Source organism: Streptomyces sp. CG4, assembly GCF_041080655.1.
Classification (GTDB): Bacteria; Actinomycetota; Actinomycetes; order Streptomycetales; family Streptomycetaceae; genus Streptomyces.
This window is the reverse complement of sequence record NZ_CP163525.1, coordinates 4,335,392-4,392,016: the sequence shown is the minus strand read 5'-3', so window position 1 is coordinate 4,392,016 and position 56,625 is coordinate 4,335,392. Positions and strand designations below refer to the sequence as shown.

51 protein-coding genes, 1 tRNA gene and 1 pseudogene (2 of these 53 only partly in view) are annotated in these 56,625 nt (G+C 71.8%); 39 read left to right on the top strand and 14 right to left on the bottom strand.

Annotated features, from left to right (window positions below; genetic code table 11):
• Positions 1–528: the 3' end of a hypothetical protein gene (locus tag AB5L52_RS19990; RefSeq protein ID WP_369365362.1), read on the top strand. It extends 738 nt beyond the left edge of the window; the window shows 528 of its 1,266 coding nt (coding positions 739–1,266); its start codon lies off the left edge, out of view; it ends in the stop codon at positions 526–528.
• A gap of 3 nt (positions 529–531) precedes the next feature.
• Here AB5L52_RS19990 and AB5L52_RS19985 read toward each other — a convergent pair whose 3' ends face one another.
• Positions 532–1,524 (bottom strand): ATP-binding protein, encoded by a 993-nt coding sequence (locus AB5L52_RS19985; protein ID WP_351026106.1) that lies wholly within the window; start codon positions 1,522–1,524, stop codon positions 532–534.
• Positions 1,525–1,625: 101 nt separating this feature from the next.
• Here AB5L52_RS19985 and AB5L52_RS19980 point away from each other — a divergent pair, with 101 nt between their 5' ends.
• Complete coding sequence (locus AB5L52_RS19980; protein WP_369365360.1) at positions 1,626–2,450, top strand: oxidoreductase; 825 nt, start codon at positions 1,626–1,628, stop codon at positions 2,448–2,450.
• Between the two features lie 365 nt (positions 2,451–2,815).
• Here the strand turns inward: AB5L52_RS19980 and AB5L52_RS19975 are convergent, their stop codons facing one another.
• Positions 2,816–3,646 carry an HAD-IB family hydrolase gene (locus AB5L52_RS19975; RefSeq protein WP_351026110.1) on the bottom strand — a complete coding sequence of 277 codons (831 nt, stop codon included), beginning with the start codon at positions 3,644–3,646 and terminating at the stop codon, positions 2,816–2,818.
• A 594-nt stretch (positions 3,647–4,240) separates the two neighbouring features.
• Between AB5L52_RS19975 and ssd the strand changes: the two genes are divergently transcribed.
• From ssd to AB5L52_RS19940, 7 genes and pseudogenes are all read left to right on the top strand, one after another.
• A complete protein-coding gene (gene ssd / locus AB5L52_RS19970; protein WP_351026112.1) occupies positions 4,241–5,347 on the top strand; it encodes a septum site-determining protein Ssd in 1,107 nt (368 codons plus the stop codon).
• On the top strand, positions 5,344–6,576 hold the full coding sequence (locus AB5L52_RS19965) for a TadA family conjugal transfer-associated ATPase (RefSeq protein ID WP_351572503.1): 1,233 nt from the start codon (positions 5,344–5,346) through the stop codon (positions 6,574–6,576). Before ssd ends, AB5L52_RS19965 begins: the two co-directional genes overlap by 4 nt.
• Before the next feature lie 7 nt (positions 6,577–6,583).
• Positions 6,584–7,429, top strand: coding sequence for a type II secretion system F family protein (locus tag AB5L52_RS19960; RefSeq protein WP_351026220.1), 846 nt, complete (start codon positions 6,584–6,586; stop codon positions 7,427–7,429).
• A 162-nt stretch (positions 7,430–7,591) separates the two neighbouring features.
• On the top strand, positions 7,592–8,371 hold the full coding sequence (locus AB5L52_RS19955) for a type II secretion system F family protein (protein ID WP_351026116.1): 780 nt from the start codon (positions 7,592–7,594) through the stop codon (positions 8,369–8,371).
• A 76-nt stretch (positions 8,372–8,447) separates the two neighbouring features.
• Complete coding sequence (locus AB5L52_RS19950) at positions 8,448–8,648, top strand: DUF4244 domain-containing protein (protein WP_351026118.1); 201 nt, start codon at positions 8,448–8,450, stop codon at positions 8,646–8,648.
• Between the two features lie 22 nt (positions 8,649–8,670).
• Positions 8,671–9,027, top strand: a complete 357-nt coding sequence (locus AB5L52_RS19945) for a TadE family type IV pilus minor pilin (RefSeq protein ID WP_351026119.1) — start codon at positions 8,671–8,673, stop codon at positions 9,025–9,027.
• Between the two features lie 68 nt (positions 9,028–9,095).
• Positions 9,096–9,377: pseudogene (locus AB5L52_RS19940) on the top strand (Rv3654c family TadE-like protein); the annotation flags it as partial.
• 109 nt (positions 9,378–9,486) lie between these two features.
• On the opposite strand, the gene AB5L52_RS19935 reads toward AB5L52_RS19940, so the two are convergent.
• On the bottom strand, positions 9,487–12,228 hold the full coding sequence (locus tag AB5L52_RS19935) for a DEAD/DEAH box helicase (protein ID WP_369365356.1): 2,742 nt from the start codon (positions 12,226–12,228) through the stop codon (positions 9,487–9,489).
• An 81-nt stretch (positions 12,229–12,309) separates the two neighbouring features.
• On the opposite strand from AB5L52_RS19935, the gene bldG reads away from it, so the two are divergent.
• The 13 genes from bldG (at position 12,310) to AB5L52_RS19870 (ending at position 34,267) form a co-directional block, all read left to right on the top strand.
• Positions 12,310–12,651 carry an anti-sigma factor antagonist BldG gene (bldG, locus tag AB5L52_RS19930; protein ID WP_023547751.1) on the top strand — a complete coding sequence of 114 codons (342 nt, stop codon included), beginning with the start codon at positions 12,310–12,312 and terminating at the stop codon, positions 12,649–12,651.
• 156 nt (positions 12,652–12,807) lie between these two features.
• Positions 12,808–13,236: an ATP-binding protein gene (locus AB5L52_RS19925; protein ID WP_351026124.1), complete on the top strand. Its 429-nt coding sequence runs from the start codon at positions 12,808–12,810 to the stop codon at positions 13,234–13,236.
• A gap of 307 nt (positions 13,237–13,543) precedes the next feature.
• Complete coding sequence (locus AB5L52_RS19920) at positions 13,544–15,946, top strand: sodium-translocating pyrophosphatase (RefSeq protein ID WP_369365353.1); 2,403 nt, start codon at positions 13,544–13,546, stop codon at positions 15,944–15,946.
• Positions 15,947–16,194: 248 nt separating this feature from the next.
• Complete coding sequence (locus AB5L52_RS19915) at positions 16,195–16,812, top strand: small secreted protein (RefSeq protein ID WP_351026128.1); 618 nt, start codon at positions 16,195–16,197, stop codon at positions 16,810–16,812.
• 266 nt (positions 16,813–17,078) lie between these two features.
• Positions 17,079–18,599 carry a class I SAM-dependent methyltransferase gene (locus AB5L52_RS19910; RefSeq protein ID WP_351026130.1) on the top strand — a complete coding sequence of 507 codons (1,521 nt, stop codon included), beginning with the start codon at positions 17,079–17,081 and terminating at the stop codon, positions 18,597–18,599.
• A 500-nt stretch (positions 18,600–19,099) separates the two neighbouring features.
• The gene (locus AB5L52_RS19905) at positions 19,100–19,297 is read left to right on the top strand and encodes a hypothetical protein (RefSeq protein WP_369365350.1); all 198 of its coding nucleotides are present in this window, start codon (positions 19,100–19,102) and stop codon (positions 19,295–19,297) included.
• A 268-nt stretch (positions 19,298–19,565) separates the two neighbouring features.
• Positions 19,566–22,400, top strand: coding sequence for a type I DNA topoisomerase (gene topA / locus AB5L52_RS19900; protein ID WP_369365348.1), 2,835 nt, complete (start codon positions 19,566–19,568; stop codon positions 22,398–22,400).
• Positions 22,401–22,582: 182 nt separating this feature from the next.
• Positions 22,583–25,933, top strand: a complete 3,351-nt coding sequence (gene tmk, locus AB5L52_RS19895; RefSeq protein WP_369365346.1) for a dTMP kinase — start codon at positions 22,583–22,585, stop codon at positions 25,931–25,933.
• A gap of 171 nt (positions 25,934–26,104) precedes the next feature.
• A complete protein-coding gene (locus AB5L52_RS19890) occupies positions 26,105–27,310 on the top strand; it encodes a DNA polymerase III subunit delta' (protein WP_369365343.1) in 1,206 nt (401 codons plus the stop codon).
• A 199-nt stretch (positions 27,311–27,509) separates the two neighbouring features.
• Complete coding sequence (locus AB5L52_RS19885; protein WP_369365341.1) at positions 27,510–29,114, top strand: alpha/beta hydrolase; 1,605 nt, start codon at positions 27,510–27,512, stop codon at positions 29,112–29,114.
• A gap of 107 nt (positions 29,115–29,221) precedes the next feature.
• Positions 29,222–29,298: transfer RNA gene (locus AB5L52_RS19880), tRNA-Thr, on the top strand.
• A gap of 272 nt (positions 29,299–29,570) precedes the next feature.
• Positions 29,571–30,464, top strand: a complete 894-nt coding sequence (locus AB5L52_RS19875; protein ID WP_369365339.1) for a glycosyltransferase family 2 protein — start codon at positions 29,571–29,573, stop codon at positions 30,462–30,464.
• 485 nt (positions 30,465–30,949) lie between these two features.
• A complete protein-coding gene (locus tag AB5L52_RS19870) occupies positions 30,950–34,267 on the top strand; it encodes a BTAD domain-containing putative transcriptional regulator (protein WP_369365337.1) in 3,318 nt (1,105 codons plus the stop codon).
• A gap of 121 nt (positions 34,268–34,388) precedes the next feature.
• On the opposite strand, the gene AB5L52_RS19865 is transcribed toward AB5L52_RS19870, so the two are convergent.
• Positions 34,389–36,089, bottom strand: coding sequence for a bifunctional 3'-5' exonuclease/DNA polymerase (locus AB5L52_RS19865; RefSeq protein ID WP_369365335.1), 1,701 nt, complete (start codon positions 36,087–36,089; stop codon positions 34,389–34,391).
• Between the two features lie 48 nt (positions 36,090–36,137).
• The gene (locus AB5L52_RS19860; RefSeq protein WP_351026146.1) at positions 36,138–36,908 is read right to left on the bottom strand and encodes a Clp protease N-terminal domain-containing protein; all 771 of its coding nucleotides are present in this window, start codon (positions 36,906–36,908) and stop codon (positions 36,138–36,140) included.
• 258 nt (positions 36,909–37,166) lie between these two features.
• Between AB5L52_RS19860 and AB5L52_RS19855 the strand changes: the two genes are divergently transcribed.
• A complete protein-coding gene (locus AB5L52_RS19855; protein WP_369365332.1) occupies positions 37,167–38,285 on the top strand; it encodes a DUF2786 domain-containing protein in 1,119 nt (372 codons plus the stop codon).
• 769 nt (positions 38,286–39,054) lie between these two features.
• On the opposite strand, the gene AB5L52_RS19850 is transcribed toward AB5L52_RS19855, so the two are convergent.
• From AB5L52_RS19850 to rpmB, 4 genes are all read right to left on the bottom strand, one after another.
• Complete coding sequence (locus tag AB5L52_RS19850; RefSeq protein WP_351026150.1) at positions 39,055–39,570, bottom strand: DUF4232 domain-containing protein; 516 nt, start codon at positions 39,568–39,570, stop codon at positions 39,055–39,057.
• Positions 39,571–39,690: 120 nt separating this feature from the next.
• Entirely contained in the window at positions 39,691–40,188 is a 498-nt protein-coding gene (locus AB5L52_RS19845; protein WP_351572541.1) for a hypothetical protein, read from the bottom strand.
• A 69-nt stretch (positions 40,189–40,257) separates the two neighbouring features.
• Positions 40,258–40,563: a 30S ribosomal protein S14 gene (rpsN, locus tag AB5L52_RS19840; protein ID WP_351572544.1), complete on the bottom strand. Its 306-nt coding sequence runs from the start codon at positions 40,561–40,563 to the stop codon at positions 40,258–40,260.
• Positions 40,563–40,799 carry a 50S ribosomal protein L28 gene (gene rpmB, locus AB5L52_RS19835; protein WP_351572547.1) on the bottom strand — a complete coding sequence of 79 codons (237 nt, stop codon included), beginning with the start codon at positions 40,797–40,799 and terminating at the stop codon, positions 40,563–40,565. The genes rpsN and rpmB overlap by 1 nt, the downstream gene beginning before the upstream one ends.
• Before the next feature lie 61 nt (positions 40,800–40,860).
• Between rpmB and rpmG the strand changes: the two genes are divergently transcribed.
• The 8 genes from rpmG (at position 40,861) to AB5L52_RS19795 (ending at position 44,683) form a co-directional block, all read left to right on the top strand.
• Positions 40,861–41,025: a 50S ribosomal protein L33 gene (rpmG, locus tag AB5L52_RS19830; protein WP_003999141.1), complete on the top strand. Its 165-nt coding sequence runs from the start codon at positions 40,861–40,863 to the stop codon at positions 41,023–41,025.
• Positions 41,026–41,034: 9 nt separating this feature from the next.
• Positions 41,035–41,298: a type B 50S ribosomal protein L31 gene (locus AB5L52_RS19825; RefSeq protein WP_351026157.1), complete on the top strand. Its 264-nt coding sequence runs from the start codon at positions 41,035–41,037 to the stop codon at positions 41,296–41,298.
• On the top strand, positions 41,295–42,695 hold the full coding sequence (locus AB5L52_RS19820; protein ID WP_369365327.1) for a GTP-binding protein: 1,401 nt from the start codon (positions 41,295–41,297) through the stop codon (positions 42,693–42,695). Before AB5L52_RS19825 ends, AB5L52_RS19820 begins: the two co-directional genes overlap by 4 nt.
• Positions 42,695–42,928, top strand: a complete 234-nt coding sequence (gene rpsR / locus AB5L52_RS19815; protein WP_369365325.1) for a 30S ribosomal protein S18 — start codon at positions 42,695–42,697, stop codon at positions 42,926–42,928. Before AB5L52_RS19820 ends, rpsR begins: the two co-directional genes overlap by 1 nt.
• A 68-nt stretch (positions 42,929–42,996) precedes the next feature.
• Positions 42,997–43,395 carry a VOC family protein gene (locus AB5L52_RS19810; protein WP_369365323.1) on the top strand — a complete coding sequence of 133 codons (399 nt, stop codon included), beginning with the start codon at positions 42,997–42,999 and terminating at the stop codon, positions 43,393–43,395.
• Positions 43,392–43,748: a metalloregulator ArsR/SmtB family transcription factor gene (locus AB5L52_RS19805; protein WP_351026164.1), complete on the top strand. Its 357-nt coding sequence runs from the start codon at positions 43,392–43,394 to the stop codon at positions 43,746–43,748. Before AB5L52_RS19810 ends, AB5L52_RS19805 begins: the two co-directional genes overlap by 4 nt.
• Entirely contained in the window at positions 43,745–44,209 is a 465-nt protein-coding gene (locus tag AB5L52_RS19800; protein WP_369365321.1) for an SRPBCC domain-containing protein, read from the top strand. The genes AB5L52_RS19805 and AB5L52_RS19800 overlap by 4 nt, the downstream gene beginning before the upstream one ends.
• Positions 44,210–44,413: 204 nt before the next feature.
• Positions 44,414–44,683, top strand: coding sequence for a DUF397 domain-containing protein (locus AB5L52_RS19795; protein WP_351026168.1), 270 nt, complete (start codon positions 44,414–44,416; stop codon positions 44,681–44,683).
• Positions 44,684–44,795: 112 nt separating this feature from the next.
• On the opposite strand, the gene AB5L52_RS19790 is transcribed toward AB5L52_RS19795, so the two are convergent.
• On the bottom strand, positions 44,796–45,293 hold the full coding sequence (locus tag AB5L52_RS19790) for an ATP-binding protein (protein ID WP_369365319.1): 498 nt from the start codon (positions 45,291–45,293) through the stop codon (positions 44,796–44,798).
• Positions 45,294–45,637: 344 nt separating this feature from the next.
• On the opposite strand from AB5L52_RS19790, the gene AB5L52_RS19785 reads away from it, so the two are divergent.
• The 6 genes from AB5L52_RS19785 to AB5L52_RS19760 all read left to right on the top strand — a co-directional run bounded on the left by AB5L52_RS19785 (position 45,638) and on the right by AB5L52_RS19760 (position 51,273).
• Complete coding sequence (locus tag AB5L52_RS19785; protein ID WP_351026222.1) at positions 45,638–46,462, top strand: helix-turn-helix transcriptional regulator; 825 nt, start codon at positions 45,638–45,640, stop codon at positions 46,460–46,462.
• Between the two features lie 153 nt (positions 46,463–46,615).
• Positions 46,616–48,076: an aldehyde dehydrogenase family protein gene (locus AB5L52_RS19780; protein WP_369365318.1), complete on the top strand. Its 1,461-nt coding sequence runs from the start codon at positions 46,616–46,618 to the stop codon at positions 48,074–48,076.
• A 129-nt stretch (positions 48,077–48,205) separates the two neighbouring features.
• Positions 48,206–48,754 (top strand): DinB family protein, encoded by a 549-nt coding sequence (locus AB5L52_RS19775; RefSeq protein WP_369365316.1) that lies wholly within the window; start codon positions 48,206–48,208, stop codon positions 48,752–48,754.
• Between the two features lie 39 nt (positions 48,755–48,793).
• Positions 48,794–49,435 (top strand): PadR family transcriptional regulator, encoded by a 642-nt coding sequence (locus AB5L52_RS19770; RefSeq protein ID WP_351572573.1) that lies wholly within the window; start codon positions 48,794–48,796, stop codon positions 49,433–49,435.
• 105 nt (positions 49,436–49,540) lie between these two features.
• Positions 49,541–50,512: an ATP-binding cassette domain-containing protein gene (locus AB5L52_RS19765; RefSeq protein WP_369368937.1), complete on the top strand. Its 972-nt coding sequence runs from the start codon at positions 49,541–49,543 to the stop codon at positions 50,510–50,512.
• Positions 50,509–51,273, top strand: a complete 765-nt coding sequence (locus tag AB5L52_RS19760) for an ABC transporter permease (RefSeq protein WP_369365313.1) — start codon at positions 50,509–50,511, stop codon at positions 51,271–51,273. Before AB5L52_RS19765 ends, AB5L52_RS19760 begins: the two co-directional genes overlap by 4 nt.
• 31 nt (positions 51,274–51,304) lie before the next feature.
• On the opposite strand, the gene AB5L52_RS19755 is transcribed toward AB5L52_RS19760, so the two are convergent.
• Together AB5L52_RS19755 and AB5L52_RS19750 are read right to left on the bottom strand one after the other, a co-directional pair.
• Entirely contained in the window at positions 51,305–52,711 is a 1,407-nt protein-coding gene (locus AB5L52_RS19755; RefSeq protein WP_351572579.1) for a glutamate decarboxylase, read from the bottom strand.
• Between the two features lie 24 nt (positions 52,712–52,735).
• Positions 52,736–53,653 (bottom strand): chloride channel protein, encoded by a 918-nt coding sequence (locus AB5L52_RS19750; RefSeq protein ID WP_369365311.1) that lies wholly within the window; start codon positions 53,651–53,653, stop codon positions 52,736–52,738.
• 151 nt (positions 53,654–53,804) lie between these two features.
• On the opposite strand from AB5L52_RS19750, the gene AB5L52_RS19745 reads away from it, so the two are divergent.
• The gene (locus tag AB5L52_RS19745) at positions 53,805–54,569 is read left to right on the top strand and encodes a MerR family transcriptional regulator (RefSeq protein ID WP_351026181.1); all 765 of its coding nucleotides are present in this window, start codon (positions 53,805–53,807) and stop codon (positions 54,567–54,569) included.
• A gap of 16 nt (positions 54,570–54,585) precedes the next feature.
• Here AB5L52_RS19745 and AB5L52_RS19740 read toward each other — a convergent pair whose 3' ends face one another.
• Positions 54,586–54,951: a YbjQ family protein gene (locus tag AB5L52_RS19740; RefSeq protein WP_369365309.1), complete on the bottom strand. Its 366-nt coding sequence runs from the start codon at positions 54,949–54,951 to the stop codon at positions 54,586–54,588.
• A 142-nt stretch (positions 54,952–55,093) separates the two neighbouring features.
• Here AB5L52_RS19740 and AB5L52_RS19735 point away from each other — a divergent pair, with 142 nt between their 5' ends.
• Entirely contained in the window at positions 55,094–56,017 is a 924-nt protein-coding gene (locus AB5L52_RS19735; protein WP_369365308.1) for a DedA family protein, read from the top strand.
• A gap of 30 nt (positions 56,018–56,047) precedes the next feature.
• On the opposite strand, the gene AB5L52_RS19730 is transcribed toward AB5L52_RS19735, so the two are convergent.
• A protein-coding gene (locus AB5L52_RS19730; protein ID WP_351572591.1) for a threonine/serine exporter family protein crosses the window boundary here: on the bottom strand, positions 56,048–56,625 show its final stretch. It continues 1,078 nt past the right edge of the window; 578 of the gene's 1,656 nt are visible here — the last part of the coding sequence; its start codon lies off the right edge, out of view; it ends in the stop codon at positions 56,048–56,050.

Genomic DNA, 56,625 nt, shown 5'->3' with positions numbered 1-56,625 from the left:
CGCTACGACTCCAGCGGCGTCAACGAGCAGGTCTGGCCCAAGAAGAAGGAGGGCCTGTGGGACCTGTCGATGCAGCTGGTGCCCTTCCCCGGACACACCTTTGAGCAGCTGACCATGGACTACAACTTCATGGTCAACCAGTCCGGCACCAAGACCCAGGGCGACCCGGACAAGTTCGACTACTGGGGCGACCAGATGCGCGACGGCCTCGTCAAGGGCTTCTACCGGGCCTATGAAGGCAATCGCGCGCCGCTGGTCATCGGCAACCACTTCGAGTCCTGGAACGGCGGCACCTACATGCACGCCGTCGAGGACACGATCAAGGAGGTGTGCAACAAGCCCGACGTACGCTGCGTGTCCTTCCACCAGCTGGCCGACTGGCTGGACGCCCAGGACCCGAAGGTCCTGGAGAAGCTGCGCACCCTGCAGGTGGGCGAGGCTCCCCGACCGGGCTGGGCGTCCTTCCTGTCCGGCCGCCCGGCCCCGGCGCCGAAGGGCGTGCCGGGGGCCCCGGCGGTCAAGCAGTAGGCGTCATACGGGAGTTGTCACACCCGCGCCGATGTCTTCGCTGAGCACGAAGCCGGGATCGACCTGTGCGGCCAGGTCGGCCCCGGTGCGCTCATTGCCCCACGCCTCGGCGTTCTTCAGGTGGAAGTGCACCATCTGGCGGGTGTAGCGCTCCCAGTCCCGCAGCTCGTACGTGGCGTCCGCGGTGGCCCGCAGGGTGTGCAGGGCGCGGGCGTTGGCCTCCTCCAGGAGGTCGAACCGGGGCGGCCGGCCCTTCTCCATGGCGCGCACCCAGTCCGAGCCGGCGAAGGTCACGAGCAGGTCGTCGCCGACCTCCGCGCGCAGGAAGTCGATGTCGTCCTGTTCCTGGATCTTGTTGCCGACGACCTTCAGGGCGACGCCGAAGTCGCGGGCGTACTCCTTGTACTGGCGATAGACGGAGACTCCCTTCCGGGTCGGCTCGGCTACGAGGAACGTCATGTCGAAGCGGGTGAACATGCCGGAGGCGAAGGAGTCCGAACCCGCCGTCATGTCCACCACGACGTACTCGTCGGGGCCGTCGACGAGGTGGTTCAGGAACAGCTCCACCGCTCCCGTCTTGGAGTGGTAGCAGGCGACCCCCAGGTCGGCGTCCGTGAAGGGGCCCGTGACCATCAAACGGACGGCGCCGCCGTCGAGTTCCACCGGCCGTGCGCAGGCGTCGTAGACCGGATTCGGCTCCCGCACCCGGACCAGCCGCGAGCCCTCGCCGGGCGGGGTCGTCTTGATCATCGTGGCGGCGGAGCGGATACGCGGATTGCTGCCGCGCAGATGGTCCTTGATCAGTGCCAGCCGTTCGCCCATGGCGGGCAGTGCGGCCGCCTCCGTCTCATCGAGGCCGAGCGCGGGACCGAGGTGCTGGTTGATGTCCGCGTCGATGGCGACCACCGGGGCGCCGGCGGCGACCAGGTGGCGGATGAAGAGAGAGGAGAGGGTGGTCTTGCCGCTGCCGCCCTTCCCAACGAAAGCAATTTTCATGTTCACCAACAGTAGTCGGGTGATGGCTGTATGTGTCATGGAGAAGTGAAGAAGACCACTCCTTCGAGGGGCGGGCCGCCGCGGTGCGTAGGGTCGTACTCATGAGTACGACAGGCGCGAACGCCGACCCGCTCGCGGCCCTGGGCTCCCTGCCCGGTGTCGCCGACTCCGTGGAGTCCGTGCGCAAGGCCGTGGACCGGGTCTACGGGCACCGGATCATGCGGCGCCGCAGCACCGAGATCACCGCCGAGGCCGCCCTGCGCGGCTCCCGCGGCTCCGCTGCGCTGTCCGGCGCCGACTGGGCCCTGGAGGAGGTGCGGCGGCGCACCGACTTCGGCGTCGACGACGAGGCGCGCGTCATGGGCGCCGCCCTCAGGCTGTCGGCGGAAGCGGGGCAGCTGCTGTCCATCTGGCGGCAGTCACCCCTACGGGTGCTGGCGCGACTGCACCTGGTGGCCGCGGCGGGCAAGGGTGACGAGATCGGCAGGCCGCGCCAGGCCGGTGAGGCGGTGGACGAGCCGCTGATCGAGCTGCCGCTGCCGGACGCCCAGGAGGTCTCCGGCCGGCTGGAGGGGCTCGCGGACCTGATCATCGCCGGGACGTCCGCGCCCGCGCTGGTGACGGCCGCCGTGGTGCACGGCGAGCTGCTCGCACTGCGGCCCTTCGTGTCCCACAACGGCCTGGTCGCACGCACCGCCGAGCGGATCGTGTTGATCGGCAGCGGCCTGGACCCCAAGGCGATCTGCCCGGCCGAGGTCGGCCATGCCGAACTGGGCCGCGCCTCCTACCTGGCGGCGCTGGACGGATATGCCTCCGGCACCCCTGAGGGCATGGCGGCCTGGATCGCCCACTGCGGCAGGGCGATCGAGCTGGGTGCGCGCGAGTCGACGGCCGTGTGCGAGGCACTGCAGCGCGGTGCGGCCTGAGGGAACTCCGGGGAATCCCAGGGGAGTCCCGGAAAATATCCGGACAAGAGTTGCGGCGGTACGAGTCCTCGTACCGCCGCTGGCATGCTCACCGGGTTACCAAGCGTCCTCGATATGTGCCCATCAGGTCGGGGAACTTTGCCCGTCACCTGGTGCTGCTGGCCCGTAATCGACGGGTCGACGTCGCGTGGGTGCCCGATGTTCATGCAGGGTCCGTGTGGCCAAGTGCGTAGTGACAGGTGATCCTCGCGGATGTCCTCTGGTCTCGCGGGCCTATGTTCTTTCTACCGCGAGCCCAGAGGAAGCGGAACCCCTGCCTGCACTTCTTTACTTTCAGGTTCAAACGGGGTTGAAACGGGCGCCAGTCAGGCCGTGGAGCGGCGCCGGTTGGCGTACCAGACGAGACCGGCTGTCGCGGCCGCAGCTCCAACGGCCGCCGCCGCGACGAGCGCCGGCCGGGGCGGCACGGAGAACGTGGGCAGCCGTTTCTTGAGCGGGACCGGCTTGCGGAACTCCAGAATCGGCCAACCGTGCGCGACCGCCTCGCGGCGCAGTGCGCGGTCCGGGTTCACCGCGTGCGGGTGCCCGACCTCCTGGAGCATCGGCAGATCGGTCGCGGAGTCGCTGTAGGCGTAGCAGCGCTCGAGGTCGTAGCCCTCGGACGCGGCGAGTTCCCGGATCGCCTCGGCCTTGGTCGGGCCGTAGGCGTAGTACTCCACCTCCCCGGTGAAGCAGCCGTCCTCGCCGACGACCATGCGCGTGGCCACCACCCGGTCCGCGCCCAGCAGTTCACCGATCGGCTCGACCACCTCGGCGCCCGAGGTGGACACGATCACCACGTCCCGCCCGGCCGTGTGGTGCTCCTCGATGAGGGAGGCCGCCTCGTCGTAGATGATCGGGTCGATCAGGTCGTGCAGGGTCTCGGCGACGATCTCCCGCACCTGCTGCACGTTCCAGCCGCGGCACAGGTCGGACAGATACGCGCGCATGCGCTCCATCTGGTCGTGGTCCAGGCCGCCGGCCAGGAAGACGAACTGGGCATATGCGGTACGCAGCGCGGCCCTGCGGTTGATCAGCCCACCTTGGTAGAAGGACTTGCTGAACGTGAGTGTGCTCGACTTCGCAATGACCGTCTTGTCCAGGTCAAAGAAGGCCGCTGCGCGGGGCAAGGAGTGGTTTTCCACGTCCCCGAGCATAGGCGCCCACCATTCGGCGTAAGGTGGGGCGCGTGGGTTTGCCTGAGAGGGCTCTCGGGTACACCATGGAAGTCACGGATCGTTCGCGACCGTGCTAACCCGGTCCGACTCCTCCCCCCCCGAGTCGGCCGTGGGGACGACCCCCGCTCTCCCCCCCGGCGGGGGTCGTCGCATGTCCGGGCGGGTTTTCTCCCTTCCTCCCTTTCCTTGTGCGGCCGCGGGGCCGACAGCGTGCCGCCGTGGCCGCCGCTTCCGCATGCCCATGATTCGTCACTCGTGGTAATCATCGCGCTGCTCTGTGGAAGTCGCACAGGGATCGGCACAGAGGTCACCGGTATGGGTGATGGCGATATTCACAGCCTCCGAGTCGTCCACAGTTTTCCACCAAGATCCACATGATTTCGCGGATCGCTGCACCGTGATTCCAGCGCGCTCGGGCCGCGGCGAGTTCATGGCCGGTTCCGATTGCCGGAGCGCGTTTGGCCGGTTTCTGTCGGCCGTTCATATGGGGGGCCGCTTGGCGGTTCTTCACACCTTTGGGATTCGCGTGGCCGCAGAGGCTGCGCGGCCCGCGCAGCGAAGGGGGAACCACTCGTGACCGGAACCGTCACTCACGACCCGCCGCCCGGCACCGGAGACAGGCAGGACCGGCCGCTCATCGTCACCGAGGACGCCGAACTCCTGGACGACCTGCTGCGCCTGTGCGCGGCCGCGGGCGCCACACCCGAGGTCCACCACGGCGTGCCCGACAACGGCGATGGCTGGCAGTCGGCCCCGCTGGTGCTGGTCGGCGACGACGCCGCCCGCCGGGTCGGCGCGGCTCCGCGGCGGCGCGGAGTGGTGCTGGTCGGCCGCGACCAGGACGACCCGGGGGTGTGGAAACGCGCCGTGGAGATCGGCGCGGACCATGTCCTGATGCTGCCCGACGGCGAGCAGTGGCTGGTCGACCGGATCGCCGACGTCGCCGAGGGCGTCGGCCGCCCGGCCCTCACCGTCGGGGTGATCGGCGGCCGGGGCGGGGCCGGCGCCTCCACGCTCGCGTGCGCGCTCGCCGTCACCTCCGCGCGCGAGGGACTGCGCACCCTCCTCGTGGACGCCGATCCGCTCGGTGGCGGACTCGATGTACTCCTCGGCGGCGAGAGCGCCGACGGGCTGCGCTGGCCCGCCTTCGCCGCCTCGCGCGGCCGGGTCGGCGGCGGCGCCCTGGAGGAGTCGCTGCCCGAACTGCACTCCCTGCGGGTGCTGAGCTGGGACCGCGGGGACTGCGTCGCCATCCCGGCGCAGGCGGTGCGCGCGGTGCTCGCCGCAGCACGGCGGCGCGGCGGCACGGTCGTGGTCGACCTGCCCCGCCGGCTCGACGACGGGGTCGCCGAAGCCCTCGCCCAGCTCGACCTGGCGCTGCTCGTCGTCCCCGCCGAGCTGCGCGCGGTCGCGGCCGCAGGGCGGGTCGCCTCGGCCGTCGGCATGGTCGTGCGCGACGTGCGCGTGGCGGTGCGCGGGCCGTACGCACCGGGCCTGGACGACCGGGAGGTGGCCCGCCTGCTCGGCCTGCCACTGGCCGGTGAGGTACCGGTCGAACCGCCGCTGCTGCGCCCGCAGGGCGGCGCGAAACCGCCCGCCGCGACCGGCCGCGGCCCGCTCGCCCGCTTCTGCGCGAACTTCTGGGAACGCGCGCTGGTCGAGGCCGGAGGCACCCGATGAGCCTCCCCGGACTCGACCGCGCGGACGGCGCCGCCCTGCTCGACGGCGTCCGGCGCCGGCTGGCCGAGAGCGGCGCCGAACCCACCCCCGCGCGCGTGGCCCAGGCCCTGCGCGAACAGGGCCGGGTGCTCGGCGACGCCGAGGTCCTCGGCGCGGCCCGGCAGCTGAGGTCCGAACTCGTCGGCTCCGGCCCCCTGGAGCCGCTGCTCGCCGACCCGGACGTCACCGACGTCCTGGTGTCCGCCCCGGACCGGGTGTGGGTGGACCGCGGCGGGGGACTGGAGCTGACCCCGGTGACCTTCCCCGACGCGGCGGCCGTGCGACGCCTCGCGCAGCGGCTGGCCACGGTGGCCGGACGCCGGCTGGACGACGCCCGGCCGTGGGCGGACGCCCGGCTGCCCGACGGAACGAGGCTGCACGCGGTGCTGCCCCCGGTCGCCGTCGGCTGTACCTGCCTGGCCCTGCGGGTCGTACGGCCCCGGGCGTTCACGCTGGAGGAACTGGTCGAGGCCGGCACGGTGCCGCCCGGCGGCGACCGGATCCTGCGGGCGCTGCTGGCGGCCCGGCTCTCCTTCCTCGTCAGCGGCGGAACCGGCTGCGGCAAGACGACCCTGCTCAGCGCACTGCTGGGCCTGGTCGGCGCGGGCGAGCGGATCGTGCTCGCCGAGGACTCGGCCGAGCTGCGCCCGGACCACCCGCACGTCGTCCGGCTGGAGACCCGGCCCGCGAACCAGGAGGGTGCCGGACTGGTCACCCTGGAGGACCTCGTCCGGCAGGCGCTGCGGATGCGCCCCGACCGGCTGGTCGTCGGAGAGGTCCGCGGACCCGAGGTCGTGCATCTGCTCGCGGCTCTCAACACGGGCCATGAGGGCGGCTGTTGCACGGTCCACGCCAATGCCGCCGCAGACGTACCGGCCCGCCTGGAAGCGCTGGCCACGGCCGCCGGGCTCGACCGGGCCGCACTGCACAGCCAACTGGCGGCCGCGCTCTCCGTGGTCGTGCATCTCGTACGGGACCGGTCCGGGCGGCGCCGGATCGCCGAGGTGCACGTACTGGAGCGGGACGCCACGGGGCTGGTCCGGACGGTGCCGGCCCTGCGCTGGGGCGAGCGGGCCTTCGTGCGGGAGCGGGGCTGGGAGCGGCTGCGGTGCCTCTTGGGGGCCGCGGGGGAGTTCGGGGAGGACTCGTGTTCGGGGAGGGCTGAGAAAGGTGACGGAAGTGACCGGTGAGACGTCCATGACGGCCGCGCTGCTCTGTCTCGGCGCGCTGGTCTGGCTGCTGGGCGGGCCTCATTACGGGGTGCGGCGGGCGCGGCTGCTGCTCGCGGGCGGCGGAGCGGTGGCGATCGGCCCGCCCTCCTGGGACCAGGCCCGCACGGAACTACGGCGGCTGCGCGGCCGCTTGGGGGCCGAGTGGTGGGCGCTCGTGGCCGGCCTGATGCTCGGGCTGCTGGGGGCCTCGGTGATTCCGGTAGCCGCGGGGGCGGCCGGAGTGCCGGTGTTGCGCCGGGTGCGGCTGGCGCGCCAGGCCCGGCGCGTCCGGGAGCGGCGGGCGGACGCGGTGATCGCCCTGTGCGGGGCGCTCGCCGGGGAGGTGCGCGCCGGACGGCAGCCGGGCGAGGCGCTGCTGCGGGCGGCACAGGACTCCGGCGGGCTGGGCGAGGCGCAGGCGACCGTGGTCGCGGCGGCGCGGTTCGGCGGAGACGTACCCGGCGCGCTCGCCGCGGCGGCCCGGCAACCGGGCGCCGAGGGCCTGCTCGGGCTGGCCGCGTGCTGGCGGGTGGCCGTGGACCAGGGTGCCGGACTCGCGGCCGGCCTGGACCGGCTGGACGCGGCCCTGCGCGCCGAGCGCGACCAACGAGCGGACCTGCGAGCCCAGTTGGCGGGCGCCCGGGCGACCACGGTGCTGCTCGCCGTCCTGCCCGCCCTCGGCCTGCTCCTCGGCTCGGCGATGGGCGCGGCCCCGCTCCACGTACTGCTCCACACCGGCCCCGGTCTCGCCTGCCTGGCAGCCGGGTCGGTGTTCGAGGCGGCCGGGATGTGGTGGGCGGTGCGGATCGTGCGGGCGGCGGGGACGGTGTGAACGGGGGAGGGGTGAGTGAGCCGTGTGGTGGCCGGTGCGGAATGGGTGCCTCGGGCTGGGACCCGTGGGGAGAGCGGACGCAGTGGTGAGCGGTGGAGTGGTGAGCGGGGCCCGGCGTGCGACGGGTGCCTCGGGTCGGGACATGTGGGGAGAGCGGGCGGCATGAGCGGGGACGTTGTCCACAGGTTGGGGATGTTCGGGGGCGTGACGCCGGCCCTCGGCTGGGCGGTTTGGCGGTTGGATCTGGTCCGGCGGCGGCGTCGGGCACGGCGTCGGGTGGCCGAGCTGCTGGGCCGGGAGGTTCCGGCGCCCAGGTCGCGGTTCGCGGCGGCGGACGCTGCGCGGTGGTGGCTGCCGCCGGCCGGGGCGGTGTGCGGCACCTGGGTCCTGGTCGGCGGCGTGACCGGGGCCGTCCTGGGACTGGGGACCGGGGTCGTGCTGTGGCGCTGGCGCAGCCGGCAGGCGGCGGCAGGCCGGGCGGCGCCGGTCGACGAGGCCGCGGCCACCCGCCAACTCCCGCTCGCGGCCGACCTGCTGGCTGCCTGTGTTGCGGCCGGTGCCGGCCCGGTGATCGCCGCCCAGGCGGTGGGGGAGGCGCTCGACGGGCCGGTGGGGCAGGCGTTGGCGCAGGGCGCGGCCGAGGTGCGCCTCGGCGGTGAACCGGCGGCCGCCTGGCGGCGGTTGGCCGAGCTGCCCGGCGCCGGGGCCCTGGCGCGGCTGCTGGAGCGGGCTGACGAGTCCGGGCTCCCGGCGGCCGGTCCGGCCGCCCGTCTCGCCTCGGACGCCCGTGCGCAGTGGGCCCGTACCGCGACGGCCCGGGCCCGGCGCGCGGCCGTACTGATCTCCGCGCCGGTGGGTCTGTGCTTCCTGCCCGCCTTCATCGCGGTCGGTGTGCTGCCCGTCGTGATCGGACTCGCGGGGGGCGTGGTGGGAGGGAGGTGAGGCGGTACGAGGGCGAACGAGACCGGGCAGGAACGGAAGAAAAAGAACAAAAGACCTGAATCTCATGGGGGTTGGAATGCGCAGGAAGATCGAGGCAGCGGCGGTACGGCTGCGGGGGAAGGGGCGCAGGGACGCCGGAATGGTGACGTCCGAGTACGCGATGGGGATCATCGCGGCCGTCGGGTTCGCCTTGCTGCTCTACGAGGTCGTCACCAGCGGCCAGGTCCGGGCGGAGCTGCAGGACATCGTGAAGAAGGCCCTCAGTGCGCGGATGTGAGCGAGGCGCGGACCGGGGGTTCGTGACCGCGGAGGCGGCCGTGGCGCTGTGTGTGCTGGTGGCGTTCACGATGGCGCTGGTCTGGGGGCTGCTCGTGGTGGCCGCGCAGATCCGGTGTGTGGATGCCGCCCGCATCGGCGCCCGGGCCGCTGCCCGTCAGGACACGCCCGACGCGGTGGTGACGGTGACCCGGGAGGCGGCGCCGCGCGGGGCGCGCGTGACCGTCGGGCGCGAGGGCGACCAGGTGCGGGTGACGGTGGTGGCCAGGCCGCCGGTGCTGAGCGGGCTGCCGTTCGAGGTTCGGGAGGAGGCCGTCGCGCCGGCCGAGGAGACGACAGGGGCTGATCGGACGACAGGGGCCGGGGAGGCGGGGTCGTGAGGCGAGAGGGGGTGCGGGACCGGCTGCGGTCCGACCGGGGGTCCGCCACCGTGTGGAGCCTGGGGGCGATGGCCGTGCTCTGTGTGGTGTTCGGCGCGGTGCTCGCACTCGGGCAGGCCGTCGTGGTCCGGCACCGGGCGGCCGGCGCCGCGGACCTGGCGGCGCTCGCTGCGGCGGACCACTGGGCCGAGGGCAGTACGGCGGCCTGCGGGCGGGCCGGGCGGGTGGCGGCGGCGCAGGGCGTACGGCTGGTGCGGTGCGCGATCGTCGGCGAGACCTCGGACGTCACGGCGGCCTCGGGAAAGGGGCCGTTCGCCGCGGGGGCCAGGGCCAGAGCGGGGCCGTCGGGTGCGGTGCCGCAGCGATCCGCGCCGACAGGACCGGCGCCGGCCGGGGCCCTGCCGAGGGGATCGGTGGGGGAGGGGCCGGTGTCGGAGGAGCAGCCGGTGTCGCCCGCGGTCAAGCTCTGGGCACCTGTCCCGGAGCCGGCCCGGCCGAGTTCCCCTCCCGCTCCGAGCTCCCGTCGCTCCCCAGGCTCTCCGGGCCCCTCAAGGCCCCTGAGCCTCCCAGGCTCTCCGGGCCCCTCAAGGCCCCTGAGCCTCCCAGGCTCTCCGGGCCCCTCAAGGCACCTGAGCCTCCCAGGTTCTCCGGGTCCCCCAAGCTCCCAGAGCCCCCCGTGTTCTCCGGGTTCTCCGGATTCCCTGAGCCCTGCAGGCCCGCCAGGCCCGCCGGGCCCGCCTCGGCCTCCGTCTCTCCCGGCGCTCCCCGCAACAGCACCGTGAGGAGCCGTACCGCCCCCCTCTTGTGCAGTGGGTCGTTGCCGTTGCCGCACTTGGGGGACTGGATGCAGGACGGGCAGCCAGCCTCGCACTCGCAGGACGCGATGGCCTCGCGGGTGGCGGTGAGCCAGGCGCGGGCGGTGCGGAAGGCACGCTCGGCGAAGCCCGCGCCGCCGGGGTGGCCGTCGTACACGAAGACCGTCGGCAGCAGGGTGTCGGGGTGCAGCGGGACCGAGACGCCGCCGATGTCCCAGCGGTCGCAGGTCGCGAAGAGGGGGAGCAGGCCGATGGAGGCGTGTTCGGCGGCGTGCAGGGAGCCGCCGAGGATCTCCGGGGTGATCCGGGCCTCGTCCAGCTGGTCGTCGGTGACCGTCCACCACACCGCCCGGGTGCGCAGCGTACGAGGAGGGAGGTCGAGTTTCGTCTCGCCGAGCACTTCGCCGGTGATGAGGCGTCTGCGCAGATAGGAGACCACCTGGTTGGTGACCTCGACCGAGCCGTAGCAGAGGCGTCCGGCGCCCCACGGGATCTCGGTGTCCGTCTCCAGGACCGAGATCGAGGTGGTGTCGCGGGCGACCGTGGAGTACGGCGGGTCGGCCTGCTCGACGAGGGCGACGGAGTCCTCCAGTTCGAGCGAGCGCACCAGGTAGGTGCGACCCTGGTGCAGATGGACCGCGCCCTCGTGGACCGTCGAGTGCGCGGCGCCCGCGTCGACCGTGCCGAGCAGACGGCCCGTGCCGGACTCGACGACCTGCACCGGGCGGCCGCCCGCGCCGCGGATGTCGGTCAGGTCGGCGGCCCGTTCCCGGCGCGTCCAGTGCCAGGCCTTCGTCCGCCGGCGCAGCAGCTTCGCGGCCTCCAGCTGCGGCAGCACATCCGCGCAGGCAGGGCCGAAGAGGTCCAGGTCCGCCTCGGTCAGTGGGAGTTCCGCGGCGGCGGCGCACAGGTGCGGGGCGAGGACGTAGGGGTTGTCGGGGTCGAGGACGGTGGATTCCACCGGTTGGTCGAACAGGGCCTCCGGGTGGTGGACCAGGAACGTGTCCAGTGGGTCGTCGCGGGCGACCAGGACGGCGAGGGCGCCCTGTCCGGAGCGGCCCGCGCGGCCCGCCTGCTGCCACAGGGACGCGCGCGTGCCCGGATAGCCGGCGATGACCACGGCGTCCAGGCCGGAGACGTCCACGCCCAGCTCCAGGGCCGTCGTGGCGGCGAGGCCGAGGAGTTCGCCGGAGTGCAGGGCGCGTTCCAGGGCGCGGCGCTCCTCGGGGAGGTAGCCGCCGCGGTAGGCCGCGACCCGCCGGACCAGGGAGCGGTCGACCTCGGCCAGCTTCTCCTGGGCGATCACCGAGATCAGCTCGGCGCCGCGCCGGGACCGTACGAAGGCGACCGAGCGCACGCCCTGCACGGTCAGGTCGGTGAGCAGGTCGGCGGTCTCGGCGGTGGCGGTACGCCGTACGGGGGCGCCCTTCTCGCCGTGCAGTTCGGTGAGCGGGGGCTCCCAAAGAGCGAAGACGACCTCCCCGCGCGGGGAGGCGTCGTCGGCGACCTCGACCACCGGCAGGCCGGTCAGCCGCCGCGCTGCGACGGCGGGCTCGGCGGCGGTGGCGGAGGCCAGCAGGAAGACGGGCGAGGCGCCGTAGCGGGCGCACAGGCGGCGCAGCCGGCGCAGTACCTGGGCGACGTGCGAGCCGAAGACGCCGCGGTAGGTGTGGCACTCGTCGATGACGATGTACTTGAGCGACTTCAGGAAGGAGGACCAGCGCGGGTGGGAGGGGAGTATCCCGCGGTGCAGCATGTCGGGGTTGGTCAGGACGTAGTTGGCGTACTGGCGGATCCACTCCCGTTCCTCGTACGGGGTGTCGCCGTCGTACACCGCGGGGCGTACGGCATGGCCAAGAGGTTGTGAAAGTTCCTTCACCGACCGGCACTGATCCGCCGCGAGTGCCTTGGTGGGCGCCAGGTACAGGGCGGTGGCGCCACGGCCGTTCGGCGCCTCGGAGCCATCCAGAAGGGTGGACAGGACGGGCACCAGATACGCGAGGGACTTGCCGGAGGCGGTGCCGGTGGCGACGACCACCGAATCGCCGTCCAGGGCGTGCTCGGCGGCCAGCGTCTGGTGCGCCCAGGGGTGTTCGATACCGCACGCCTGAACGGCCGCGATCACCTCGGACCGAATCCGGTGAGGCCAGACGGCATGGCGGCCCGCGCGCGGGGGCAAGTGCTCCGTATGAGTGATGCGCGCAGACCGGCTCGGCCCCGAGGCGAGCCGGTCCAGGACCACGCCCGGAGACGGGCGGGACGCCGGGTTCGCCGGGGATCGATCGGATCGGTGATTCTTGGCCATCGGCACCGAGTGTGTCACTGGCGTGACGGACAATGGAGCCAAGGCGTCGTGCACGCCTGCCGGTAAGTGATTGAATGCCATCGCGGCTGGCGAAGCGTCCCGAGGGCCGCAAGCCGAGGTGCCCGAGGGGCGACCGCTCGATAGCAAGGTGCTGGAGGATCCGTGGACCTGTCCTTGTCGACCGAGACCGTCGGCGATCGTACGGTCGTCCGAGTCGGTGGCGAAATCGACGTGTATACCGCGCCCAAGCTGCGCGAGCAGCTGGTCGAGCTGGTGAACGACGGGAATTTTCACCTCGTCGTCGACATGGAGGGCGTGGACTTCCTCGACTCCACCGGGCTCGGCGTGCTGGTCGGCGGCCTGAAGCGCGTGCGTGCCCACGAGGGCTCGCTGCGCCTGGTCTGCAACCAGGAGCGCATTCTCAAGATCTTCCGTATCACCGGCCTCACCAAGGTGTTCCCGATCCACACCTCGGTCGAGGAAGCGGTGGCGGCCACCGACTGACCTGGACCCGTCACCGGCGTCGGGCTCCCGCCGGAGCTCGTACGCCGGGCGGTCCCGTCCGGGCTGCCGAAGGGGCCTGGGCACAGGAACACAGCAGGGGATGAGGGTTTGGCGGCCCCGCCCCCGACCGCACGCCCGTAGTCGCGAGGGGGATGCATGGCCACCGTCGAACTCCGCTTCAGCGCGCTGCCCGAGCACGTCCGGACCGCCCGGTTGGTGGCGGCCGCGGTGGCACGCAGGGCAGGAGTGGACGAGGCCGTCCTGGACGAGGTCCGGCTCGCCGTGGGCGAGGCCTGCTCCCGCGCCGTCGGACTCCACCAGAACAGCGGCATCAGCGCGCCTGTGAAGGTGGCGCTGATCGAGGAGGAGAAACAGTTCTCCATCGAGGTGGGCGACGAGGCGCCGCATGCCCCGTCCGGCGCGCCCGGCGCCACGCAGGAGGCCGAGGCGGAGATCGAGGAGGACGAGATGGGCCTCGCGGTCATCAGCGGCCTCGTCGACGACGTCGAGGTCACCACCGGACAGGACGGCGGCCGGATCCGCATGACCTGGCCGACCACACCGCCGGCCGCGGCGCTGCTCTGAGCGCTGCCGTTCCACCGTTCGAGGGCCCTGCCGAGCAGGGCCCTTCGCGTTTTTCCGACACGCCCACGAATTAGTGAATGAATTCACGATCAGGGGCCCCGATGAATTGATCAAGCAGCAATGCAGCGGCTCCTGGCGCGTCAATGGTTCGAGGGCATTAGCTCATTCGGGTTCGATGGCCGGATCGCGATCATTTGCTGATGAGCCCGTTGAGGCTAATTCCGTTTACCGCGCACTGTTGAGATCACTCAGAGGTACCTAGAATCCGTCCACATCTTGAGCTCAGCCCAAGCGTCAAGGAGGACGAATGGCGGGGCTTTCCATCCCTCAATCGGATCACCCCACTTCCCTCGCAGCGGCGGTCCTGACCGACGACAACCGGATCATGGTGGCCGTCATCGCGGCAGTCGCCCTGGCCGCACTGGTGGTCGCGGGGATCCTGGTACGCCAGGTACTGGCCGCAGGCGAGGGCACCGACAGCATGAAACGGATCGCCGAGGCGGTCCAGGAAGGTGCGAAGGCGTATCTCGCCCGGCAGTTGCGCACGCTGGGCGCATTCGCCGCCGTCGTCTTCTTCCTGCTCATGCTGCTGCCCGCGGACGACTGGAAACAGCGCGCCGGACGATCAGTGTTCTTCCTGATCGGCGCGGCGTTCTCCGCGGCCACCGGCTATATCGGCATGTGGCTCGCCGTGCGCAGCAATGTGCGGGTCGCCGCGGCGGCCCGGGAGGCCACACCGGCTCCAGGAGAGCCGGAAAAGGATCTCACCACCGTTTCACACACCGCGATGAAGATCGCATTTCGCACGGGCGGCGTCGTCGGCATGTTCACAGTGGGGCTCGGCCTGCTGGGCGCCTCCTGTGTGGTGCTGGTGTACGCGGCCGACGCGCCGAAGGTGCTCGAGGGCTTCGGCCTCGGCGCCGCCCTGATCGCCATGTTCATGCGTGTGGGCGGCGGCATCTTCACCAAGGCCGCCGACGTCGGCGCCGACCTGGTCGGCAAGGTCGAACAGGGCATTCCGGAGGACGATCCGCGCAATGCCGCGACCATCGCCGACAACGTGGGCGACAACGTCGGCGACTGCGCGGGCATGGCGGCCGACCTCTTCGAGTCGTACGCCGTGACCCTGGTGGCCGCCCTGATCCTCGGCAAGGTCGCCTTCGGCGACTCCGGGCTGGCGTTCCCGCTGCTCGTGCCCGCCATCGGCGTCGTCACCGCGATGATCGGCATCTTCGCGGTCGCCCCGCGCCGCGCCGACCGCAGCGGCATGACGGCGATCAACCGCGGCTTCTTCATCTCCGCGGTGATCTCCCTGGTGCTGGTCGCGATCGCCGTCTTCGTCTATCTGCCGTCGAAGTACTCCGACCTCGCCGGGGTGACCGACACGGCGATCAAGGCCAAGAACGGCGACCCGAGAATCCTCGCCCTGGTCGCGGTGGCGATCGGCATCCTGCTCGCCGCCGTCATCCAGCAGCTGACCGGCTACTTCACCGAGACCAACCGCCGCCCGGTGCGGGACATCGGCAAGACCTCCCTCACGGGCCCGGCCACCGTCGTGCTGTCCGGCATCTCGGTGGGCCTGGAGTCGGCCGTCTACACCGCGCTGCTCATCGGCCTCGGCGTGTACGGCGCGTTCCTGCTCGGCGGCACGTCGATCATGCTGGCGTTGTTCGCGGTCGCGCTGGCCGGCACCGGACTGCTCACCACGGTCGGCGTGATCGTCGCCATGGACACCTTCGGACCGGTCTCCGACAACGCGCAGGGCATCGCCGAGATGTCCGGCGACGTCGAGGGCGCGGGCGCCCGCGTGCTCACCAACCTGGACGCGGTCGGCAACACCACCAAGGCCATCACCAAGGGCATCGCCATCGCCACCGCCGTGCTCGCCGCGTCGGCGCTGTTCGGGTCGTACCGCGACGCGATCACCACCAACGTGCAGGACGTCGGGGAGAAACTCACCGGCCCCGGTGCGCCGATGAGTCTGTCCCTGGACATCTCCCAGCCCAACAACCTCGTCGGCCTCATCGCGGGCGCCGCGGTGGTCTTCCTCTTCTCCGGACTGGCCATCAACGCCGTGTCGCGCTCAGCCGGTTCGGTGGTGTTCGAGGTGCGGCGGCAGTTCCGCGAGAAGCCCGGGATCATGGACTTCACGGAGAAGCCCGAGTACGGCAAGGTCGTCGACATCTGCACCAAGGACGCCCTCAGGGAACTGGCCACGCCGGGTCTGCTCGCCGTGATGGCGCCCATCTTCGTCGGCTTCACGCTCGGCGTCGGCTCGCTCGGCTCCTATCTCGCCGGTGCGATCGGCGCGGGCACGCTGATGGCGGTGTTCCTCGCCAACTCCGGTGGCGCCTGGGACAACGCCAAGAAGCTGGTGGAGGACGGCCACCACGGCGGCAAGGGCAGCGAGGCCCATGCGGCCACGGTGATCGGTGACACGGTCGGCGACCCCTTCAAGGACACCGCGGGACCGGCGATCAACCCGCTGCTGAAGGTCATGAACCTGGTCTCGCTGCTCATCGCGCCCGCGGTGATCAAGTTCTCCTACGGCACGGACAAGAACCTGGGCGTACGGATCATGATCTCGCTCCTCGCGCTCGTGGTGATCGTCGTCTCCGTGTACATCTCCAAGCGGCGCGGCATCGCCGTCGGCGACGACGAGAGCACCGAGCGGGTCGCCAACTCACCGAACACGGCGGTGGTTTCGTAGGCGTACTCCTGGGTCTTTGGAGAAGCCCTGGTCAACGGGCGGGCGGGCGGCGCGTGCTGATGCGCCGCCCGCCCGCTTGTGTCTGTGGCGCGTGCGCGGATGCGGCTGTGGGCTCGCCCACGTGGTGAGCCTTCTCTCTCATGGGGTAAAAGCCCATAAAAGATGACTTTGAGTGCGTACGGGGTGGGGAGGGTGTGCGTCCGCCGTGTAGGGTCCGTGGGCCGAGAGCCAGGGAAGGGACCAATCCGGTGAACAAGAAGCTCACGGCCGCACTGTCCGGCGGTGCGGTACTGGTGGTGGCGCTGACGGGATGCACCAGCAGCGGCGGTGACAAGGGGCCCGACCCCAAGCTGGTCGCTTGGGCCAAGTCGGTGTGCGACGCGGTGCCCGCGCAGGACGCGAAGATCAAGTCGGCGAACGCGGCGATCAGCACGACGGCCGCCGACACCGCCAAGCCCGAGACGCTCCAGAAGACGGACTCCCAGGCCTTCCAGGACATGTCCGACGGCTACAAGGCGATCGCCGTCGCCGTGAGCAAGGCGGGAGCACCGCCCGGTGTCGCCGACGGCGACAAGCGGCTGCAGGCCGTCGCGAAGAGCTTCAACGGCCTCTCCGCCTCGTACGCCGGCCTGAAGAAGCAGGTCGACGCGCTGAACACCAAGGACCAGGCGAAGTTCGCCTCCGGGCTGCACGACATCGCCACGAAGATGACGGACCTGGAGACGCAGCACAAGACCGGCACCGACGCGCTGGACAAGCTCCAGCAGGGCGAGGTCAAGAACGCCATCGCCCAGCAGGCCAGCTGCAAGAAGGTGGCGTCGTCGGACGCTTCGTCGACTTCGACGTCCTCGCCGTCGGCGGGCTGACGGGACGCGACGGTCCACGGGCGGGGGCTGACGGCCAGCGGTTCGCGACCGGAGGCCCACGGCCGGCTTCACGGCTGACGGTCCACGGCTGACGGCCCACGGCCGGCAGGCACGTGCCGCGGTCCCGCTCCGGCGGGCCGCAGGCACCGGCAGGCCGGTCGTGGCCGGGGCGTGTCGGTGATGCGTCCGAGGCCGTGGCCGGGGTGCGTCGGTGGGGGGCGTGCTGAGGCCGCGTCCGGCGGGTGCCGCGGGTCACAATGGGGGGCGTGACTGACTCCGGACTCGCCTCTCTGCCCGCTTCCGACCGGACCGACATCGCCGCGCGCCTGCGGAACGCGCTGCTGGCCGCCTCCTTCACCGCCGACGGACTGCTCGACCGGCTCGGCGCCCCCGCGTACGCGGCGCTGGCCCGCAGCGAGACCGTGCCCGCCCTGCGCGCGACCCGCGGCGACACGCCGCTGGAGACGCTCGTACGGCTGTTTCTGCTCCAGCAACCCGTGCCGCACGCGCGCGTGGCGCACGTTCTGCCGGTCGAGGAGGCCCTCGAAGCCAGGTGGCTCAGCCGCGTGGGCGGCGACGAGGTGGCCGCCACCGTGGATGTGCGGCCCTACGGCGGCCCCGGCGGCGAGGACTGGTTCATCGTCTCCGACCTGGGCTGCGCCGTCGGCGGTGCCGGTGGCATCGGGCAGCGCGAGGAGGGCGTCGTCCTGGGCGTCGGCGGCGCCTCCACGACCCTCGCCGGCATCACCGTCCGCACGCCGGTCGCGTCCGCCCTGGACCTCGGCACGGGCTCCGGCATCCAGGCGCTGCACGCCGCCCAGCACGCCACGCGCGTGACAGCGACCGACCTCAACCCGCGCGCCCTGCACATCACCGCGCTCACACTCGCGCTCTCCGGGGCGCCCGCCGCCGACCTGCGCGAGGGTTCGCTCTTCGAACCCGTCCGGGACGACGAGACCTTCGACCTGATCGTGTCCAACCCGCCGTTCGTCATCTCCCCCGGTGCCCGGCTGACATACCGGGACGGCGGCATGGGCGGGGACGATCTGTGCCGCTCGCTCGTTCAGCAGGCGGGGGAACGGCTGAACGAGGGCGGGTTCGCGCAGTTCCTCGCCAACTGGCAGCACGTGGCAGGGGAGGACTGGCAGGACAGACTCAGGTCATGGGTGCCGCGCGGGTGCGATGCCTGGATCGTGCAGCGCGAGGTACAGGACGTCACGCAGTACGCCGAGCTGTGGCTGAGGGACGCCGGTGACCACCGCGGGGATCCGGCGGAGTACCAGGCACGTTACGACGCCTGGCTCGACGAGTTCGAGGCGCGCAAGGTCAAGGCGGTCGGCTTCGGCTGGATCACCCTGCGCAGGACGGGTTCGGCCGATCCCGTCGTCACTGTGGAGGAGTGGCCGCACCCGGTCGAGCAGCCCCTCGGGGACACGATCCGGGCGCACTTCGAGCGGCTCGACTATCTCCGGGAGTACGACGACGCGGCACTGCTCGCAAGCCACTTCAGGCTGGCCGCCGAAGTGGTTCAGGAGCAGGTCGGGCTGCCCGGCGCCGAGGACCCGGAGCATGTGGTGCTGCGCCAGCACCGCGGGATGCGCCGGGCCACGAAGGTGGACACGGTCGGCGCCGGGTTCGCGGGTGTCTGTGACGGCACGCTGAGCGCGGGCCGCATCCTGGACGCCATCGCCCAACTCATGAACGAGGACCCGGTGTTGCTCCGCGATCGGACACCCGCGCAGATCCGCCTGCTGGTGGAGCAGGGCTTCCTCGAGCCGGCGAACTGAGCGAACGCACCGAGTCCGTGCGCTGAGTTCTGAGTCCGCGCCCCGCGTCTGCGCGCCGGGTCCGTGTACCGGACCTGGCCACCCCGGCTGCGCGCGGAGCCCGAGTGCCGCGTCTGTACGCAGGCCCGGCGCGGGGCCCGGCGGCTTCTCCGGCGCACCGCCTCGGCGGGCCGGGGGGCTACGGCGGCTGGTGCGCCTGCGGTACGCCGGGTGCTCGTGCGGTCGTAGCCGTTCCGGGATGCCCGGGTGACCACGCCCGGATCATCGTCGTATGCTCGCGGCACGGGCCGGCCTGGGACGACGGCCGGGGCCGTGACGCGCCGGTGCCGGGAAAACGGCCGGAAAAATACGGACCTCCGTGCCCACGCCGACGCTGTTCGCTCGCGTGTTCGGTATCACGTCGACCCTCCGTTCACCCCGATGTCTCCCGTCCGTCTCCCGGGCGTGCCACTCTCCCGGCGCTGGGCGGAGCCGGACGGCACGGAAGGGGTGGGCGGGCGATGGAGAGCGTGCCGGCGATCTTCGCGGGAACGGTGTTCGTCCTGTTCGGAGGTGCCCTGCTGACCTGGACCGGCACCCGCCTCAAGCGTCGCGAGCCGGTGGCCCAGGGTGTGAACCCGGTCGCATCGGCCGCCCTCGCCGGCGTGGCCGCGACGGTCGCGCTGACCCTCGGTGCGTACTGCCTGACCCGCCTCTGACGTCGGCGGGTGTGCTGCGGCGAGAGCGCCGCGAGAGTAAGGGGAGTATCACGCTCCGGACATGCCTCAGGTGGGTACCCGGGACTCCGGGCGGCAGGAATGGCGGTAGTCGGGTTACCGTTCGAGTGGCCGTTGTGGGCTTTTCCCGTTTGACACGGGGGCGGGATGTACCGTCACACTCCGCAGCGTCACACGTGCCAGCAGTACGCCGCGACCCCGGGAAGAAGCCCTGGGGAGGCCCCAGCGTCGACCGGAGAGAAGAGCGAAGTTGTCCCCGACCAGCGAGACCGCACAGGGCGGCCGCCGACTCGTCATCGTCGAGTCGCCTGCCAAGGCGAAGACGATCAAGGGCTACCTCGGCCCCGGCTACGTCGTCGAAGCGAGCGTCGGGCACATCCGCGACCTCCCCAACGGCGCCGCGGAGGTGCCCGAGAAGTACACCGGCGAGGTGCGCCGCCTCGGTGTGGACGTAGACCATGACTTCCAGCCGATCTATGTGGTCAACGCCGACAAGAGGGCGCAGGTCAAGAAGCTCAAGGACCTGCTGAAGGAGTCCGACGAGCTCTTCCTCGCCACCGATGAGGACCGGGAGGGCGAGGCGATCGCCTGGCACCTCCAGGAGGTCCTCAAGCCGAAGATCCCGGTCAAGCGGATGGTGTTCCACGAGATCACCAAGGAAGCGATCCGCGAGGCCGTCGCCAACCCGCGCCAGCTCAACCAGAAGCTGGTCGACGCCCAGGAGACCCGCCGCATCCTCGACCGCCTTTACGGCTACGAGGTCTCGCCGGTCCTCTGGAAGAAGGTCATGCCCCGGCTGTCCGCCGGCCGCGTGCAGTCCGTCGCCACACGACTCGTGGTGGAGCGGGAACGCGAGCGCATCGCTTTTCGTTCTGCTGAGTACTGGGACCTGACGGGCACCTTCGCGACCGGCCGCGCGGGAGACTCGTCCGACCCGTCGTCGCTTGTCGCCCGCCTGCAGACCGTCGACGGCAGGCGGGTCGCGCAGGGCCGCGACTTCGACTCCCTGGGACAACTCAAGAGCGCGAACATCCTCCACCTCGACGAGGCGACCGCCCGCGCCCTCGCCGCTGCCCTGGAGAACACCCGGTTCTCCGTGCGCTCCGTCGAGTCCAAGCCGTACCGCCGCTCGCCGTACGCCCCGTTCCGTACGACGACGCTGCAGCAGGAGGCCAGCCGCAAGCTCGGCTTCGGCGCGAAGGCGACGATGCAGATCGCCCAGAAGCTGTACGAGAACGGCTACATCACGTACATGCGTACGGACTCCACGACGCTGAGCGACACCGCGATCACGGCCGCCCGCGCCCAGGTCACGCAGCTGTACGGCGCCGACTACCTGCCCCCGCAGCCGCGTACGTACGCCGGCAAGGTCAAGAACGCGCAGGAGGCCCACGAGGCGATCCGCCCCTCGGGTGATCGTTTCCGCACTCCTGCCGAGACCGGCCTGACCGGCGACCAGTTCAAGCTGTACGAGCTGATCTGGAAGCGGACCGTCGCCTCCCAGATGAAGGACGCGACCGGCAACAGCGTGACCGTGAAGATCGGCGGCGCCGCCGCCGACGGCCGGGACGTCGAGTTCAGCGCCTCCGGCAAGACGATCACCTTCCACGGCTTCCTGAAGGCCTACGTGGAGGGTGCCGACGACCCGAACGCCGAGCTGGACGACCGCGAGCGCCGGCTGCCGCAGGTCGCCGAGGGCGACGCGCTGTCCGCCGAGGAGATCACGGCCGACGGCCACGCCACCAAGCCCCCGGCCCGCTACACCGAAGCCTCCCTGGTCAAGGAGCTGGAAGAGCGCGAGATCGGCCGTCCGTCGACGTACGCGTCGATCATCGGCACGATCCTCGACCGCGGCTATGTCTTCAAGAAGGGCACGGCCCTGGTGCCGTCCTTCCTGTCCTTCGCCGTGGTGAACCTCCTGGAGAAGCACTTCGGGCGGCTCGTCGACTACGACTTCACCGCCAAGATGGAGGACGACCTCGACCGCATCGCGGCCGGCGAGGCCAAGGCCGTGCCGTGGCTGAAGCGCTTCTACTTCGGCGAGGGCACGGGTCACGGCGGCGCGGCCGAGGCGGGCAACGGCGACGGGGACCACCTCGGCGGCCTCAAGGAGCTGGTGACCGACCTGGGCGCGATCGACGCGCGGGAGGTGTCGTCGTTCCCGGTGGGCAACGACATCGTGCTCCGCGTCGGCCGCTACGGCCCGTACATCGAGCGCGGCGAGAAGGACACCGAGCAGCACCAGCGCGCCGACATCCCGGACGACCTGGCGCCGGACGAGCTGAGCGTCGAGATGGCCGAGGAGCTGCTGGCCAAGCCGAGCGGCGACTTCGAGCTGGGCACGGACCCGGCCACCGGCCACACGATCGTCGCCAAGGACGGCCGCTACGGCCCGTACGTCACCGAGATCCTCCCCGAGGGCACCCCCAAGACCGGCAAGAACGCGGTCAAGCCGCGCACGGCCTCGCTCTTCAAGTCGATGGCGCTCGACACGGTGACGCTCGACGACGCGCTGAAGCTGATGTCGCTGCCGCGCATCGTCGGCGCCGACGCCGACGGCCAGGAGATCACCGCGCAGAACGGCCGCTACGGCCCGTATCTGAAGAAGGGCACGGACTCGCGCTCGCTGCAGTCCGAGGACCAGCTCTTCACGATCACGCTGGAGGAGGCGCTGGCGATCTACGCCCAGCCCAAGCAGCGTGGCCGGGCCGCCGCCAAGCCGCCGCTGAAGGAGCTGGGCGAGGACCCGGTCTCCGGCAAGCCGGTCGTGGTCAAGGACGGCCGCTTCGGTCCGTACGTCACCGACGGGGAGACCAACGCGACCCTGCGCTCCGGCGACAGCGTCGAGACGATCACCCCGGAGCGCGGCTTCGAGCTGCTCGCCGAGAAGCGCGCGAAGGGCCCGGCCAAGAAGACCGCTGCAAAGAAGGCCACGGCCAAGAAGGCGGCCCCGGCGAAGAAGACCGCCGCCAAGAAGACGGTGGCGAAGAAGACGACCGCGGCCGCGAAGAAGACCACGGCGAAGAAGACGACCGCCAAGAAGGCGACGGCTTCCAAGGCCACGGCTTCCGGCGCGGAGGACTGACCCGCAGGCCCATACGGGGGCTGCCCCGGCAGGCCGTCCTGGGAGACGGCCCCGGGGGAACCGCCCTTCGGCCGCCTCTTCGGCTTCGCTCAGCGAACGTCCCGGCATCACTTTGGTGTCGGGGCGTGCGCATGCCAGGACAGACGACGTGTGCTGTCGGTGGCTGCCGATAGGCTGAACGCATGACGCGAGCCGAGCAGCCAACGGCCCCCAGCACAGCCCCGGACGACGCCCTGGTCGCGGACTCCCGCGAGCGCGCCGTCCGCTCCCTGCTGCGCCGACCGCAGCTGCGGCGCCTGTGGAGCGCACAGCTGGTGAGCGGTGTGGGCGACACCCTGGCACTCCTCGCCCTGGTCGTCCTCGCCCTCCAGGCGGCGATCACCCAGGGCTCCTTCGGGGGTGGGTACGGGGGTGTGGCGTTCGCAGTGGCGACGGTCTTCGCGGCGCGCGTCCTCGCCGCGCTGCTGTTCGGCGCGGTCCTGCTCGGCCCGTTGAACTCGCTCACTGGCCAGGAGGGCCCGCTCGACCGCCGCTGGACCATGGTCGGCGCCGACGGCGTGCGCGCCGCGCTGCTGATCATCGCCCCGCTGTGGATCGACTGGACTCCGGGCAACGCACTGGCCGTCCTGCTGGTCACCGCCTTCGTCACCGGTGTCGCCGAGCGGCTGTGGACCGTGTGCCGGGAGAGCGCGGCCCCGGCCCTGCTGCCGGGTCCGCCCCCGGAGGGCGCCACCGTACGGCCGCTGCCCGACCACATGGACGCCCTGCGCCGCCTCTCGCTGCGGACGAGCTTCCTCGCCGTCCCGCTGGCGGCCGCCACCATGGTCGTCGCCGGCCTGATCAACAACCTGCTGGGCACGGGCGTCGCCTGGTTCGACCAGCACCACGCGGCTCTCGGGTCGTATGTGGCGGCCGGCCTGTTCGCCGCCTCCTTGTCCGTGCTGACCTCCCTGGAGCTGCCCGACACGCGCACCCCCCGCGCGCGGTCCCCGCTGGAGGGCCTGCGCCGCCCGCGCACCGGCACCGGCGTCGACAAGGGCCGTACGGGCGCGATCCCGCTGCTCGTCCCGGCCTGCGCCGCGGTCGCCGGAGCCATCGCCGCAGCCGTGTCGGTGTGCGTGCTGCACGCCACCGACCTGGGCGGCGGCCCGGTCCTGTACGGCCTGCTGGTGCTGGGCCTGACCGGCGGTGTCGCCGTCGGCATCCGTACGGCCCCCGCGCTGCTGCCCTCGCTCTCGCGCCGTCGGCTGCTCGCTCTCGCGATCGCCCTCACAGGCGTCGCCCTGCTGGCCGCCGGGCTGGTCCCGGACGTCACCACGGTCCTGCTCATCGTCACGCTGGCCGGCGGCAGTGCGGGCGTGGCCGCGAACACCGGGCACGCCCTGCTCGACCAGGAGACCGAGGACTACCGCCGGGCGCGCATCACCGAGCATCTGCACGCGGTCGTCCGGGTCTTCATCGCGCTCGGTGCGCTGATCGCCCCCGTGGTCGCCGGCCTCATCGGCCGGCACCGACTGGAGAACGGCAAGTTCGTCTTCGCGCACGGCGGCGCCTCCTTCACGCTGATGCTGGTCGGCGCGCTGCTCCTGCCGGTGGCGGCGCTGGTGCTCGCCAAGGTCGACGACCGCTCCGGCATCCCGCTGCGCCAGGACCTCAAGGACGCGCTGCTCGGCGGCGACGACCCGGTCGAGACACCGGCGACGAGCGGTTTCTTCATCGCCCTGGAAGGCGGCGACGGCGCCGGAAAGTCCACCCAGGCCGAGGCCCTCGCCGAGTGGATCCGCGCCAAGGGCCACGAGGTCGTGCTCACCCGCGAGCCGGGTGCCACCCCGGTCGGCAAGCGGCTGCGCTCGATCCTGCTGGACGTGTCCTCGGCGGGCCTGTCGCACCGCGCGGAGGCGCTGCTGTACGCCGCCGACCGTGCCGAGCACGTCGACACCGTCGTACGGCCCGCCCTGGAGCGCGGCGCGGTGGTGATCAGCGACCGTTACATCGATTCGTCCGTCGCCTACCAGGGCGCCGGCCGCGATCTCTCCCCGACCGAGATCGCCCGCATCAACCGCTGGGCGACCAACGGACTCGTCCCGCACCTGACCGTGCTGCTGGACGTCTCCCCGGAGACCGCCCGCGAGCGGTTCACCGAGGCGCCGGACCGGCTGGAGTCGGAGCCGGCGGAGTTCCACGCGCGCGTGCGGGCCGGTTTCCTCACGCTGGCCGCCTCCGACCCCGGCCGCTATCTGGTCGTGGACGCCGGCCAGGAGCCCGAGGCCGTCACCACGGTGATCCGGCACCGGCTCGACACCGTGCTGCCGCTGTCCGAGGCCGAGATCAAGGCCCAGGAGGAGGCGCGCAAGAAGGCCGAGGAGGAGGCCCGCCGCAAGGCCGAGGAAGAGGCCGCGCGCAAGGCCGAGGAGGAGCGCCTGGAGCGCGAGCGCCAGGAGGAGCTGGCCCGGCTGCGCGCCGAGGAGGAGGAACGCAAGCGCCGCGAGCTGGAGGAGGCGCAGCGCCGCGAGGCCGAACGGCAGGCGGAGGAGGCGCGGCAGCGGGCCGAGGAAGCCGCCCGGCGCGCCGAGGAGGAGCGGCAGCGGCTGCTCGCCGAGGAGAAGGCCCGCGCCGAGGAGGAGGCCCGCCGCAGGGCCGACGAGGAGCGGCGCCGCAAGCAGGCCGAGGAGGAGGCCCGGCTGCGTGCTGAGGAAGAGGCCCGGCAGGCCCGGCTGCGCGCCGAGGAAGAGGCGCGGCGCCTGGAGAAGCAGCGCAAGGCCGAGGACGCGCTGCTGCGTGCCGAGGAGGCGCGTCGGCAGGCGGCCGAGGCAGCGGCGGCGGCCGACACGGCGGCCCGCAGGCCCGGCGCACCCCAGCCGTCCGCACCGGGCGTCGTCCCGGACGCGGCGACGGCCCCCACGCCGGTGGTGTCGCCGGACGCGCGCGGCACCGAGGAGACGGTTCCGACGCCGGCCGTGGCGCCGGGGACCGACGAGACGACGGTGCTGCATCCGGTGCGTGCGGAGCGGGGCGACTCCGCCGAGGACGCGCGGGATGCCCGGGACGCCCGGGGTGCCGAGGACGCCAAGGCCTCCGCCGGTTCCCCCGCGGACTCCGAGACGACCGCCGAGCTGCCGCAGCCACCGGTGGCTTCCGGCCCCGCCGACGAGACGGCGGTCCTTCCGGCTGTGTCCGCGGGCTCCGCCGAGGAGACCGCCGTGCTGCCTCCGGTGGTTCCGGGTGCGGCGGACGAGACGGCCGTACTGCCGCCCGTACGCGGTGACGCCCCGGCGGACCGGATGCCGCCCGGGTTCTTCCGGGACGAGCGGCCCGCCGCGGGCCCCGACGGCTCCGAGGACCGTACCCGCGAGATGCCCCAGGTCGGCCCCGACGGCACGCCCCGCCGGCGGCCGCGTCCCGACTGGGCCGAGGAGACCCCGCTGGACGACCTGCCGTCGCTGGCGGACGAACTGCTGGGCTCGTACGACAAGCGGGACCACGGCGACCAGGACGAGGAGCAGGGCCGCAGGGGCCGTGGCCGACGGGGCTGAGGGCCGGTCTGCCGGACAGGACGGACCGAGGGCGGCGCGGGTCGGAACACCGACCGGCGCCGCCCTCGCCCTTCCGGCCGGCTGTCGACGCGCACGCGGACCGCGTTGTCAGTGCCCACCCGCACAATGGAGGGCAGGAACGCGGAGTGTGACGAAAGGGCGGCGTGACCCATGACCGTATGGGACGACCTCGTCGGGCAGGAGAAGGTGAGGGCGGTGCTCGGCGGCGCCGCGCGGGACGCCGACGCCCTCGTCACGGCCGCCGCGGCCGACGAGCCGCTGCCCGAGGCGTCGAAGATGACGCACGCCTGGCTGTTCACGGGCCCGCCCGGAGCGGGTCGGAACCAGGCGGCCAGAGCCTTCGCCGCGGCCCTGCAGTGCGTGAGCCCCGACCGCGCCCTCGGCGGAGCTCCCGGCTGCGGCTTCTGCGACGGCTGTCACACCGCGCTGCTCGGCACCCACGCGGACGTCACCACAGTGGCCGCCGTGGGCGCCGAGATCCTCGTGAAGGACATGCGGGACACGGTCCGCAAGTCGTTCACCTCCCCGGCGAACGGCCGCTGGCAGATCATCCTGGTCGAGGACGCCGAGCGGCTGAACGAGAAGTCGGCCAACGCCGTCCTCAAGGCGGTCGAGGAGCCCGCCCCGCGCACGGTCTGGCTGCTGTGCGCCCCCTCCATCGAGGACGTTCTGCCGACGATCCGCTCCCGCTGCCGCCACCTCAACCTGAGCACGCCGTCCGTGGCCGCGGTCGCCGACATGCTCGTACGGCGCGACGGCATCGAACCCCAGGTCGCCGAGGCCGCCGCCCGCGCCACCCAGGGGCATGTCGACCGGGCCCGGCGCCTGGCCACCGACCCGGCGGCCCGCGACCGCCGCGCCTCCGTGCTCAAGCTGCCGCTGCGGCTGGACGAGGTCGGTGCCTGTCTGAGGGCCGCCCAGGAACTGGTCGACGCGGCCGCCGAGGACGCCAAGCAGCTCGCGGAGGAGATGGACGGCAAGGAGACCGAGGAGCTGAAGGCGGCGCTGGGCGCGGCCCAGGGCGGCCGGCTGCCGCGCGGCACGGCGGGCGTGATGAAGGACCTCGAGGACATGCAGAAGCGCCGCAGAACCCGCACGCAGCGCGACAGCCTCGACATCGCCCTCGGCGACCTCACCGCCTTCTACCGCGACGTCCTCGCCCTCCAGCTCGGCTCCCGGGTCGCGATCGCCAATGCCGACGCCGAGGACGCCCTGGAGCGGCTGGCGCGTGGCAGCACCCCGGAGTCCACGCTCCGCCGCATCGAGGCGATCGCCGCGTGCCGCGAGGCTCTCGACCGCAATGTGGCCCCGCTGCTGGCCGTGGAGGCGATGACGATGGCACTGCGGGCGGGGTGACGGGCGTGCGGATGGCTTCGGGACCGGCGAGCGGGGCGACTGACGCACGGACGTCGCTCCCGTGGGGTGACCGGTGCCCGGACGTCTCCGGTCTCGGGATGACGACGCCGCAGCCGCACGCGTCCCCGTATGTCCCCCGTACGAGCTCATCCCCCGCACGCATCGCGCCCGAGTCATCGCACAGCGTTACGCTCGCCTGATGTACACCAGGCCATCCCTCCGCCGTACCCGGGGCACCCGCCCCCGTACGACGGCCCGCCTCACCGCCACCCTGTTCACGGCCGCCACCCTGCTCGTGTCCGCCTGCTCCTCCGGGAGCTCGACCACGTCGTCCCGCGGTGCGGCGGACGCGGTGCTGGCCGCGCTGCCGCGTGCGACGCCGTCCGCGCTGTCGTCGTACTACACCCAGCGTCTGAACTGGCACAGCTGCGGTGTCCCCGGTTTCCAGTGCGCGACGATGAAGGCCCCGCTGGACTACGCCAAGCCCGGCTCCGGTGACGTCCGGCTCGCCGTCGCCCGCAAGAAGGCCACCGGCAAGGGCAAGCCGCTCGGTTCACTGCTGGTCAACCCGGGCGGGCCTGGCGGCTCGGCGGTCGGCTACCTGCAGAGCTACGCGGGCGTCGGCTACCCGGCCGACGTCCGTGCCCGCTACGACATGGTCGCGGTGGACCCGCGGGGCGTCGCCCGCAGCGAGCCCGTCGAATGCCTCGACGGCCGCCAGATGGACACGTACACACAGACCGACCTGACACCCGACGACCAGCAGGAACGCAACGCGGTGGTCGCGGCGGACCAGCGCTTCGCGGAGAGCTGCGGGGCACACTCGGCGCGGCTGCTGCGGCACGTCTCCACCGTGGAGGCGGCACAGGACATGGACATCCTGCGGGCGGCGCTGGGTGATCAGAAACTGAACTACGTGGGGGCGTCGTACGGCACGTTCCTGGGGGCGACGTACGCCGGGCTGTTCCCCGACCGGGTCGGCCGGATGGTCCTGGACGGCGCGATGGACCCGACCCTGGGCGCCCGGCAGATGACCCTGGACCAGACGGCCGGCTTCGAGACGGCGTTCCAGGCGTTCGCGAAGGACTGCGTACGGCACTCCGACTGCTCGCTCGGCGACAAGGGCACGACGCCGGCGCAGGTCGGCGACCACCTCAAGGCGTTCTTCCGGAAGCTGGACCAGCACCCCGTCCCGGCGGGCGACGCGGACGGCCGCAAGCTCGGCGAGGCGCTGGCCACGACCGGGGTGATCGCGGCGATGTACGACCAGTCGGAGTGGGAGCAGCTGCGCGAGGCGCTCGCCTCGGCGATGAAGAAGAACGACGGCGCGGGCCTGCTCGCACTCTCCGACAGCTACTACGAACGTGACGCCGACGGTCACTACAGCAATCTGATGATGGCCAACGCCGCCGTGAACTGCCTGGACCTGCCGCCGGCCTTCACCAGCCCCGACCAGGTGGAGAAGGCGCTGCCCACCTTCGAGAAGGCCTCCCCGGTCTTCGGCGAGGGCCTGGCGTGGGCCGCGCTGAACTGCGCGTACTGGCCGGTGAAGGCCACGGGCGAGGCGCATCGCATCGAGGCGAAGGGCGCGGCGCCGATCGTGGTGGTCGGCACCACCCGCGACCCTGCGACCCCCTACCGCTGGGCAGAGTCCCTGGCCGGCCAGCTCTCCTCGGCGCGCCTCCTGACGTACGTCGGCGACGGCCACACCGCCTACGGCCGCGGCAGCACCTGCATCGACTCGACGATCAACACCTACCTGCTCCGCGGCACCCCGCCGAGCGCGAGAAAGAGCTGCTCATAGCCCTGGTACCGGCCCCGGACCCCCCCGCTCCGGGGCCGGTACGAAGCACTCCCGGAAACTGTGTAGACTTACCGACGTTGCCGATCGCACCATGGTGCGGGCAGCTCGCCGCTTTAGCTCAGATGGCCAGAGCAACGCACTCGTAATGCGTAGGTCTCGGGTTCGAATCCCGAAAGCGGCTCCACATGGGACCCCGGGTCGGACACCGTCTGACCCGGGGTTTTGCGTCAGCTAGTGACAGTCGCTCTCGGTGCTCGCTTCCGTGCTTCTTGCGCCCCGGCCCACCACTGCCGCTGTTCGAGCCCACGAAGGAATGTGCGGACAAAAGCGGAGCAAAGGGGCGGCAAAGTGAATCGGCATCGGGTGAACCCACGGACCTGAGGCAACATCTTGGTGAACGGCGGGCACCGCGCGGTCGGGGCGCGGTGCCGCCGTCGGCCGGATGAGGTGAGGGACGTGGTGGAGCCGAGGATCGCCGTCGCCGTGGTGACCATGGGCAACCGGCCCGCCGAGGTCGACGCGCTGCTCGAGTCCGTGGCCAAGCAGGACCTCGCCCCCGCCCGCATCGTGATCGTCGGCAACGGCTGCCGGCTGCCCGAGTTCGCCCACCGGCTCTCCCTGCCCGGTGAGGTCACCACCATCGACGTCGATGACAACCTCGGCTGCCCGGGCGGCCGGAACGTCGCCCTGGCCCGGCTGCGGGAGTTCGACGACGTCGACGTCGTCGTGGAACTGGACGACGACGGGCTGCTCGTGGACGCCGATGTGCTGCGGAACGTACGGGACCTGTACGCCGCCGATCAGCGTCTCGGCATCGTCGGCTTCCGCATCGCCGACGAGTGCGGTGAGACGCAGCAGCGGCATGTGCCCCGGGTGGGCAAGTCGGATCCGATGCGCGCGGGGTACGTCACCGGCTTCCTCGGCGGCGGGCATGCCCTGAGCATGGCGATGCTGGCCGAGACCGGAGACTGGCCCGCCCAGTTCTTCTTCGCGCACGAGGAGACCGACCTCGCCTGGCGCGCCGCCGACGCCGGCTGGAAGATCCTCTACGCCCCCGAGCTGCTCCTCCAGCACCCCAAGACCTCACCGGCCCGGCACGCCATCTACTACCGCGTCAACGCCCGCAACCGCGTCTGGCTCGTCCGGCGCCGGCTGCCGTTGCCGCTGATCCCCGTGCACCTCGGGGTGTGGACGCTGCTCACCCTCGCCCGCACCCGCTCCCTGGCGGGGCTGAAGGCGTGGTTCGGCGGGTTCGTGGAAGGGCTGCGGGAATCAGCGGGGGAGCGCCGGCCCATGCGCTGGCGGACGGTGTGGCGGCTCAGCCGGCTCGGGCGCCCACCGGTGATCTGAGGTGCGCCCGGGCGCGAACGCGGCTCCGTCCGGCGCAAACACGGCGCTGTCCGGCGCGAACGCGCAGTGGCCGTGCGCAACGGGGCGTGGAGCAGGAAAACGGGACGGGGCCCCGGGCGTTCACCTCCGCCGACCGGGGCCCCTTGCGTCCCCGGACCCAGCCTGCGGCGACACTCCCCCGAGTTACGCGACATACGCGCGCACCGTAGGACCAGATCCGATGGAAATGATCACATCAGAATGCGCCAACGGATCGCTAACATGTGGCCAACGGTTCGTCGGCAGGTCGCGGATCCGTTGGCCGGAACTCGCCGACGGTATCCGAAACAGGCCGCCGGACAGGCCGATCCGGGGCCGGGTCGGCTGGCAGAAGGTGGCGGGAATCCGTTGTGGACAGAGTGGATTTGCGCCAGGGAACGGCGGGCGCACGCTCGTCGCGGAGCGCGGTCGGCCCCGATCGTGCGGGAAGGCAGTGGTACGGCGTGATGCGGCGGTGCGAGCTGCGGTTCGGACTGCTGGGGCCGCCCGTCCTGTACGACCGGCCGCCGTTCGGGATTTCGTCCGAGATCTCTGACACTCTTTCCGACAAACCCGCCGCCGACGGCTCCGACGGCTCCGACAACGGCGTCCGTGCCATCGGCAGTCCCAAAGTGCGCGCGCTGCTCGCCGCGCTGCTGCTGGAACCGGGCCGCGTCGTGTCGGTCGAGTCACTGAAGGACGCCCTGTGGGGCGGGGCGCCGCCCGTCTCGGCACAGGCGTCCCTGCACAACCACGTCACCCGGCTGCGCCGGCTCCTGGACGACCCCGACCGGCTCAGGGCCGTACCGCCGGGGTACGTACTGCGCGTCGATCACGGCGAGTTGGACGTGCATGTCTTCGACGCCCGGGTCGCCGAGGCGCGTGCCGCGCATGCCCGGCGGGACTGGCCGGGTGTCGTACGCGCCTGCACGGCCGGGCTCGCGCTCTGGCGCGGCACCCCGCTCAGCGGGCTCCCCGCCGACCTCGGTGGCTATGCCCTGGTGCAGCGCCTGGTGGAGGCCCGGCTGTTCCTGCTGGAGTGGCGCTACGACGCCGAACTCTCCCTGGGCGGTGCACGGTTGGCCGGGACCGTCCCGGAGCTCGCGGCGCTGGTCGCCGAGTATCCGCTGCGCGAGGCGTACCACCGTCAGCTCATGCTCGCCCTGCACCGCACCGGCCGTCAGGCCGAGGCCCTCGCCGTCCACCGTGATCTGCGCGCCCGCCTGGTCGAGGAACTCGGCATCGAACCCGGCCCGGCGGTACGCGAGGCGCATGTCGAGGTGCTGCGGGGCAGCGGCGAGGGGCAGCGGCGGGCGGACCAGGAGCGCGCCGGCCTCCGGCGGGGCGCGGACAGTCCTGCACACCAACATCCGCAGGGCGCAGGGCAGATGGAGGACCGCCCCGAGAAGCAGCAGGCGCCGTCGGCCCCGCAGCAGGATGCCGGGTCCGGGGCGAGGCCGGACTCCCGGCTGTCCCCGCGACCGGCCCAACTCCCGGCGCCACCTGCCCATTTCACCGGCCGCGCGGATGCCCGTTGCGAGCTGCTGCACGCGCTCACCGAGCCGCCCGCCCCGGCTCCGGCCATCGCCGTGATCAGCGGCATGGCGGGCGTCGGCAAGAGCGCGCTCGCCCTGCATGTCGCGCATGAGCTGCGGGATCGCTTCACCGACGGTCAGCTCTACGTCAATCTGCACGGCGCCACCCCGGGCATGACCCCGCTCACCCCGGCACAGGCGCTCGCCGCACTGCTCCGGGACCTGGGTGCCGAGCCCCGCAGCATCCCCGAACACCCGGATGCGGCAGCGGCGTTGCTCCGGTCGCTGCTCGCCCCCGCCCGCATCCTGCTGGTGCTGGACGACGCGGCGAACGCGGCTCAGGTGCGGCCCCTGCTGCCGGCCGGGCCCGGCTGCGCGGTGATCGTCACCAGCCGCTCGCCGCTGACCGCCCTCGACGGCGCCCGGCGTTTCCCACTCGCCCCGCTGACCGGCGAGGACAGTGCGGCACTGCTGCGCGCGGTGAGCGGACGCGAGGGGCTGGACGCCCGGCACGCGCTGGTCGAGCTGACCGGCCGGCTCCCGCTGGCGCTGCGTGTCGTCGCCGCCAGGCTCGTCGCCCGCCGCGCCCTCACGCCGGACGTGCTGGCGAGCCAACTGGCCGAGACGGGCGGGCGGCTGTGGCATCTGGAGTACGACGACCTGAGCGTCCGGCGTTCCCTGGCCGTCGCCCACGACGCGCTCGCCGCCGCCGAGCGCGAGGCGGACCGGGACGCGGCCCTCGCGCTGCGCCGCATCGGTGCGCTGGACCTGCCGACCTACGGCGCCCCGCTGATCGCCCGCCTCACCGGCACCGACGAGCGCCGCGCCGAGGCCGCCCTCGACCGCCTGGTCGACGTCGCCCTGTTGGAGGAGACTGCCTACGGCCGCTACGCCCCGCACGACCTGGTCCGCGACTTCGCCCGCGAACTGGCGGACACGGGGAGGGACATGGGGACGAGGAAGGGCGCGAGCGCGGGGAAGGGCAGGGGCACGGGAGTGCCGGGCGCCCTCCCGGACGCCGGCGCACACCCCGGCACGCGGCTGGACGCCGTCCACCGGACCGATTCCGGCGAGGAGCCCGCACCGGCCTCCGCCTGCGCCTCCTCCGACTCCGCTTGCGACTCCGAACTGGCCGCTCTCCGCTGGTACGCCGCCGTGGCCGAGCGGGTGCTGGAGGCGGTGGTGGAGCCGGGGCTCGATCTGGAGGACCGGCGGCGGACTACCTCCGCGCAGCCGGCGGAGCACGCGGTGGACGTGGCCGAGCTGCTGTCCTTCGAGTCCGCCGAGGAGGCTTTCGGCTGGGGCGAGGTGGAGTTGGAGAACGTCGTCGCCCTGGTGGCGCGGAACGCCGACACGTCCGACCAGCTCCGCGCCGCCCATCTCTCGGTGCTCGCACGGCTGCTCTTCCCCTACGTCCAGCGCGGCGGACGGGTCGCCGAGATGGAGGTACTGGGGCGGGCCGCGCTCGGGGCGGCGCGCCGGCTCGGGGACCCGGCGGCCGAGGCCTACGCGCTGGGTGACCTGGCGGGCCTGCATTTCATGACCGGCCGGCACAGGGACGCCCTCGCCCTCACCGACCAGTCCCTGGAGATCTGGCGGCGGCTCGGTGTCGTCTCCAGGATCCGGCGCTGTCTGAACAACCGTGGTCTGCTGTTGGAGGGGCTCGGGCGGTTCGCGGAGTCCGGGGAGGCGCTGCGGCAGAGCCTCGCGTACTCGCGGCAGTTGAACGATCCCTACGGAGAGGCCGTCACCCACAGCCACCTCGGCAACCTCTACGAGCACACCGATCCGCGTGCCGCGATCGAGCAGCACCGGCGCTCGCTGGCGATCGGGGACGCGATCGACGCGGTCATCGTGCAGCACTCGGCGCACTGCAACATCGGCTACGCCCATCTCACCCTGGGCGAACCGGCCGCCGCTGCAGGGCACTTCGAGAAGAGCCTGCGCATCCTCGGCGGCCACGGTGACTGGCACGGCGAGTCCCAGACCCGGCTCGGCCTGGTCCGCGCGCTGCGGCAGCTGGGGGAGACCGAGCGGGCGGGCCACGAGTGCGCCGAGCTGCTGCGCCGGGCCGACGCCCGCGCCGACCGCTACATGGGCGGCCTCGCAAGGCACCAGCACGGACTGCTGCTGCACGCGCGAGGGCAGCGCTCGGAGGCCTACGACGCCTGGCGCGCGGCACTCGCGGCCCTGGACGGCACGGACGAGCAAGCGATCGCCACGGAGCTGCGAGAGCTGCTCGCGCAGTGACCGAAGGGCTCCTGAGGAGCGCTTGCGCAGTGACCGGAACGCGCCCGAACAGCCCGCGCGCAGTGACCGAAGGCTCCGTGAGCAGTTCTCGCGGAGTGGCCGAAGCAGGCCCGGACGGCGCTCACTTGGCGTCGGCATAGCACTCCACCACCGCGGTCGTGAACGGGAAGCGCACCGGGGTCTCGCCGAAGGTCAGCCGTCCGGCGAGGTCGGCGGAGGCGCGGATGGCCTGGACGACCGTGTCGGACTCCTCGGCGGGACAGTGCACGATCACCTCGTCGTGCTGGAAGAAGACCAGCTCGGCCCTGAGGCCGGCGCAGGCCCGGCGGAGCCCGGCGAGCATCAGCAGCGCCCAGTCGGCGGCGCTGCCCTGGACGACGAAGTTCCGTGCGAAGCGGCCCCGTGCCCGGGAGTTGGTGGAGGCGTAGCCCGGGACCCAGGCGGTCAGGCCGGCGGCCTGGGGGTCGGTGTCGTCCTCGCCGATCGGGATGCCCGCCTCCTCCGCCGTGTCCTCGCCGGATCCGGCCGCCGGCGGGCAGGTCCGGCCCAGCCAGGTGCGCACCAGCCGGCCCTCCTCGCCCGCGCGGGCGGCCTCGTCGACGTACGCGACGGCCTTCGGGAAGCGGCGGCGGAGCGCGGCCAGGTTCTTCAGGCCGTCGCCGGAGGTCTGGCCGTAGACCGCGCCGAGCACGGCGATCTTCGCTTGGTCGCGGTCGCCGGAGAAGGCGCGGTCGGAGACGGACTGATAAAGGTCGCTCTCGCGGCCGGCGACCTCCATCAGGCCCGGGTCCCGGGAGATCGCGGCGAGCACGCGCGGCTCCATCTGGTCGGCGTCGGCCACCACCAGCCGCCAGCCGGGGTCGGCGACCACGGCCCGGCGGATCACCTTGGGGATCTGCAGTCCGCCCCCGCCGTTGGTCACCCAGCGTCCGGTGACCGTGCCGCCGGCGAGGAACTCGGGGCGGAAGCGGCCGTCGCGCACCCAGTCCTGCAGCCAGGACCAGCCGTGCGCCACCCAGATGCGGTACAGCCTCTTGTACTCCAGGAGGGGTGCGACGGCCGGGTGGTCGAGGGACTGGATCTCCCAGCGGCGGGTCGAGCGCACCTTGATCCCGGCCTGGGCGAAGGCCTTGATCACATCGGCGGGCAGATCGGGGCGGACCCGGCGGCCGAAGGCGGCCGACACCGCGTCGGCCAGCTCGGCGAGGCGACGCGGCTCGCCGCCGCCCGCGTACCGCTCGCCCAGCAGGTCGTGCAGCAGATTCCGGTGGACCTCGGCGCTCCATGGCACGCCCGCGTGGTTCATCTCGGCGGCCACCAGCATTCCGGCCGACTCGGCGGCGGTCAGCAGCCGCATCCGGTCGGGGCGGGCGGTCCGCTCATGCCGTCGCAGCTGCTCGGCGTAGACCGCGAGGAGGTCGGTCAGGGGCAGGCGGGTGCCGGTGGCCTCGAACAGCGTGGACTGGGCGCCCGGTTCGGCCGATCGCTGGGGCGGATCGGGTGGTACGGGGCCGCCGCGGAGGCGGGCCAGGGCGGCGGCGGCCGAGCGTGGCTCGCCGTGCCGGCCCTCGTGGCCCAGCAGGAGTGTCTCGGCGTCCTCGATGTCGTAGCACCGCTCCACTCGCACCCCCGTGGCGAGCAGACGCGGATAGACCTCGGGGGTGGACCGCCACACCCAGCGCGTCACCTCCGGGCGGCTCCGCACCGCCCCGGCGAGATCGCTCTCCCGCCGCACCGGCCCGGCGGGCAGCCCGTCCGGGCCGAGGGGGGCGACCTCCACGCCACCGTCCTCGGCCGGTGCGAGCGCCCACCGGTCGGTCATGACTGCGAGTGTGGCAGGCGCCTCTGACAATCGGTCTGACCTGCGGTTTCAGTCCTCCGAGGCGGTGGGTTCGGCCGCCGCCTCGCCGACCCCGGGCAGCTTCTGCTCCGTCAGCAGCGACATCATCCTGGCGATCTGCTTCTCGGTCCCGTCCTTGGTGATGCCGAGGCCGTTGAGGACGCCCTCGCCGTTCTCCTGCTCCAGGAGCGCGAGCAGGATGTGCTCGGTGCCGATGTAGTTGTGGCCGAGCCGGAGGGCCTCGCGGAAGGTGAGTTCCAGGGCCTTCTTGGCGTCGGGGCCGTAGGGGATGAGGTCGGGGACGTCGTCCGCGGCGGGCGGGAGCGCGGCGGTCGCGGCCTGCCGTACGGAGTCCAGGAAGACGTCCTGCGCGGTGATCGCCTTCGCCGCCATGCCCTCCGGCTCGGCCAGCAGTCCGAGGACCAGATGCTCGGGCCGGCCCTCGGGGTTGCGGGCCGCCAGCGCCTCTTTGTGCGCGGCGACTACTACGTTCCGTGCGCGGGGGGTGTAGCGGCTGAAGCCCTGGCTGGGGTCGAGGTCGGCGGACTCTTTCGGCACGAACCGCTTCTGCGCCGCCTGCCGGGTCACTCCCATGCTCCGGCCGATCTCGGTCCAGGACGCGCCCGAGCGCCGGGCCTGGTCGACGAAGTGGCCGATCAGATGGTCGGCCACGTCACCGAGGTGATCGGCGGCGATCACCGCGTCCTGGAGCTGGTCGAGGGGCTCGGGATGAACCTTCTTGATGGCCTCGATGAGGTCGTCGAGGCGTACGGACACCGTGCTGTTCGGGTTGGTCGCCATGTGTCAACCGTAGGTTGCACCCCGAGGGGTGTCAACCAGTAGTTGACAGTCCAGTTTCCCTGCCCGCGGGTTCCTTCCCGGCGCCCGTCTCCCGGTTCTGCCTCGGCTGGCCCCCCGGACCCCGTCGTCGGCGGCGGCTACCTTGGTGTTGATCACCGGTGCCCCGCGCACCACACCCCGGCAGTCGGCCGGCCGTTCATCCACAGCCTGTGGACAAAGCTCGGCCTGCTGTCGGTGGGGCGTGGCACGATCGACGATGTGACCAGGACTGCCAGCAATGCCAGCGCTGTCGAGCGGGCCTTTCGCGCCGCGCTCTACGACGACACCGACACCGGGCTCGACACCGGTGCCTCTGTGCTCGCCGCCGACCTCGCCGCGGACGCCGAACTCGCGCGGCGGGGCGAGGAGTTCGTCGGGACGGCCTGGCAGCGCGGCTGGCAGCCCGCCGACGTCGTACGACTGGTGCGGCGCGAGTTGGAGGACGTGCATGTGCGCCTGGCCGCCGCACTGATCCGCGCGCAGGCCGGGCGGGACCGCCCGCGCGGGCGCCGCTGGGCCGCCCAGCTCGCGGAGCTGCCCGAGGGCCCCGCCCGCGAGGCGGACCGCTTCGCGCAGGCCACCACCGCGCTGGAGTTGTACCGCCTGTTGCTGCGCCTGCCCACGCTGGAGCCCTTGCAGGACGAGCCCCGCCGCGCTTCCGGCCCGGCCGCCTCCCGCATGCCGGCCCGGATCCGCGCGCTGCTCGCCAAGGCCGAGGCGACCGGCTATCCGGAGGAGGCGGAGGCCCTCAGTGCCAAGGCACAGGAGCTGATGGCGCGGCACAGTGTCGACGAGGCGCTGCTCGCCGCCGAGGCGCCCGCGCCGGACGCCCCCGGCGCCTGCAGGATCGGCGTCGAGCCGCCGTACGAACAGGCCAAGGCGGTCCTGCTCGACGCCGTGGCCGGCGCGAACCACTGCCGCGCGGTGTGGAACGAACCGCTGGGTTTCTCCACGGTCGTCGGTTTCGAGGCGGACCTGGAGGCTGTCGAGCTGATGTACACCTCGCTGCTGGTGCAGGCCACGCACGCGATGACCAAGGCGGAGGCCGCGCAGAGAGCCGGCGGCCGGAAGCGGACCAAGACCTTCCGGCAGTCGTTCCTGGCCGCCTACGCCCACCGCGTCGGCGACCGGCTCGCGGCCGCCGCCGAGTCCCAGGTCACCCAGGATCTGCTGCCGGTCCTGGCCACCAGGGAGATAGCCGTCACCGACCGGCTGGAGCGCATGTTCCCCAAGACCACCACGACCCGGCTGCGCGGGGTCACCGACGCGGCCGGGTGGACGGAGGGCGCCCGGGCGGCAGACCGTGCCCAGGTCAGAGCCCGCCCCAGGCTGGAATAGGCCCCAGCCCGGGCAGCCGCCCCAAGCCCAGGCGGATGCCCCAGCCCGGTGAGCGCACCAGCCGAAAGCGAGAGCCAAAGGCTGCAGCGAGACCTCGGGCTGCAATGGGCGCCTCAGGTCGGCCGGAGCGGGGCCTCAGCCTGGAGCGGCGCCCAGCCGGCAGGAACGCCTCGCGCCGGAGTGGCGCGCCGGCCCGCAGCGAGGGTTCAAGTCGGAGCGGTGCCCAGTCTGGAGTGGCGGCCCCGGCCCTTAGCGAGGGCCTCTGGCCGGAGTGGCCCGGCCTGGAGCGGCGCTCAGCCGGTAGGAGCGCCTCGCGCCGGAGTGGCGCGCCGGCCCGCAGCGAGGGGCTCAAGTCGGAGCGGTGCCCGCAGGAGTGGCGCACCGTCGGCAAGAGCGCCTCGCGCCGGAGAGGGGCCCCAGCCCGCGACGAGGGCCTCAGGCCGGAGTGGCGCCCGGCCCGCAGCGAGGGGCTCAAGTCGGAGCGGTGCCCAGTCTGGAGTGGCGCGCCAGCCCGCAGCGAGAGCCTCAGGTCGGAGTGGCGCCCCAGCACTCAGCGAGGGTCTCTGGCCGGAGTGGTGCCCGGCCCGGAGCTGCGCCCAGCCGACAGGAGCCCTCGCGCCGGAGAGGAGCCCCAGCCCGCAGCCAGGGCCTCAAGCCGGAGTGGTGCCCAGCCTGGAGTGGCGCCCCAGCCCGCAGCAAGCACCCCAGGCTGAAGTGAGCGCCCTAAGCCCGCCGCAGGCTGGAGGCGCCGTGGGCGGCCGCGTCGCGCTCAGTCGCCGACCTGCTGGAAGGCGCTCACGGAGGCGTTCGGGGCGGTTCCGCCGGGCTGGACGGCGACGGGGCCGTACGACCAGGGGAAGCTGTGGGAGGCGGTGGTGCCAGGCAGGGTGATGGTGACGCTCTTCACGTCGAGGCTGTTCTTGCCGCTCGCCTCGCCGCGCACATAGCTGATGGTGAAGGACGCCGAGTCGCCCTTGGCGAGCTTCAGCCGCTGGGCCTTCGCGCCCTTGAGCTGCGGCATGTCCGTCTTGGCCTTGCCGGTGTTCAGCGAGACGCCCGCGAACTTGTCCAGGGTGCACGGCTTGCTCTGGTTGGTGATGCTGACCGGAATCTCACCCGTGTCACCGGCCTTCGGTGCCACGCTCGCCGATCCGATCTGCACGGAGACCCCGCCGATCGCGCAGCCCGAGCTGTTCTTGTCGGCGCTCTTGCTCCCGCTGTCGTTGCAGGCAGTCAGCAGCAGGGCGGCGGCGAGGGCCGTGACGGTGAGCGGAATGGCGCGCATGAGCATGTCCCATCGAGGTCGTGACGGTGCCCCTGCATCATGGCGCCTGCGCCCGGCCCTCTGCTCGCCCACCCCTGCGGAATCACCGCTTCAGGTGGTGTGCCCAAACAGGCCGCCCGGTCACTGCTTCAGCTTCGTGGGCAGCGCCGACGGCAGTTTGCCGCCCTCCGCCTTGGTGTATGTCTCCTCGCCGATCTTGCCCGACCAGTTCACCGTCATGCCCTTGCCGTCCACCGAGTTCACCATTCCGGTGACCCGGTCCTTGTTGCCGTCGGGACAGGTCAGATGGATCATTTGCATCCCTGACTCCTTGCCCGCGGTGCCCTGGCACCAGGCCTTGCGCCCGGTCACGAAGAGCCCGGCCTTCTTTCCGGTGATCACCAGCGCCACGATCTTGCCGCCGCTCGTGGCGATCCAGCTGCCCTGGAGCTTGTTCGAAGCCCCGGTCACGGTTCCGGAGCCCGAGGGGGCGGGCGACGCGGTGGTCGCACTCGGTGTCGGGGAGGAGGAGGCGCTCTTGTCGCTGCTGCCCCCGCTGCACGCGGTCAGCGCGGCGAGCGCGCCCACCAGTCCCGCGGCCACGGTCGCGGTCCGCAGCCTTGCAGTCGCAGAAGTCACCGGAAAGCTCCCAAGCTCGTAGCGGCCGGCCGCCCTCCGCCGGACGGCCCGCAGCAAGCTACCAGCTGGTCACCACGAGGACCTGCGGACTCCGGGCAGGAATCCGTTGTGAGCCTGCTCGCGCAGATTTACCCGGGACAGGCCGAAGGTGCGCAGATAGCCGCGCGGGCGGCCGTCGAGCTGGTCGCGGTTGCGCACGCGCGTGGCGCTCGCGTCCCGCGGTTGCTTGCGCAACTCGCGCTGGGCGGCGAGCCGTTCGGCCGCCGAGGACGAGGGGCACCGGATGATCTCCTTCAGCTCGGCGCGCCGGGCGGCGTGCCGGGCGACGATCTCCCTGCGCCGCTCGTTCTTCGCGATCTTGCTCTTCTTCGCCATCAGACCCGCACTCCTCGGGCGCGGATCCGGGCCACGGCCGCGTCGACGCCGATCGTGTCCACGGTCTTGATCCCCTTCGCGCTCAGCCGCAGCCGGACGTACCGGTTCTCGCTGGGCAGCCAGTAGCGCCTGCTCTGGATGTTCGGGTCGAAGCGGCGGGAGGTGCGCCGATGGGAGTGGGAGATGCGGTTGCCGAAGCCCGGTCGGGCCCCGGTGAGCATGCAGTGCGCGGACATGGTGACGTAACTCTCCTCAGACGTAGTGCGTAATGGAATTCATTTTCAGTAAGATACCAGCATGGCACGCAACGAACTACGCCCGGTCATCAAGCTCCGGTCCACCGCCGGGACCGGCTACACCTACGTGACCCGCAAGAACCGCCGAAACGACCCGGACCGCATGACGCTGCGCAAGTACGACCCGGTCGTCGGCCGGCACGTCGACTTCCGAGAGGAGCGCTGAACCACCGCCATGCGCAAGGGAATCCACCCGGAGTACGGCCCCGTCGTGTTCCGTGACCGTGCCGCGAACCACGCCTTCCTCACCCGCTCGACGCTTGCGGCCGTGCCGACCGGCAAGACCGTCGAGTGGGCGGACGGCAACACCTACCCGGTGGTCGACGTCGAGATCTCGAACGTCAGCCACCCCTTCTACACCGGCACCGCGCGCGTGCTGGACACCGCCGGGCGCGTGGAGCGCTTCGAGCGCCGGTACGGCAAGCGGGGCGGGGCATGAGCCTCGCCGTGGCCGTCGTGGGCGGGCTGCACGCCGAGGCCCGCAAGGCGGCGGTCGACCGGTTGCTCGCCGACGTACCCGGCAGCGTCGTACTCCACCACGACCTGGCGACGGCCACCGCCGGCACGGTCGTCCGCACGGTCCGCGACCGTGGCGGCATCCTGTCCGCGGGTGAGACGCCCCTGGTCAACGACTGTGCGTGCTGCGCGCTGCGCGAGGACCTGGTGCCCGAGCTGCGTAGGCTGGCCGACGACGGCACGACCCGGCTCGCGATCGTCGAGCTGTGGGACTCGGTCGAGCCCAAGGCGATGGCCGAGGTGGTCGCCTCCGGCGGGCTGACCGTCACGGCCGTGATCACGGCGGTGGATCCGGCGCTGGTGCTGCCGTACCTGGGTAACGGCGACGACCTCGCCGAGGCCGGTCTCGCGGCGGCGCCCACCGACCAGCGCACGATCGCCGACACCTTCGCCCGACAGCTGGAGTACGCCCCCGTCCTCGCCGTCGCCGACTCCCCGGAGGCGGACGACGAGGACCGCGAGCTGCTCGCGCAGCTCCACCCGACAGCCCGCCAGGTCCCGATCGGCCACGGAGGCCTGGCGGGCACCACATCGACGGGCGCCGCAGCCGCGACGACCGTGCCCACAGCAGACCCCGCACCCACACCGGACCCCGCACCCACACCGGACCCCGCACCCACACCGGACCCCGCACCCACAGTGGACCACCCCGCCGCACCGGGCCCCGAGCCCACAGCGGCATCCGCACCTGCACCGGAACCCGCAGCTGCACGTGCACCGGAACCCGCGCCCGAATCCCCCGCACCACAATCGCCCGCGCCGGAATCACCCTCCCCCACGCCCGGCCCGCTGGCCCTGGCGGCCCTCGCCGGTTTCGACGTGGAGGCCGCCGCGGCGGCCCAGCACCCGGCCTGTGCCCTGCTGCCCGCCGAGGCCGACAATCACGGCGTGTCGACCCTGGTCTGGCACCGTCGCCGGCCCTTCCATCCGGAGCGGCTGTACGCGGCGCTGGAGGATCTGACCTGCGCCGCGGCCCGCAGCCGGGGCCGGTTCTGGCTCGCCGACAAGCCGGACACGCTGCTGCACTGGGACGCGGCCGGCGGGGCGCTGTGCGTCGAGAGCGCCGGGCCCTGGATGGCCGCGCTGCCCGACGCGGCCTGGGAGCTGGTGCCGCCGGTGCGCCGGGCCGCGGCCGCGCTGGACTGGCACCCCGAGCACGGTGACTGCTGCAACCACCTCGTGTTCACCTCGCCCGGCCTCGACCGCGACGGACTCGCGCACGTTCTGGAGTCCTGCCTGCTCACCGACGCCGAGTACGCCGCCGGGCGCGACGCCTGGAAACGGCTGCCGCCCGCCTTCGACACCCTGCTGGAGATCTGATGGCCCGCAAGACCGAGCGCAAGCCCGCCCGCAACCGGCCCAACCCCCTGGACCAGGCCGGGATCACCTACGTCGACTACAAGGACACCGACCTGCTGCGGAAGTTCATCTCCGACCGCGGCAAGATCCGCAGCCGCCGGGTCACCCGGGTCACCGCGCAGCAGCAGCGGTTGCTGGCCGGGGCCATCAAGAACGCGCGGGAGATGGCACTGCTGCCGTACTCCAGCCGCTGATCACCCCTCATAGGTAGGTGTTTCCCTACGCTTGACTCGTAGGGAAACGCCTACCTATTGTCGTATCCATGAACATCACTCACGCCTCCTTCGTCACCCTCCCCGTCACCGACCAGGACCGTGCCCTGCGCTTCTACCGGGACGTGCTCGGCTTCGAGGTGGCCGCCGATCTGCGGATGCCGCAGGGCCGGTGGCTCCAGGTCGCGCCGAGGGGCGCGCAGACCGTCTTCACGCTCTCCGGGCCGGGCATGGGCGATTTCGAGCCCGGTACGGCACGGGGGATCATGTTGGTCACGACCGACGTCGACGCCGACTGTGCGCGGCTCGCCGGGGCGGGTACCGAGGTGCAGGGCCCGGACGCGTACCCGTGGGGCCGGATGGCGTCCTTCCGGGACCCGGACGGCAACGGTCTGATGCTGCTCACGGAGGCTCGCCACCAGCCTCATCAGGAGGAAGGTCCGCGATGACCGCAGCCGGGGCCAGGGAGGCCGCCGCCGAGGACCGCGTCTTCGCCGCGCTCGCCAACGCCAGCCGCCGCGAGGTGCTGCGGCTGCTGCGCGAGCGCGGACCGCAGCCCGTCCAGGCCCTGGCCGACCACTTCGACATGCGCCGCCCGAGCCTCTCGGAGCACCTCAAGGTGCTGCGGGAGGCCGGCCTCGTCTCCGAGCAGCGCTCCGGACGGCAGCGCATCTACCGCCTGGAGGCGGCCCCGCTCGCCGACGTGCAGGACTGGCTCCACCCGTACGAGCGGTTCTGGCGCGACCGGCTGAAGAGCCTCGGCACTCTCCTCGACCGGCTGCCCGACGATGACGAGCGATGAGCACCGAACCCGATGACGACCTGACGACCATCCGTGTCGACCAGTTCTTCCCGCACCCGCCGGCCAAGGTCTGGCGCGCCCTGACCGAACCGGAACTGCTCGTGCAGTGGCAGATGCCCGGTGCCGAGGACTTCCGGCTGGAGGTCGGGCACCGATACCGGATGACCTCCGTCCCGCGTCCCAACTCCCGCTTCTCCGGAGTCGTCGAGGTGCGCGTCCTGGCCTACGACATCGAGCGGATGCTGTCCGTCCGCTGGGCCGACGCCGATCCGGCCAACCCCGCGGACTGGACCATCACCTGGACCCTGGAACATGAGGGGCGCGGTACGCGTCTCTTTCTAGTGCACGAGGGGTTCGATCCGGACGACCCGGCTCAGCTGATGGCGCGGAAGATCATGGACGGGGGGTGGCGGGGGCATGTCCTGCCGGCACTGGGGCAAACGCTGGAACAGCTTCGGTAACGGTCCTTCGGCTTCGAGGGAGAGCCGTCGGCACAGGTCGCAGAGGCCACTTCGGTAAAGCGGACGTCAAGCCTGTAACCGAGGGAACACCCCCCGTGCACGTGCATTTGCTCATGCATCTGCAGGTGAACGGGGTTATGATCCGGGTCAGTTGACCACAGCATCTATGGCCACATCAGCCAGTGCACCACCGGGGAGCGACCTGTGGACCGCGACGTTGACGGCGTGTACGGGGGGTACGACGTGTACAACGGCATGGCTGCCGCGCAGCTGGTCGGAGTGGCCTGGCAGAAGAGCAGGCACAGCAACTCGCAGGGTTCCTGCGTGGAGTTCGCGCGGCTGCCGGGCGGCGAGGTCGCCGTACGCAACTCGCGTTTCCCGGACGGCCCGGCGCTCGTCTACACGCGCGCGGAGATCGAGGCCATGCTGCTCGGCGTCAAGGACGGAGAGTTCGACCACTTGACGACGAGCTGACGCCCGGGTGGGGGGGGGCGGGCCACGCCCCCCGGTGGCAACGATGTCGGACGCGGGGGAACGGGCGTTGCGACGCGCGTAGAAACCGGGCGCTCGTCGGTGCTGCGCCGTGTCAGCCGGTCGGCCGGAGCCGGAACAGCGCCCAGACCACCTTGCCGTCGAGGGTGCCCGCGAGGGGATGCCAGCCCCAGCTGTCGGCGAACGAGTCGACCAGGAACAGCCCGCGCCCGGACTCGGCGGAGAAGTCGTCCGAGTCGCGCGGTACCGGTGTCTCGTGGCTCGGGTCGCGCACCGCGCACACCAGTCGTTCGGTCCAGCGCATCAGGTGCAGGCGTACGGACGCGGCGTGTTCGGCGCATCCCGCGTCGGTGGCCGGCACCGCGTGGCGCAGGGCGTTGGTGACGAGTTCGGAGACGACCAGGCATATGTCGTCGAAGTGCTCGCCGACGTCCCACTGGCCGAGGGTGTCGCGGGTGAAGCGCCGGGCCTCGCGCACCGCCTCGTAACGGGCGGGCAGGGCGCAGGAGGCGGCATCGGACACGGCCGCAGGGTCCAGCGGCGGAAGGCCCTGCCGTAACGGCTTGAGCATGGTCGATCCATTCGTCCCCATGCGAGGCACTCCCGGGAAGACGCGGTCGTTGCGATGCAGCGGTGGCGCGGCACCATGGTTTCGGATGCGCGAAGCAGATGCAAGGGCAGATGCACGTGCACGCGACCGAATTAGCCCTGCCCGTACCGCTTCTTGGCCATTTTTTCCGCCATCTTCTCGGCGTTACCGCCAGAGGTCCTGACCTCTTCCCGACCGCACGCAGGCAGAAACGGCCCGCCTCTTTCCGTTTCCGTAACCGGGCGAGTACTGCTCGAAGTGTTTTAGTGGCAGACTGCGGGCCCTGAGGACGGTTGGGGAGGCTGACGAACGTGAGCGCGGGAGAGCCCGGATCGGTGGTGCGGCGGATGCTGCTCGGTTCGCAACTCAGGCGACTGCGTGAAGCGCGGGGGATCACGCGTGAGGCGGCGGGGTACTCGATCCGCGCCTCCGAGTCGAAGATCAGCCGGATGGAGCTGGGCCGGGTGAGCTTCAAGACCAGGGATGTCGAAGACCTGCTGACGCTGTACGGCATCACGGACGAGGCGGAGCGCGAGTCGCTGCTCTCCCTCGCCCGGGAGGCCAACGTGGCCGGCTGGTGGCACAGCTACACCGACGTCCTGCCCAGCTGGTTCCCCACCTATGTGGGCCTGGAGGGCGCCGCGTCCCTCATGCGGGTCTACGAGGTGCAGTTCGTCCACGGCCTGCTCCAGACCGAGGAGTACGCCCGCGCGGTGGTCCGGCGCGGCATGAAGGGCGCGAGCCCGGCCGATGTCGAGCGCCGGGTCGCGCTGCGCCTGGAGCGGCAGCGGCACCTGTTCGCGCGCAGCGCCCCGGAGTTCCACTTCATTCTCGACGAGGCCGCCCTGCGCCGCCCCTACGGCGACCGGGCGGTGATGCGCGGCCAGCTCCAGCACCTCATCGACGTCTCCCAGCGGCCCAACGTCCGGCTGCAGATCATGCCGTTCGGCTTCGGCGGGCACTCCGGTGAGAGCGGCGCCTTCACCATCCTCAGCTTTCCCGACGCCGACCTGTCCGACGTCGTCTACATGGAGCAGCTGACCAGCGCCCTCTACCTGGACAAGCGCGAGGACGTCGCCCAGTACGAGCAGGCGCTGAAGGAGCTGCAGCAGGACAGCCCGGGCCCCGACGAGAGCCGGGACCTGCTCCGCGGACTGCTCCAGCTGTCCTGACGGTCTCCCGGCCGTCGTGGGCGATCCCCTCCCGCCTCCTTCCGTCTCGACTCTGTCTTGAGCGGACTCCTTCAACTCGGTTTAAACACAAGTACGATGACGTGTGATCAGGCATGGCGTAGATCTGGTGTCCGCTAGCGATTGAGGGATCACATGTCGTCCTACTTCACCGACCTGGCCCAGCAGTACATCGACGGCGAGTGGCGTCGGGGCAGCGGCTCCTGGGACGTCATCGACTTCAACCCGTACGACGACGAGAAGCTGGCCTCGATCACGGTCGCCACGGTCGACGAGGTGGACCAGGCCTACCGGGCCGCCGCCCGCGCCCAGAAGCAGTGGGCCGCGACCAACCCCTACGCCCGCCGCGCGGTCCTGGAGCGGGCTCTCAGGCTCATAGAGGACCGCGAGCAGGAGATAGCCGACCTGATCATCGCGGAACTGGGCGGCACGCGCGTGAAGGCCGGTTTCGAGCTGCACCTCGCCAAGGAGTTCCTGCGCGAGTCGATCCACCTGGCGCTGCGCCCCGAGGGCAGGATCCTGCCCTCCCCGGCCGACGGCAAGGAGAACCGCGTCTACCGCGTCCCGGTCGGCGTCGTGGGCGTGATCAGCCCCTTCAACTTCCCCTTCCTGCTGTCGCTGAAGTCGGTCGCCCCCGCGCTCGCGCTCGGCAACGGCGTGGTCCTCAAGCCGCACCAGAACACCCCGATCGCCGGCGGCACCCTGATCGCCCGGATCTTCGAGGAGGCCGGGCTGCCCGGCGGCCTGCTCAACGTCGTCGTCACCGACATCGCCGAGATCGGCGACGCGTTCATCGAGCACCCCGTCCCGAAGGTCATCTCCTTCACCGGCTCCGACAAGGTCGGCCGGCACGTGGCCACCGTCTGCGCCGCGCACTTCAAGCGCTCGGTGCTCGAACTCGGCGGCAACAGCGCGCTGGTGGTCCTGGACGACGCCGACATCGACTACGCGGTGGACGCGGCGGTCTTCAGCCGGTTCGTCCACCAGGGCCAGGTCTGCATGGCCGCCAACCGGGTCCTCGTGGACTCCTCCGTCGCCGAGGAGTTCACCGAGAAGTTCGCCGCCAAGGTCCGCACCCTGAAGGTCGGTGACCCGCGCGACCCGCAGACCGTCATCGGCCCGGTGATCAACTCCCAGCAGGCGGGCGCCGTTTCCGGTGTCGTCGAGCAGGCGCTCGCCGAGGGCGCCACCGCCCTCGTGCGAGGCGCCACCTCCGGCAACCTGGTCGAGCCCAGCGTGCTCACCGACGTCCCCGCCGACTCCGCGCTGCTCCAGCAGGAGGTCTTCGGGCCGGTGGTCTTCCTCATCCCGTTCGACGGCGAGGAGGAGGCGCTGCGCATCGTCAACGACACCCCGTACGGCCTCAGCGGCGCCGTCCACACCGGCGACATCGAACGGGGCGTCGCCTTCGCCAAGCAGGTCGACACCGGCATGTTCCATGTGAACGACGGCACGGTCCACGACGAGCCGATCGTGCCGTTCGGCGGTGAGAAGCACTCCGGCCTCGGCCGCCTGAACGGCGAGACGACGCTGGAGGCCTTCACGACCATCAAGTGGATCTCGGTGCAGCACGGGCGCAGCGGCTTCCCGTTCTAGCCGCGCTTTTCCCGGAGCGGTTCTCGGCATCCCGGGCCATTGCGGACAGTATCTGACCTCAATGGCCCGTAGCGTCGTCGGTGTCAGGGGGCAGAAGGCCCCGGCATGGGTGAGGAGAGGCGGTCGGCCATGGTCACGCACGTCACGGCGGAGGAGCGGGGCGACGAGCGCGGGGCGCTGCTCGCGTTCATCGAGGAGCAGCGCGGCGGCATCCGCCGGGCCCTGCTCGGACTGACCGAGGAACAGGCCCGCACCCGCCCCAGCGCGAGCGAGCTGTCGCTCGGCGGACTGCTCAAGCATGTCGCCGAGGTCGAGCAGAGCTGGATCGCGCGGGCGAAGCAGGAGCCGCCGGCCATCCGGCGCGACCAGTCGAACTGGCACGAGACGTTCCAGCTGGTCGGCGAGGAGACGGTCGCCTCGCAGCTGGCGTGCTGGGAGCAGGTGGCCGCCGAGACGGAGAAGTTCATCCGTTCCGCGCCGAGCCTGGACGACACGTTCCCGCTGCCGCCGGACCCCTGGTTCCCGCCGGAGGGCCGGGTCTCGCTGCGCTGGGTGTGTCTGCACCTGATCCGCGAGACGGCCCGGCACGCCGGCCACGCCGACATCATCCGCGAGTCCCTGGACGGGAAGACCGCCTTCGAGCTGGTGGCCCAGGAGCAGGGCACTTCCTGGGGGTGATCGCGGGGCGGGCGGCCGTACGGCAATAACCTGGACCGCATGTCAGCGATCCGTCTTCTCGTGCTGGGCGCGGTCCGCCAGCACGGGCGGGCCCACGGTTACCAGGTGCGGGGCGACCTGGAGTACTGGGGCGCGCACGAGTGGTCCAACGCCAAGCCGGGCTCGATCTACCACGCCCTGAAGCAGATGGCCAAGCAAGGGCTGCTGCACGCGCACGAGATCGCGCCGTCCACGGCCGGCGGCCCGCCGCGCACCGAGTACGAGCTGACCGACCAGGGCACCGAGGAGTACTTCACCCTGCTGCGCGACGCGCTGGTCACCTACGACCAGCGCGGCGACATGAAGGCGGCCGCCATCGGCTTCATGGTCGATCTGCCGAGGGCCGAGGCGGTGGCGCTGCTGAAGGAGCGCACGCGCCGGATCGAGGCGTGGCGCTCCTCGGTCACCGAGGACTACGTGCCCGAGGGAGGGCCGGCGCAGCTCGGCCACATCGGCGAGATCATGAACATGTGGGTCCACACGGCCGACTCCGAGGCCGCGTGGACCCACGGCCTCGTCGAACGCATCGAGAACGGCGCCTACACCTTCGCCGGCGAGGGCGAACCGTTCGTCGGGATCCTCGCCGAGGGCGAGGAGAATCCGTACGCGACGGGGGAGCGGCACCCGGGGGACGACCGCTAGCAAGCCGGCAGGCTGGCTAATCAAGTTTGACCAATGCCTCGCCCCGCGTTACTTTCGAGCAGTAGTCAAGTTTGAATAGTGGAGGAGGTAACAGGAATGGGAGTAGTGGCCGACCCGGCGATCATCGTCGAAGGCGCCCGCAAGACCTACGGCACCCGGCAGGCCCTCGACGGCCTCGACCTGCAAGTGACCCCCGGCACGGTGCACGCCGTGCTCGGCCCGAACGGTGCGGGCAAGACCACCCTGGTCCGGATTCTGTCCACCCTGCTCAGGCCCGACGGCGGCCGCGTCGAGGTCGCCGGCCACGACGTGCTGACCGAGGCCCGCGCGGTACGCCGCCGCATCGGCCTGCTGGGCCAGTACGCCGCCCTGGACGAGCAGCTGGACGGCCGGCAGAACCTGGAGATGTTCGCCCGGCTGCACCACCTCGGCGCCCGCCACGCGCGCGTGCGTGCCGCCGGACTCCTGGAGCGCTTCGATCTCACCGCCACCGGTCGTACCCCGGTGGCCCGCTACAGCGGCGGTATGCGCCGCCGCCTCGACCTCGCCGCCTCCCTGATCACCGACCCCGAGGTGCTGTTCCTGGACGAGCCGACCACCGGCCTCGACCCGCGCGGCCGCGCCGAGGTCTGGTCCTCGGTCCGCTCCCTGGCCGGCGGCGGTACGACGGTCCTGCTCACCACGCAGTACCTGGAGGAGGCCGATCAGCTCGCCGACCGCATCGCCTTCGTGGACCACGGCCGGGTCGTCGCCGACGGCACGCCCGACGAGCTGAAGACCCTCACCGGCGGCGACCGCGTCGACATCGTCCTGCGCGAGGCGGGCCAACTCGGCGCCGCCGTCGCCCTGCTGCCCCTCTCCGGGGTCTCGGCGGACGCCGACCGCCGGCTGCTCAGCGCCCCGGTCACCGACCGCATGAGCGCGCTCTCCGGGGTCGTACGCGCCCTGGCGGACGCCGGCATCGAGGCCGAGGACATCGCCCTGCGCCGGCCCACCCTGGACGAGGTCTTCCTGCACCTCACGAACGACACCGACCGCGAGCGATCGGGCCATGCGAAAGAAGGTAGGGCCGCGTGAGCGCACATGTCCTGACCGACTCCTGGACCATGACCCGGCGCGAACTCGCCCACTGGGCGCGGCAGCCCGGGCAGGTGCTGGTCGCCCTGGTCTTCCCGGTGATGCTGCTGCTGATGTTCGGGTATCTGATCGGCGGCGGCCGGGGCGTCACCGGCGCCTACGTCGACTACCTGGTGCCCGGCATGCTCGCGCTCACCATGGCCTTCGGCCTGGAGGGCACGATGCTCAACGTCACCCAGGACCTCACCAGGGGCGTGATCGACCGCTTCCGCTCCCTGCCCATGGCCAACGGGGCCGTCCTGGTGGGCCGTTCGGCGGCCGACATGCTGCAGTCGGCGGTGGCGCTGGCGCTGCTCACGGCCGTGGCGTACCGCCTGGGCTGGCGGCCGTACGGCGGCCCCGGCGCTCTCCTCGCCGCCGTCGGCCTGCTCCTGCTGTTCCGTTTCGCCATGCTCTGGATCGGCATCCATCTCGCCCTGGTCGCCGGCCGGCCCGAGATGGTCCAGGCGGTCCAGATCCTCATCTGGCCCGTCGGCTTCCTCTCCAACGCCCTCGCCGCACCGGACGCCATGCCCGGCTGGCTGGGCACGGCCGTCCAGTGGAACCCGCTCTCCCGGACCGCGACGGCCGTACGGGAGCTGCTCGGCGGCCAGGGCGCGGAGGCGGGGCACCTGGGGGCGGCCGTGGTCTGGCCGCTCGGCCTGCTGGCCGTGTTCTTCCCGCTGGCCGTAGGGAAGTTCGCCCGCCTCGGCCGCCAGTGAGGGAACCCGGCGTCCAGTGCCTGTTGGGGCACTAGTGATGGAAGCTGGTGGCCGCGTCCTTGTCCCGGGTCAGCGGATGCGGCTGCCGGCGCAGCTCGGGCAGCAGGCGGGTCAGGTCGGCCAGGAACAGGTCGGCCAGGTCGCGGGAGAAGCCGTTGCGGCACACCACCCGCAGCACGGACAGGTCCTCGCGGTTCGCGGGGAAGGTGTACGCGGGCACCAGCCAACCCCCCTCGCGCAGCCGCCGGGAGACGTCGAAGACGTCGTAGGCGGTCACGTCCGCAGTGGTGGTGAAGGCGAAGACCGGCAGTTCGTCGCCCCGGGTCAGCAACCGGAAGTCGCCGAGCGCCGCGATCCGTTCGGCGAGCCCGGTCGCCACGTCCCGCGTGGACTGCTGCACCGCGCGGTAGCCGTCGCGGCCCAGCCGCAGGAACGTGTAGTACTGCGCGACCACCTGGGCGCCGGGCCGGGAGAAGTTGAGCGCGAAGGTCGGCATGTCACCGCCCAGGTAGTTGACCCGGAAGACCAGCTCCTCGGGCAGCGCCTCCCGGTCCCGCCACAGCGCCCAGCCGACGCCCGGGTAGACCAGGCCGTACTTGTGGCCCGAGGTGTTGATCGAGGCCACGCGCGGCAGTCGGAAGTCCCACATCAGGTCCGGGTCGAGGAAGGGCGCCACCATGCCGCCGGACGCGCCGTCCACGTGCACCGGGATGTCGAGCCCCGTGAGCTCCTGGAGGCCGTCCAGGGCCAGGCACAGGTCGGCGATCGGCTCGTAGGAGCCGTCGAACGTCGAACCGAGGATGCCGACGACCCCGATGGTGTTCTCGTCGCACAGCTCGGCCGCGGCCTGCGGGTCCAGATGGAAACGGTCGCCCTCCATGGGCACCTGCCGGGCCTCCACCTCCCAGAAGTTGCAGAACTTCTCCCAGCACACCTGGACGTTGATGCCCATCACCAGGTTGGGGCGGGCGCCCGGGTACCGGTCGGCGTTGCGCCTGGCCCACCGTCGCTTGAGCGCCATCCCGGCGAGCATGCACGCCTCGCTCGACCCGGTCGTCGAACAGCCCACCACCGCCGACGGGTCCGGCGCGTTCCACAGGTCGGCGAGCATCGCCACACAGCGCCGCTCCAGCTCGGCCGTGCGCGGGTACTCGTCCTTGTCGATCATGTTCTTGTCCCGGCACTCCGTCATCAGCACCCCGGCCTGCGGCTCCATCCAGGTGGTGACGAACGTGGCCAGATTCAGCCGGGAGTTGCCGTCCAGCATCAGCTCGTCGTGCACCAGCTGGTACGCCGTCGACGGGGGCAGCGGCGCGTCCGGGAGCCGGTGCGTGGGCGGGGCCTCGGTCATGCCGCCGACCGGATTGGCCTCCCCGAAGAACGGGTTGACCGACATCGTCCGCTCTTCGTGTTTCTCGGGACCTTTGTGCAGGGCCATGAACGTGCCTCCAGGGAAGGTGTTTCAGCGGACCGGGGTGCCGTCCTCGCGCAACTGCATCTGCGCCCGCCCCGTCACCGGCAGCCAGGCCGGCAGCGACACGATGCACAGCAGGGCGAGGACGCTCGGCGAGGCGACCAGCACGGCGGCCGTGAACAGGCTCACCCGGGCCTGCCGGGTGATGGCCAGGAGCATGCCCAGGACGCCTGTCGCCACGCCGACCGCCGGATGTACGGCGGGAACGAGCGCATGGGCGCACAGACCGAGGGCGGTGCCGATGACGACCGCCGGGAAGACTTGAACAGCGTCAGACGGCCGCCCAGGGCCCAGAGCGCCGAGCGCGACCCCGTCGGCCGGCAGCATCAGCATCGGGTGCCGCAGCCGCCGGAAGGCCGCGTGGACGTGCAGGAAGGCGTACACGGCGCCCATGCCGAGCAGCACGGCCGCCGAGGCGATCACCAGGGCCGCCAGGAGATCCTCCGCGCGCGGGTGGTGGCTCATGGGCGGCAACCCCGGGTCGAAGGTGGGGTGGGCCACGAGGGTGGTCGTCATGGCCCCGCACACGCCGGCGATCAGCGGCGCGAACACGTTGTCCCACAGCTGCCCGCGCATCGCCCGCCCGGCCGGCGCCTCGGAGATCACCAGCGCCGCCGCCACCGGCGTGCCGAACAGCGCGCCGACCGTCGCCGCCTCGGCCGGCACCGGCCACAGGGCGCCCGGCCCGGCGTGCCCGGGTGCCTTCCACACCACCAGGCCGATCGCGAGCCCCGTGGCGAGCAGCATCACGAACATCCACAGCACCGAGGAGCGGCCCACCCCGACGAAGACCAGGCCGGCGACCACGCCGACGACCGCGGCGGGCAGGATGAACGGCGGCAGGGCCCGCGCCGGTGCCGTAGGGGCGGGCGGGGGTGTCTGTGCCGCGTCGGTTTCCTGGGCCACGGGCTCACCATAAGCGGACAAAATGCCCATAACATCCCAAACATGCTCGAACATCTCGAACATCTCGAACATCGCGAGCAGAAACCGGCTTGCACCTCACGTGACGTGAGGCCGCAGCGTGGAGGGCGTACCGACGACAAGGAGCGGAAGAATGAGCTACTCCGTGGGACAGGTCGCGGGGTTCGCCGGGATCACGGTGCGCACCCTGCACCACTACGACGAGATCGGCCTGCTCGTGCCCAGCGAGCGCACGTACGCCGGCCACCGGCGCTACAACGACGCCGATCTCGACCGGCTCCAGCAGATCCTGTTCTACCGGGAGCTCGGCTTCCCGCTCGACGAGGTCGCGGCCCTGCTCGACGACCCGGACGTGGACCCGCGCGCACACCTGCGCCGCCAGCACGAACTGCTGACCGCCCGGATCGAGAAGCTGCAGAAGATGGCCGCGGCCGTGGAGCACGCCATGGAGGCACGCAAGATGGGCATCAACCTCACGCCGGAGGAGCGGTTCGAGGTCTTCGGGGACAAGGACCCCGAGCAGTACCGCGAGGAGGCCGAGCAGCGCTGGGGCGACACCGAGGCGTACGCCGAGTCGCAGCGCCGCGCCGCCACCTACACCAAGGAGGACTGGAAGCGCATCCAGGCCGAGGTCGACGACTGGGGCGAGCGGTACGCCGCCCTGGTCGCCGCCGGAGAGCAGCCGGCCGGCGAGGCGGCCATGGACCTGGCCGAGGAGCACCGGCAGCACGTCAGCAGGTACTACTTCGAGGTGCCGTACGAGATGCACCGGTGCTTCGCGGAGATGTACGTCTCCGACGAGCGCTTCAAGGCGTACTACGACGCCATGCGCCCCGGGCTCGCCGAGCACCTGCACGACGCGATCCTCGCCAACGCCGACCGGCACACCGCGTCCTGACGTCCTGGCCCGGGGCTCACTCCCGGGCCAGGACCACCGCCGTGCCGTAGGCGCACACCTCCGTGCCCACGTCGGCGGCCTCGGTCACGTCGAACCGGAACGCCAGCACGCCGTTGGCACCACGCGCGCGTGCCTGCTCCACCAGGCGCTCCATGGCCTGGTTGCGGGTCTGCACGAGCGTCTTGGTGAGCCCCTTGAGCTCGCCGCCGATCATCGACTTCAGCCCGGCGCCGATCTGGCTGCCGAGGTGCCGGGAGCGCACGGTGAGTCCGAAGACCTCACCGATCACCTCCTGCACCCGGTGTCCGGGCACGTCGTTCGTGGTCACGACCAGTACGTCAGGCTGCGGCCCCTGGCCGCCGCCGTAGTCCTCGAGTCCCATGCATCACAGCTTTCTCTCAGTCATCCCACAGTGCATCCTGGAGACACCGGTGGAACCTGGGGCGGTCACATCACGTTGATAGTTTTGTGCGGCCTTCACATGGACGCCGTAGCCGCCTTCACCCCCTCAGGAGCCCGGACCCGTGATGACACTTGCCCTCGGCCCGAGCTGGCTCGATCCCAACACTCTGCTGGACAACTTCGGCATCTGGGGCCTGCTGCTCGTCGTCTTCGCCGAGTCCGGCCTGCTCATCGGGTTCTTTCTGCCCGGTGACTCGCTGCTCTTCACCTGCGGCCTGCTGATCACCTCGCACCAGCTGAACTTCCCGCTGTGGGGTGCGATCGCCCTGATCTGTCTCGCCGCGATCCTCGGCGACCAGGCGGGCTACATGTTCGGCAAGAAGGTCGGCCCGTCCCTGTTCAACCGCCCGGACTCCCGCCTGTTCAAGCAGGAGAACGTCACCAAGGCCCACGAGTTCTTCGAGAAGTACGGCCCGAAGTCCCTGGTCCTGGCCCGCTTCGTGCCGGTGGTGCGCACGTTCACGCCGATCATCGCGGGCGTCAGCGGCATGAAGTACCGCTCGTTCCTGATCTTCAACGTCATCGGCGGCGCCCTGTGGGGCGCGGGCGTCACCCTGCTCGGCTCCTGGCTCGGCAACATCGGCTTCGTCAAGAACAACATCGAGGCGATCCTGATCCTGATCGTCCTCGTCTCCGTGGTCCCGATCGCCATCGAGTTCCTGCGCGCCCGCGGCAAGGAGAAGAAGGCGGCGAAGAGGGCCCCGCAGCAGATGCCGGAGGCGTCCCGCCCGGCCCCGCCGGCCATGGACGCCGCGACGACCCAGCTGCGCCGCATCGAGCCGGAGCAGCACTACGGCAACGAGTACGAGCAGCAGCCGTACCAGCAGCCCCAGCAGCAGGACTGGAACCAGCAGTACTACGACCAGCAGCAGTACCAGCAGCACTACCCGCAGCAGCAGTACGAGCAGCAGCATCCGCAGCAGCAGTACGGGTACGGGCAGCAGGACGCGCAGCAGCAGTACCCGTACGACTACCGCCAGCAGTAGCCAATGCCAGGGGTCTGGGGGTCCCGGGCCCTAGAAACCCCTGGTCCGCTTGGCAGCGCGGCGCTTCCCGGGGGAGCCGACCCGCAGGAACAGCCGGAAGATCTCCGACCCCAGATTGACCCCGATCGCGATGGCCATGGCCAGCGACGCCGCGTTGGCCAGCGACACCAGCCCCTTGTCCACCTCGTTCTGCGCCATGCTCAGCAGCCCGAAATACGTGGCGGAGCCGGGCAGCAGCGGCCCGATCGCCGCCGTCGTATACGGCAGCGCCGACGCGAACCGGTACCGCGACAGCAGCTGCCCGAAGAGACCCACCAGCCCCGCCGCCACGAACGTGGACGCCACCGGCGAGATGTCGCCGACGTAGTGCATCGCCCCGTACACCGTCCACGCCACGCCCCCGTTGAGCGTCACCCACAGCACGGTCGAGCGCTCCTGCTGCAGCAGCACCGCGAACGTCAGCGACAGCAGCATGGAGGCCGCGATCTGGATCAGCGGCCGCTCGTTGATGATGAGCGCCGCGTCCGGGTTGAGCTTGCCGCCGACCTTCACGCCGAAGTACAGGACGACCAGCACGCCGGCGACGATGCCGACGAAGAAGTACAGGA

What these genes read in the sequence shown, in the direction of transcription:
- AB5L52_RS19985 (WP_351026106.1), bottom strand. Translation starts at nt 1,524, where the DNA reads ATGAAAATTGCTTTCGTTGGGAAGGGCGGCAGCGGCAAGACCACCCTC.
- AB5L52_RS19980 (WP_369365360.1), top strand. Translation starts at nt 1,626, where the DNA reads ATGAGTACGACAGGCGCGAACGCCGACCCGCTCGCGGCCCTGGGCTCC.
- AB5L52_RS19975 (WP_351026110.1), bottom strand. Translation starts at nt 3,646, where the DNA reads ATGCTCGGGGACGTGGAAAACCACTCCTTGCCCCGCGCAGCGGCCTTC.
- AB5L52_RS19965 (WP_351572503.1), top strand. Translation starts at nt 5,344, where the DNA reads ATGAGCCTCCCCGGACTCGACCGCGCGGACGGCGCCGCCCTGCTCGAC.
- AB5L52_RS19960 (WP_351026220.1), top strand. Translation starts at nt 6,584, where the DNA reads ATGACGGCCGCGCTGCTCTGTCTCGGCGCGCTGGTCTGGCTGCTGGGC.
- AB5L52_RS19955 (WP_351026116.1), top strand. Translation starts at nt 7,592, where the DNA reads ATGAGCGGGGACGTTGTCCACAGGTTGGGGATGTTCGGGGGCGTGACG.
- AB5L52_RS19950 (WP_351026118.1), top strand. Translation starts at nt 8,448, where the DNA reads ATGCGCAGGAAGATCGAGGCAGCGGCGGTACGGCTGCGGGGGAAGGGG.
- AB5L52_RS19935 (WP_369365356.1), bottom strand. Translation starts at nt 12,228, where the DNA reads ATGGCATTCAATCACTTACCGGCAGGCGTGCACGACGCCTTGGCTCCA.
- AB5L52_RS19925 (WP_351026124.1), top strand. Translation starts at nt 12,808, where the DNA reads ATGGCCACCGTCGAACTCCGCTTCAGCGCGCTGCCCGAGCACGTCCGG.
- AB5L52_RS19920 (WP_369365353.1), top strand. Translation starts at nt 13,544, where the DNA reads ATGGCGGGGCTTTCCATCCCTCAATCGGATCACCCCACTTCCCTCGCA.
- AB5L52_RS19905 (WP_369365350.1), top strand. Translation starts at nt 19,100, where the DNA reads ATGGAGAGCGTGCCGGCGATCTTCGCGGGAACGGTGTTCGTCCTGTTC.
- tmk (WP_369365346.1), top strand. Translation starts at nt 22,583, where the DNA reads ATGACGCGAGCCGAGCAGCCAACGGCCCCCAGCACAGCCCCGGACGAC.
- AB5L52_RS19890 (WP_369365343.1), top strand. Translation starts at nt 26,105, where the DNA reads ATGACCGTATGGGACGACCTCGTCGGGCAGGAGAAGGTGAGGGCGGTG.
- AB5L52_RS19885 (WP_369365341.1), top strand. Translation starts at nt 27,510, where the DNA reads ATGTACACCAGGCCATCCCTCCGCCGTACCCGGGGCACCCGCCCCCGT.
- AB5L52_RS19870 (WP_369365337.1), top strand. Translation starts at nt 30,950, where the DNA reads ATGCGGCGGTGCGAGCTGCGGTTCGGACTGCTGGGGCCGCCCGTCCTG.
- AB5L52_RS19865 (WP_369365335.1), bottom strand. Translation starts at nt 36,089, where the DNA reads ATGACCGACCGGTGGGCGCTCGCACCGGCCGAGGACGGTGGCGTGGAG.
- AB5L52_RS19860 (WP_351026146.1), bottom strand. Translation starts at nt 36,908, where the DNA reads ATGGCGACCAACCCGAACAGCACGGTGTCCGTACGCCTCGACGACCTC.
- AB5L52_RS19850 (WP_351026150.1), bottom strand. Translation starts at nt 39,570, where the DNA reads ATGCGCGCCATTCCGCTCACCGTCACGGCCCTCGCCGCCGCCCTGCTG.
- rpsN (WP_351572544.1), bottom strand. Translation starts at nt 40,563, where the DNA reads ATGGCGAAGAAGAGCAAGATCGCGAAGAACGAGCGGCGCAGGGAGATC.
- rpmB (WP_351572547.1), bottom strand. Translation starts at nt 40,799, where the DNA reads ATGTCCGCGCACTGCATGCTCACCGGGGCCCGACCGGGCTTCGGCAAC.
- rpmG (WP_003999141.1), top strand. Translation starts at nt 40,861, where the DNA reads ATGGCACGCAACGAACTACGCCCGGTCATCAAGCTCCGGTCCACCGCC.
- AB5L52_RS19825 (WP_351026157.1), top strand. Translation starts at nt 41,035, where the DNA reads ATGCGCAAGGGAATCCACCCGGAGTACGGCCCCGTCGTGTTCCGTGAC.
- AB5L52_RS19820 (WP_369365327.1), top strand. Translation starts at nt 41,295, where the DNA reads ATGAGCCTCGCCGTGGCCGTCGTGGGCGGGCTGCACGCCGAGGCCCGC.
- rpsR (WP_369365325.1), top strand. Translation starts at nt 42,695, where the DNA reads ATGGCCCGCAAGACCGAGCGCAAGCCCGCCCGCAACCGGCCCAACCCC.
- AB5L52_RS19810 (WP_369365323.1), top strand. Translation starts at nt 42,997, where the DNA reads ATGAACATCACTCACGCCTCCTTCGTCACCCTCCCCGTCACCGACCAG.
- AB5L52_RS19805 (WP_351026164.1), top strand. Translation starts at nt 43,392, where the DNA reads ATGACCGCAGCCGGGGCCAGGGAGGCCGCCGCCGAGGACCGCGTCTTC.
- AB5L52_RS19800 (WP_369365321.1), top strand. Translation starts at nt 43,745, where the DNA reads ATGAGCACCGAACCCGATGACGACCTGACGACCATCCGTGTCGACCAG.
- AB5L52_RS19790 (WP_369365319.1), bottom strand. Translation starts at nt 45,293, where the DNA reads ATGGGGACGAATGGATCGACCATGCTCAAGCCGTTACGGCAGGGCCTT.
- AB5L52_RS19785 (WP_351026222.1), top strand. Translation starts at nt 45,638, where the DNA reads ATGCTGCTCGGTTCGCAACTCAGGCGACTGCGTGAAGCGCGGGGGATC.
- AB5L52_RS19780 (WP_369365318.1), top strand. Translation starts at nt 46,616, where the DNA reads ATGTCGTCCTACTTCACCGACCTGGCCCAGCAGTACATCGACGGCGAG.
- AB5L52_RS19775 (WP_369365316.1), top strand. Translation starts at nt 48,206, where the DNA reads ATGGTCACGCACGTCACGGCGGAGGAGCGGGGCGACGAGCGCGGGGCG.
- AB5L52_RS19770 (WP_351572573.1), top strand. Translation starts at nt 48,794, where the DNA reads ATGTCAGCGATCCGTCTTCTCGTGCTGGGCGCGGTCCGCCAGCACGGG.
- AB5L52_RS19755 (WP_351572579.1), bottom strand. Translation starts at nt 52,711, where the DNA reads ATGGCCCTGCACAAAGGTCCCGAGAAACACGAAGAGCGGACGATGTCG.
- AB5L52_RS19745 (WP_351026181.1), top strand. Translation starts at nt 53,805, where the DNA reads ATGAGCTACTCCGTGGGACAGGTCGCGGGGTTCGCCGGGATCACGGTG.
- AB5L52_RS19740 (WP_369365309.1), bottom strand. Translation starts at nt 54,951, where the DNA reads ATGGGACTCGAGGACTACGGCGGCGGCCAGGGGCCGCAGCCTGACGTA.